This is a genomic window from Pseudomonas sp. Lz4W (assembly GCF_000346225.2).
Lineage (GTDB): Bacteria > Pseudomonadota > Gammaproteobacteria > Pseudomonadales > Pseudomonadaceae > Aquipseudomonas > Aquipseudomonas paraversuta.
On sequence record NZ_CP017432.1, the window covers coordinates 455,207 to 507,500 of the forward strand.

A 52,294-nucleotide genomic window follows, 5' to 3' on the forward strand; every position below is an offset into this window, starting at 1 on the left:
ATCCTGTCGAGCCCAGGTCTCGGCACTCGTCGCTAATGATGGTTTTGTCGGGGGTTTCTTCGCAGGCAGGGGGCAAGAGGTTGCAGTCATGGAGTGGTCTGCGGACGTGACATGCGCCTGGCAGGCGAAAGAACGGGGAGGGCAGGTTGCTATAAAGCAAAACCCCCGGCAGGGCCGGGGGTTTTGGTATCACTCGTCGAGGAAGGAGCGCAGATGCTCGCTTCTCGTCGGGTGGCGCAGCTTGCGCAACGCCTTGGCTTCGATCTGACGAATCCGTTCACGGGTAACGTCGAACTGCTTACCAACCTCCTCAAGGGTGTGGTCGGTATTCATGTCGATGCCGAAGCGCATGCGCAGTACTTTGGCTTCACGTGCGGTGAGGCCGGAGAGTACGTCGCGTGTCGCTTCTTTAAGGCTCTCAACGGTGGCTACATCGATTGGCGACTGCATGGTCGAGTCTTCGATGAAGTCGCCCAGATGGGAGTCTTCGTCATCACCGATCGGGGTTTCCATGGAGATCGGCTCTTTAGCGATCTTCAATACCTTGCGGATTTTATCCTCAGGCATTTCCATGCGTTCGCCCAGCTCTTCCGGGGTCGGTTCACGACCCATTTCCTGCAACATCTGGCGGGAAATGCGGTTGAGCTTGTTGATCGTCTCGATCATGTGCACCGGAATACGGATGGTGCGGGCCTGGTCGGCGATCGAGCGAGTGATCGCCTGACGGATCCACCAGGTGGCATAAGTCGAGAATTTGTAGCCGCGGCGGTATTCAAACTTGTCTACCGCTTTCATCAAGCCGATGTTGCCTTCCTGGATCAAGTCGAGGAACTGCAAGCCACGGTTGGTGTACTTCTTGGCGATGGAGATCACCAGACGCAAGTTGGCTTCAACCATCTCTTTCTTCGCGCGGCGGGCCTTGGCCTCACCGATCGACATGCGACGGTTGATGTCCTTGATCTCGGCAATCTTCAAGCCGGTTTCAGCTTCCAGTGCAGACAGCTTCTGCTGGCAACGGATGATGTCCGGTTGCAGGCGACCAATGGCTTCAGCGTATTTGCTTTTGCCTTTGGCCAGCGCGTCGCTCCAGCTTTCGTCGACTTCGTTACCCGGGAACAGGCGCAGGAAGTCGGTGCGCGGCATGCGTGCATCACGTACACACAGCTGCATGATGGCGCGCTCTTGCGCACGCAGACGCTCCAGGGCGCTACGAACACGCTCAACCAGGCCTTCGAATTGCTTCGGGACCAGTTTGATCGGCATGAACAGCTCGGCCAGTGCAACCAGCTCGGCAATTGCCTGCTTGCTGCCGCGACCGTGCTTTTTCAGTGCCTTGCGAGCGATTTCCATCTGATCGGAAACGGCGCCGAAACGCTGAGCCGCGATGATCGGGTCAGGGCCGCTTTCGACCTCTTCCTCTTCTTCGGTGGACTCTTCCTTTTCGTCCTCTTCGTCGTCACCTTCGGCTTTCACCTTTGGGTCGACAGGAGGCGGTACTTCGGCTGCGGGCGGCGCAATACCGTCGTCCGGGTCGATATAACCGCTCAGAACGTCGGACAGGCGGCCACCTTCGGTGGTGACGCGAGTGTACTCGGAGAGAATATGGTCAACCGTGCCAGGGAAGTGCGCAATTGCGCCCATCACTTCGCGGATGCCTTCTTCGATACGCTTGGCGATTTCGATTTCGCCTTCACGTGTCAGCAGTTCTACCGTGCCCATTTCACGCATATACATGCGTACAGGGTCGGTAGTACGACCAATGTCGGTCTCTACTGCCGCCAACGCGGCAGCTGCTTCTTCAGCAGCTGCTTCGTCGGTGTCAGCATCGGCCAACATAAGGGCGTCCGCATCCGGAGCACTCTCGTGTACGGGGATCCCCATGTCATTAATCATGCGGATGATGTCTTCCACTTGCTCCGGATCTGAAATATCTTCGGGCAGGTGGTCGTTGACCTCTGCGTAAGTCAGATACTTCTGCTCACGGCCGAGGGTGATCAACTCTTTGATACGAGACTGCTGTTGCGCTTTTCCGGACATAACACCCTATCCACTGAAGGTCTTGGCGGGCAAAAAACAAGCCGAGGATTATACCTTAGCTATGACCTCACGCGCCAGTTGAGGTCGGGTTTGATGCGGGATTATTGCGACTTAGAAGGTCGCGTAACTGATTTTTCTCCTCGGTACTGAGCTCGCCTTGACGTGCTTTTCGAAGAAGTTGCTCCAGATTTCGCTCGCGTTGGCGAGCTGACAGGCTAGTTATAGTGTCGAAAAACTGTTGTTCAAGGTTGTCGGCATCAATTAACCATTCCTTTTCAAGCAATCTTTGCAATAAACGACCCTGTTCAGTCCCGTGCCAACGGGATAACAACTGAATAGAGCTTAGCTTAGGATTTTTCTGTACGGCCTCGACCAGAGCGATCAGCAGTTGATTATTAGTCTGGTCTTCTGCGGCAAAGTGCCCGGCATCTTCAACTTTCGCAGCCAGTTGCGGGTGATGCAGCAGTGTGCGCAGGGCGGCCAGGGTTGGCGGCTCGACCGCTGCCGGGATGCGTGGCCCGCGGGGCTGGTCATTGTCGCCGCCGCGCTTGGATTTTTTGTCCCAGGGCTTGTTTTCCCACTTCTTGCCGCCAGCGCCAGGTTTTTTCGGCGCCCACTCCTGTTGGGGGAGGTAGGTGTCCGGTTGCTGGAAGTCGCTGTAGTCAGGCATGCCGTCGTAATCAATGCCCGGGTCATAAGCAGGTTGCGCCTGCGCCTTTGCGGGTGCGTTCTGCGCCAGCTGGCTGACGGTTTCACTGGTGAGGCCGGTTATCTCGCTCAGGCGTTGGCGCATCAGGGTCCGCAGGTTGGCCCCCGGGACTTTATCGATCAGCGGTGCTGCCAGGGTTGCCATGTGGGCCTTGCCTTCAAGCGAGCGCGGGTCGGACTCTTCTGTCAGTTGCTGGAAGAAATAATCGGCCAGCGGCTGTGCATGCTGGTTGATACGCGCCTTGAAGGCGTCAGTGCCTTCGGAACGCACCAGCGTGTCCGGATCTTCGCCTTCGGGCAGGAACAGGAAGCGCGCGCGACGGCCGTCCTGCAGGCAAGGCAGGGTCGCCTCCAGTGCGCGCCAGGCAGCGTTGCGGCCGGCCTGGTCACCGTCAAAGCAGAACAGGACGCTGGGCACCACGCGGAACAGGCGCTTCATGTGTTCTTCGCTGGTTGCCGTGCCGAGTGTGGCCACGGCATTGCGCAGGCCTTGCTGGGCGAGAGCGATAACATCCATGTAGCCTTCGACGACGATGATTTCGTCGAGGCTGCGGTTGAATTTGCGCGCTTCGAACAGCCCGTACAGTTCCTGGCCTTTATGGAAGACCGGGGTTTCGGGGGAGTTCAGGTATTTTGGTTTGTCGTCGCCCAGTACCCGGCCGCCGAAAGCAATGATGCGGCCGCGACTGTCGCGGATCGGAAACATGACTCGATCGCGAAAGCGGTCATAACGTTTGCCGGTTTCGGCATTTTCGACCAGCAGGCCGGCGTCGATCATGGCCTTTTGTTGCAGCGTGTCGCTGCTCAGGTGCTTGTACAGGTTGTCCCAGCCGGGCGGGGCGAAGCCCAGTCCGAAGTCGCGGGCTATTTCGCCGGTCAGGCCGCGTCCCTTCAGGTAGTCCACGGCCGCTTTGCGTGCCGGATGGCCTTTTAGGGCCTGGCGATAAAAGTCGGCTGCGGCTGTCAGAAGCGGGTAGAGCGGAGAGTCGGTGGGCTGTCTTGGCTTGTGTGGGCGGCCGCTTTCTTCCCGGGGGATTTCCATGCCCGCGGCTTTGGCCAGTTCCTCTACAGCCTGGGGGAAGTCCAGGTTGTCGTGGTCCATGATAAAGCCGAGGGCATTGCCTCCTGCGCCGCATCCGAAGCAGTAATAGAACTGTTTGTCGGGGCTGACGCTGAAGGATGGTGTTTTTTCTTTGTGGAAGGGGCAGCAGGCGGTGTAGTTCTTGCCGGCTTTCTTCATTTGCACGCGTGAGCTGACGACATCGACGATATCGGTACGGTTAAGAAGGTCGTCAATGAAGCTCTGGGGGATTAACCCGGCCATGGCGTTCTCGTCATCTCTGCGCAGAAATTAACCCGCATGAGGGCTTGGTCGTCGTACGTGCAGGCAAGTGTGCTGCCAGATCGCGGGACGTCTGCTCAATCATGTTGGGGGAGTGTATCTGTCGAAACGTCACTGATTTATTTTTAATCAGGGTAAATGGCTTCGATAGGTGTCGCGCTCTGAGTCCGGCATTGACCAATGGCTGGTCTCGGATAGCTCATAAGCAGGTACTGGAGAGGTACCTTGGGCTGATCGTCTTTGGGAAAATCAGAGGGGTGTGCTCGTCGGTAGCCTTGGAAGGCTCGTCAGTAAAGACGTGCACCGCTGGCTATTAGGCCAGGTCTGACGTGATGTAGCGTTTTGTCGCGGTCGCATCTGCGGCCTTGACAATAAAACATGTAACTAAAGCTGCAACTGCCTACGGCCCGGCTTTAGGCCGGGCTTGGCAGAAGCGTGCTTCGAACGTCTGTGTATTAGTACAGACGAACGGCGCGGCGCTGCTCGCGCTGAACTTTCTTCGCGTGACGCTTAACAGCAGCTGCTGCTTTACGCTTACGCTCAGAAGTCGGCTTCTCGTAAAATTCGCGGCTGCGAACTTCAGCCAGAACACCGGCTTTTTCGCAGGAGCGCTTGAAACGACGCAGAGCTACGTCGAAGGGTTCGTTCTCTTTTACTTTGACGGCTGGCATCCAGAGCTACCTTCATTCATTACCGGGGTCAACGTCTCAAGGCAAAATCGCGTTGGAAGACGTCGGTTTTTAAGGGTTGCGGATGTTAACCCCTCATCGCCCGGAATGCAAAGCCTCTGATCGAAAACCGCTGGCCGGGGGCGGGAGTGGCGACTATTATGCGCGCCTTCGAATTTAGCCTCTACAAGGCGTAAACCCATGCTAGTACTGGGATTAGAAACCTCCTGCGACGAGACCGGCGTCGCGCTTTACGACAGTGAACGCGGGCTTTTGGCCGACGCACTGTTCAGTCAGATCGACTTGCACCGCGCTTATGGCGGTGTGGTTCCGGAGCTGGCTTCAAGGGATCACGTCAAGCGCATGCTGCCCTTGATTCGTCAGGTGCTGGCTGAGGCTGGCTGTGTGCCTACAGAGATTGATGCGATCGCCTACACGGCAGGGCCTGGATTGGTCGGAGCCCTTCTGGTTGGGGCTTCATGTGCCCAGGCGCTGGCGTTTGCCTGGGGTATTCCGGCCTTGGGTGTGCACCACATGGAGGGCCATTTGTTGGCTCCAATGCTGGAAGAGCAGCCCCCGGAATTCCCGTTCGTCGCTTTGTTGGTGTCGGGCGGTCATACGCAGTTGGTGCGTGTGGATGGCATCGGCCAATACGAGTTGTTGGGCGAGACCCTGGACGACGCGGCCGGAGAAGCATTCGACAAGACGGCGAAGATGATGGGGCTCAACTACCCGGGCGGCCCTGAGATTGCGCGACTGGCCGCTCAGGGCGTTGCGGGGCGGTTTGTGTTCCCCAGGCCCATGACTGACCGTCCGGGGCTGCAATTCAGTTTCAGCGGCCTTAAAACCTTTGCCTTGAATACCTGGCAGCGCTGTGTGGCGGCTGGTGATGACACAGAGCAGACCCGTTGCGATATCTCTCTGGCGTTCCAGCAGGCGGTGGTCGAGACCTTGACCATCAAGTGCAAGCGGGCTTTGAAGCACGCAGGCATGAAGCGTCTGGTGATTGCGGGCGGGGTCAGTGCCAATAAGGCGCTGCGGGTTTCGCTCGAAAAAATGCTCGGCGAAATGAATGGCAATGTTTACTACGCCCGACCGGAGTTTTGTACGGACAACGGCGCAATGATTGCCTTTGCCGGCTGCCAGCGGTTGCAGGCCGGTCAGCATGAAAGCCTGGCGATCAGTGTGCAGGCGCGCTGGCCGATGGAGCAATTGAAGCCGCTGTGAGTGCGGGGCGTAAGGCATGAGTCGGTGTTGCGTGAGCGTATTTCATGCGCGCTATTCAGAAATGCCGTTCGCGCCCGGCCATCAGGTCGCGTAAATTGCTGCGGTGGCGCCATACAATCAGCGCCGTCAAGGCGCACATGGGCAGCAGGGCAGCAGGCTCTTGCCAGGCCAGCAATGGCAGGGTCAGAGGTGTGGCTATCAACGCTGCCAGTGAGCTGGTGCGGCTTAGCTGGAAGGTCAGTAGCCATGCGGCAACGGCCAGCAGGGCGGCAGGCGGGTAGAGTCCCACCAGCATGCCTGCGGCAGTGGCAACGCCTTTGCCGCCGCGAAAGCGGAAGTACAACGGGTACATGTGGCCGAAGACGGCGCAGATACCGATCCAGGCTTGTTGCTGGAGCGGGAGACCGAGCTGGTTGGCCAAAAGTACAGGCAGCAAGCCTTTACACAGGTCGCCGAGCAGAGTCAGGACGGCGAGCTTTTTGCCGGCAAGGCGCAACATATTGGTCGCGCCGGCATTGCCCGAGCCACTCATTCGCGGGTCGGGATTTCCCGTCAGGCGGCTGAGCAAAATGGCGAAGGACAGAGAGCCAAGCAGGTAGGCGAAAATCGCCAGTAACCAAAACATGCTAACTATTCCGGGCGAGGACGCCCTGATTCTAACGGCGCATTGCGCCCTTGTCGTGCTGCGGAGAAAAGTGCTTGGACAGAGTGTTTATCGAAGGCCTGGAAGTTGACACCGTGATCGGTGCTTATGACTGGGAGCGTGGCATCCGCCAGTGCTTGCGGCTTGACCTGAGTTTCGCGTGGGATAATCGCCCGGCTGCGGCCGGTGATGACCTGACGCTGGCCCTGGATTACGCGAGTGTTTCTTCGCGAATCCAGGCATTTGCCGAGGCAGCTCAGTTCCAGTTGGTGGAGACTTTTGCTGAGCGTCTGGCCGAAGTGCTGATGACTGAATTCAATATTCCGTGGTTGCATCTGAAGCTGACCAAGCCCGGCGCCGTTTCGGCGGCCACCGGTGTGGGCGTGGAGATTGAGCGCGGATGTCGCTAACTCAGGTTTTCCTCGGGCTGGGCAGTAATGTCGAGCGTGAAAAGCATTTGTGCGCCGGGCTTGACGCCCTTGCTGGATTTTTGCAGGACATGAGCTGTTCTGCAGTGTTTGAAAGTCAGCCGGTGGGCATCAGGAGCGGGCCTTTTTTCAACCTGGTGGTGTCGGCAAAAACTGACTTTCCGCTGGCTGAACTAAGTCGACGTTTGAAGTTGATCGAGGCGGATAACGGACGTTATGCCCAAGATCGCAAAGGTTTGCCTTTGGATATCGACGTGTTGTTTTACGGTGATCTGGAAGGCAACTTTGATGGCTTGATTTTGCCCCGTGCAGAGATTCTCAAAAATGCTTTTGTCTTGTGGCCCTTATCGTTGATAGCGCCAGACAAGGTGCATCCGGGCGTGGGCAAGACTCTGGCTCAGATGTGGGCAGAAGCACAGATCGATCAAGTTCTGGCGCCTGCAGCATTTGAATGGCGGGGGGAGCAGTTGACCCCGGCCGGGATGCTTTTGCCTTAGTAGTCGCTGGTGCAGGCTGCGATGGGTTGCCTGGCGACCCTGCTGTGAAGGTCCTTCGGCCCTTGGCGCAGCCTGCGCCATCGACTACAAGAGCGATGTCTCAGGCTTTTGCTGCTTCTTTGTAGGCTTGCAGCGCCTTTAGCCGTTCGTGCTTTAGCGCTTCCCCGAGTTCAGGGCCTTTGAAACCCTGCTCAAGTAAAGGCTGGACGGCCACGGCCTGGGCAGCCTTGGCAGCTCCGCGCAGGTAATCGGCCTGTGGATACGGGCGATTCTCCAGTCCCAGGCGCCCTTTGGCGTCCATCTCGCAGGCTACGATAAACTCCTCAAAACGCTGCGGTCGACGATATACGTCAAAGCGCTGCAGCAGTTCCAGTAGCGTTGATGCCTTGAGTTCCAGAGCGCGGTGGCCGTGGGTGTGATATTCGCCCACAAGGAGTGCCAGTTCCTGACAGTCGCGCGGCACTTTGTAGCGCTCGTTGACCGCTTTGATCAGGCGCAGCCCTTTGTGCTCGTGGGCAATGTGTCTTGGCCAGTCCTTTTCAGGTGTAAGCCCTTTGCCCAGATCATGCAGCAGGCAGGCCCAGCGCACGGTCAGTGGCTGATTGTGCAGGGCTGCCTGCTCAAGCACGCTCAAGGTGTGTACGCCGCTGTCGATCTCCGGGTGATGTGCAGCAGGCTGAGGTACACCAAACAGGGCATTGATCTCCGGTAGCAGCACTTCCAGAGCCTCGCAGCTGCGCAGTACTTCCAGGAATACCTGAGGCTGATCTTCCATCAGGGCCCGGGAGATTTCTTTCCAGCAACGCTCCGGGGTCAGTGCTTGCAGTTCGCCTGAGCGAGACAGTTGGCGCATCAGCTCCAGGGTCTCGGGTGCGATGCTGAAACCGAGTCCGGCATAGCGCGCGGCGAACCGGGCAACTCGCAATACCCGGAGGGGATCTTCGGCGAATGCGGGTGAAACATGGCGTAAAATCCGCGCCTCCAGATCGCGCTGACCATGGAAAGGGTCGGTCAAATTGCCTGAGTCGTCCTCAGCCATTGCGTTGATGGTCAGGTCGCGCCGGATCAGGTCTTGTTCAAGGGTAATGTCGGGGCTTGCATGAAAGATGAAGCCGCCATAGCCCTGGCCGCTTTTGCGCTCTGTGCGGGCCAGTGCGTATTCCTCCCCGGTTACAGGGTGAAGAAATACCGGAAAGTCCGAGCCCACGGGGCGAAACCCTTTGCTGAGCATTTGTTCGACTGTTGCGCCGACCACTACCCAATCGATATCAGTGACGGGCTTGCCCAGCAGGCGATCCCTTACGGCACCGCCAACTTTATAAATCTGCATAAAAAACCTCCGTTAGCACGACAGGATAACGCTTGCGCCGTGAGAACGGAGGTTCCCGTGTTACAGGTGAATGGCGCTCATATCCAAACGCCCGTAGTCAGAGTCTGAATGTTCTCCTTTTGGCGGGACATGGTGGACTTTCATGACCTGGTCGCCTTGAAGGGTTTCAAGATGAATATCGAACCCCCACAGGCGATGCAGGTGTTTGAGCACTTCGTCGGTGGAGTCGCCCAGGGGTTTGCGGTCATGTTGTTGGTGACGCAGGGTCAGCGAGCGATCGCCGCGGCGGTCGATGCTCCAGATTTGCACGTTGGGTTCACGATTGCCCAGGTTGTACTGAGCCGCCAGGGTTTCACGAATGGTGCGGTAGCCGTTCTCGTCATGAATGGCAGGTACTAGCAGGTCGTCCTTTTGATCATCGTCCATGATGCTGAACAGTTTCAGGTCGCGGATGACCTTGGGTGACAGGTATTGCAGGATGAAACTTTCGTCCTTGAAGCTGCTCATGGCGAATTTGATGCTCGATAGCCAGTCGCTGCCAGCCATGTCCGGGAACCAGTGGCGGTCCTCGTCAGTTGGATGTTCGCAAATGCGCCGGATGTCGCAATACATTGCAAAACCCAGTGCGTAGGGGTTGATCCCGCTGTAGTGAGGGCTGTCAAAGCCTGGCTGGAACACCACGCTGGTATGGGAGATGAGGAACTCCATCATAAAGCCCTCGGTAACCAGGCCTTCATCGTAGAGGTCGTTCATCAAGGTGTAGTGCCAGAACGTCGCCCAGCCCTCGTTCATTACCTGGGTTTGCCGTTGTGGGTAAAAGTACTGGGCAATCTTGCGCACGATGCGTACGACTTCACGCTGCCAGGGCTCGAGCAGGGGAGCGTGTTTTTCGATGAAGTACAGGATGTTTTCCTGGGGCTCGTCGGGGAATCGTGCGCTGTCCTTTTCGCTGAACTTGTCTGCACCTTTGGGAATGGTGCGCCACAGATCATTGATCTGTTTTTGCAGGTGCTCTTCACGGTCCTTCTGCCGCCGACGTTCTTCTTCGGCTGAAATCGGATAAGGCCGTTTGTAACGATCAACGCCGTAGTTCATCAGGGCGTGGCAGGAGTCGAGCAGGTCTTCAACGGCATCGATACCGTGGCGCTCTTCGCATTGCATGATGTACTGCTTGGCGAACACCAGATAGTCGATGATCGAACTGGCATCGGTCCAGGTGCGAAACAGGTAGTTACCCTTGAAGAAGCTGTTATGGCCATAGCAGGCATGGGCCACCACCAGGGCCTGCATGCAGATGGTGTTTTCTTCCATCAGATAGGCGATGCATGGATCTGAGTTGATCACGATCTCGTAGGCGAGTCCCATCTGGCCGCGGCTATAGGACTTTTCGGTGCTCAAGAAATGTTTGCCGTAGGACCAATGGTGGTAGCCCAGCGGCATGCCCACAGAGGCATAGGCATCCATCATTTGCTCGGCGGTAATCACCTCGATCTGGTTGGGGTAGGTATCCAGAGCATAGCGTTCGGCCAGGCGGCCGATTTCGCGGTCGTAAGCCTGGATCAGTTCAAAGGTCCACTCGGAGCCAGTGGAAATTGGATGGCGTTTATTCTCTTTGGCGGTCATGTCACTAACCTGCGCTGGAAGAGTTCACGGAAGACCGGATAGATGTCGCCGGCCGAGACCAGTTGCTGTTGGGCGAAGGTATCTGAATACGCTTCGCTGATACGTTCGTACTCGTACCAGAGGGCCTGATGTTCGCGCGGGGTTATTTCTACATAAGTGTAGTACTGCACGAACGGCATGATCTGATTGATCAGAATATCCCGGCAAATGGGTGAATCATCGTTCCAGTTATCGCCGTCTGAAGCCTGCGCTGCATAGATATTCCACTCATTTGTGGGATAGCGCTCAGCCATGATTTCCTGCATCAGTTTAAGTGCGCTGGAAACAATGGTGCCGCCGGTCTCCCTCGAATAGAAAAACTCCTCTTCATCAACCTCCCGTGCACTGGTGTGATGGCGAATAAACACTACGTCAATCTTGTCGTAGTTACGCTTCAGGAACAGGTACAGCAGGATGAAAAAACGCTTGGCGATGTCCTTGGTGGCTTGGGTCATGGAGCCGGAAACGTCCATCAGGCAGAACATGACGGCCTTCGAGCTGGGGTTGGGTTGCTTGACCAGCAAGTTGTACTTGAGGTCAAAGGTGTCGAGGAATGGCACGCGATGGATGCGTGCGCTGAGTTTCTCGATTTCAGCCTCTACTACCTTGATATCGCCGAAGTTGTCCGGTTCTTCGCGCTTCAGTCGTTCAAGTTCGGCTTTGGCTTCCTTGAGTTTTTTCCGGCTGCTGCCGGACAGGGCAATACGCCGTGCGTGAGCCGAGCGCAGGGTGCGAATGATGTTGATGCGCGACGGGTTGCCTTCGTTGCTGATGCCCGCACGCACTGTTTTAAAAGTGTCGGTCCCCGTTAGGTTGCGTTTGACCAGGTTGGGCAGTTCGAGGTCTTCGAACATGAACTCGAGGAATTCTTCCTGGGTGATTTGAAATACGAATTCATCCATGCCTTCGCCGGAGTTGCCTGCCTTGCCGGGGCCGCCACCACCTCCCGCGCCACCTTGTGGGCGTTGAATGTGTTCGCCGCTGGTGAACTCCTTGTTGCCAGGGTGCACCACCGTTTGCTTGCCACCGCGGCCGTGGTGAAGCACCGGCTCATCGATATCGCGGCCGGGAATGCTGATTTGTTCGCCATGTTCCATGTCGGTAATGGAGCGGCGGCCCACGGCCTCTTCTACGGCCTTCTTGATGTGGTCACGGTAACGTCGCAGGAAACGCTGGCGGTTCACCGTGCTCTTGTTCTTGCCATTGAGGCGTCGGTCGATCACATAGCTCATTAGGCCCTCCGGGCAGCTTCAGGTTGTGAGCTGCAAGCTGCAAGTCGAAGCGGTAGCGCGTGCTTCTTCTTGCAGCTTGAGGCTAGAGGCTTACAGCTGCCTCACTGCGACTTTCTGACCCGCAGGTACCACTCGGAGAGAAGCCGTACTTGTTTGTCGGTGTAGCCACGTTCGACCATTCGAGTAACGAAGTCGTTGTGCTTTTGTTGATCCTCTTTGCTTGCCTTGGCGTTGAAGCTGATAACCGGAAGCAGGTCCTCGGTGTTGGAGAACATTTTTTTCTCGATAACCACCCGCAGTTTTTCGTAGCTGAGCCAGGTCGGGTTTTTGCCGTTGTTGTTGGCGCGGGCCCGCAGTACGAAGTTGACGATTTCGTTGCGGAAATCTTTCGGGTTGCTGATGCCGGCCGGTTTTTCGATTTTCTCCAGCTCCTCGTTGAGGGCTACGCGATTGAGGATTTCTCCGGTCTCCGGATCGCGGTATTCCTGATCCTGAATCCAGAAGTCTGCGTAGAGCACATAGCGGTCGAAGATGTTTTGCCCGTATTCGCTGTAGGACTCCAGATAAGCGGTCTGGATTTCTTTGCCGATGAATTCAATGTAACGCGGTGCCAGGTACTCCTTGAGGAAGCGCAGATAACGCTCGCGGGTTTCCGCCTGGAACTGCTCTTGCTCGATCTGTTGCTCCAGGACATAGAGCAGGTGCACTGGGTTGGCTGCAATTTCGTGCGGGTCGAAGTTGAAGACCTTGGACAGGATCTTGAAGGCGAAACGGGTGGAAAGGCCATTCATGCCTTCATCGACGCCTGCGCTGTCGCGGTATTCCTGGATCGATTTGGCTTTCGGGTCGGTGTCTTTAAGATTTTCACCGTCGTAGACCCGCATTTTCGAGTAAATGTTCGAATTTTCCGGCTCTTTAAGGCGCGACAGAACCGTGAACTGGGCAAGCATTTTCAGGGTGTCGGGTGCGCAGTGGGCTTTGGCCAGCGAGCTGTTGAACAACAGTTTGTCGTAGATCTTCACCTCGTCACTGACGCGCAGGCAGTACGGAACCTTGACGATGTAGATCCGGTCGATAAACGCTTCGTTGTTCTTGTTGTTGCGGAAGGTGTGCCACTCTGACTCGTTGGAGTGGGCCAGCAGGATGCCGGTAAACGGGATAGCGCCCAGACCTTCGGTACTGTTGTAGTTGCCCTCTTGGGTTGCGGTCAGCAAGGGGTGCAGGACCTTGATCGGCGCCTTGAACATCTCCACGAATTCCATCAGGCCCTGGTTGGCCCGGCACAGTGCGCCCGAATAGCTATAGGCATCGGCGTCGTTCTGTGGGTACTCCTCGAGTTTGCGGATATCGACCTTGCCCACCAGTGCCGAAATGTCCTGGTTGTTCTCGTCTCCCGGCTCGGTTTTGGCCACGGCGATCTGATTGAGAATCGAAGGATAGAGCTTCACCACGCGGAACTGGCTGATGTCGCCACCAAATTCGGCCAGGCGCTTGGTTGCCCACGGCGACATGATGGTGCTCAGGTAGCGTTTCGGGATGCCGAAGTCTTCTTCGAGAATTGCGCCGTCTTCGGTGGCATTGAACAGCCCCAGTGGCGATTCAAAGACCGGCGAGCCCTTGATTGCATAAAAGGGGACTTTCTCGATCAGTTGCTTCAGTTTTTCTGCCAGCGATGATTTACCGCCGCCCACCGGGCCCAGCAGATAGAGAATTTGTTTTTTCTCTTCCAGGCCCTGCGCAGCGTGGCGGAAGTAGGAAACGATCTGGTCGATGCATTCTTCCATTCCGTGGAAGTCTTCAAAGGCCGGATAGCGGCGAATCACTTTGTTGGAGAAGATTCGCGACAGGCGAGAGTTGTTGGAGGTGTCCAGCAGTTCCGGTTCACCAATGGCCAGCAGCAGCCTTTCAGCGGCAGAGGCGTAAGCGCTTTTGTCTTGTTTGCACAGTTCAAGATATTCCTGAAGGGTCAGTTCTTCTTGGCGTGTGGATTCAAAGCGTTGTTGGAAGTGGCTAAAAATACTCATGACGTCACCTCGCTCGATACGTGGAGCCGGCGATAGATCGGTCAGTTCGAGTGCTGGCATGCAGCAGCATTTCAGCTGCTGTGTACCCCCCAGGACACCATCAAGGTGGTTAACTCCTTGAACTTACTACTGATAATCCATACGCCGGAGTACCGGCTCTCCCCAGATTCGGATGGCCTGATCTAAAGGATAGTTGGTAATCGGAGAGGTCAAGGCGCGATGCGAGATTTGTTACGTTCGACCGTTGGTCAGGCAGGGCGCCAGCCCGCGGATAACGGGGGCTGGCGCTGATAAAAAATTATTCTGCGGGGAGCTGGGAGGTTTCTTGCGGATAAGTCGCACGCCACAACTCGAAACCGCCATCAAGGCTGTACACCTCGCTAAAGCCCTGGCTCACCAGGTAAGCCGCAGCGCTCTGGCTGGAGTTGCCGTGATAGCAAGCAACGATCAGAGGGGCATCGAGATCGGCGTGGGTGATGAAATCGTGCAGCGAGTGGTTATCCAGATGTTTCGCACCGCTGATGTGGCTGGCAGCGAAAGCCTGCGGGTCGCGGACATCGACCACCACGGCGCCTTTTTCGCGCAAGGCCTGTGCTTGTTCGGGCGGGATACGTTTGAATTCGGTCATGGAGGATTCCTGTGGCCTGACTGCGGGCGCGGCTAGACGGCGCCCAAGGGTTGGGAAGGTTGGTCGGGGAGCGCGATGGTCGAGTGGGCTGCAAGGCCAAGGTCGTCGCAATCACAGCTGAGGCGCTGGCCAGAGTCGACGTTGAGCAGGGTCATGGCTCCTCCCCAGACACAGCCGGTGTCGAGGGCGAAAATCCCGGGCTCCTTGCAGTTGCCTTCAAGTGCCGCCCAATGACCAAAGATGATCTTCAGGTCCTGGGTCTTGCGTTCTTTATAGCTGAACCACGGGGCATAGCCGGGGGGAGCGCTGCCCACGCCTTCTTTGCTTTTGAGGTCGAGTTTCCCGTCGCGGGTACAAAAACGCATACGGGTGAAATAGTTGGTTATCACCCGCAGACGGGCGACACCGGTGAGGTCGTTGTCCCACTTGGCAGGTTCGTTGCCGTACATGCCATCCAGATAGGGGCCAAGCAGGTTGTCGTCACGCAAAGCGTGTTCGACTTCGCTGGCGCACTTCAGGGCCTTTTTCAGGCTCCATTGCGGCGGTATTCCTGCATGTACGAGGGCGACGTTGCGTTCGGCATCGTAATGCAGCAAAGGTTGCTGGCGCAGCCAGGACAGCAGTTCATCGCAATCGGGAGCTTGCAGAATTTCACGCAGCGTATCGCCTTTCTTCAGACGCTCGATATTGTGCGCTGCGGCCAGCAAGTGCAGGTCATGGTTGCCCAGTACGCACACCAGCGATTCGCGGATGCGGTATAGAAAGCGCAGCGTTTCCAGCGATTCGGGGCCACGGTTTACCAGGTCACCCACCAGCCACAGTTTGTCTTTGGCAGGATCGAAAGCTACGCGTTCCAGCAGGCATCTGAGTGGCTGCAGGCAGCCTTGCAGGTCGCCAACGGCGTACACCGGCATCAGTGCAGTGCCCCGGGCACGGCGAGGCGGAAAGGGGCAATGATGGCTTTGAACTCGTGACCATCTTCGGCATGCATCAGATAGCTGCCTTGCATGGTGCCGACTTTGGTGGTGATCACCGAGCCGCTGCTATAGACATGCTGCCCGTCCGGCTCGATCAATGGCTGCAGGCCGACGACGCCAGCGCCACGGACTTCTTCGACATGACCGTCGCCATCGGTGATCACCCAATGCCGGGACAACAGCTTCGCGGCTATCGATCCCTTGTTGTGCACCGTAATGGTGTAAGCAAAGGCGAAACGCTGAAGTTCAGGTTGGGATTGTTCTGGCAGGTAACGCGTGACGACGTTGACGTCGACCAGATAGCGGGGATCGGGCATGCGAGAGGCCTTACTTGAAAGCGTAGACACAGTTCGGGATAAAACTGATGCCTGAGTCTAGGCCAAGTAATGGTGACTAGGCCAGCCGGTTAAGGCGGGGCAGCTGCAGGAGTCGCCGGTTGACGCTCCTGCACAGGCCTGGCACTTGGCCCGGAGATGATCAGTCTTTTTCTGGGCTTGCCACAGCTTGTTCGCTGAGTACGTCGGCCAGGCGTACAAAGGCGGCGAGGTCGAGTTGCTCTGGACGCAAGCTGCCGTCAACACCAGCCGCTTCGATCTCGGCGTTGCTGAGCAAGGCCTTGAGGGTGTTGCGCAGGGTTTTGCGGCGCTGGTTGAAGGCTTCCCGAACCACGCGCTCAAGCAGGCGATGGTCTTTGGCCGGGTGTGGCAGCACTTCGTGTGGCACCAGGCGGACAATGGCCGAATCTACTTTAGGCGGCGGATTGAACGCGCCTGGACCTACGTTGAACAGGTGTTCCACGCGGCAGTGATACTGAACCATGATTGACAGACGGCCCCAATCGCCACCGCCCGGGCCGGCAGCCATGCGCTCAACCACTTCTTTTTGCAGCATGAAGTGCATGTCACGGATCAGGCCGGCGTTTTTCAGCAGGTGAAAAATCAGCGGGGTAGAGATGTTGTACGGCAGGTTGCCGACAACCCGCAGGGTGCGTGGTGCAGCGCCCAGGCTGTTGAAATCGAACTTCAGGGCATCGCCCTGGTGCAGGGTGAAGTTGCTCATGCCTGCGAATTGTTGCTTGAGGATCGGGATCAGGTCTTTGTCGAGCTCCACGACATCAAGCTGGCCGCCACTGTTAAGGATGCCTTTGGTCAGGGCGCCCTGTCCCGGACCGATTTCCAGCAAACGGTCAGTGGGCTTGGCGTTGATGGCGCGCAGGATACGGTCAATGACACCCGCATCGTGCAGGAAGTTCTGGCCAAAACGCTTACGCGCCTTGTGTTGGAATTGCTCGTTCATATACGGGTCTCGGACATCTGATAGGCGGTTTCCAGCGCGACTTGCAGGCTGCCGGTATCGATCTTGCCGCTGCCTGCCAGATCCAGGGCGGTGCCATGGTCGACAGAGGTGCGGATGATCGGCAAGCCCAGGGTGATGTTGACAGCGGCACCAAACCCTTTGTATTTCAGTACGGGCAGGCCTTGGTCGTGGTACATCGCCAGCACTGCATCGCAGTGCTCCAGATATTTGGGGGTAAACAGAGTGTCGGCGGGCAGCGGGCCATGCAAATCCATACCTTCGCTGCGCAGGCGCTCCAGAGTTGGTTCAATAATGTCGATTTCTTCATGGCCCAAATGGCCGCCTTCGCCGGCGTGGGGGTTGAGCCCACAAACCAGGATGCGGGGCCGGGCAATGCCGAATTTTTGTTGCAGGTCGGCGTGCAGAATGCGGGTAACCCGCATCAGTCGCTCAGGGGTGATTGCGTCGCTCACCTGGCGCAGGGGCAGGTGAGTGGTAACCAGGGCTACGCGCAGGCCGCGCGTGGCGAGCATCATCACAACCTGCCCGGTGTGGGTCAGGTCTGCGAGGAATTCAGTGTGACCGGAGAATGGAATCCCGGCCTCATTGATGATGCCCTTGTGTACAGGGGCGGTAATCATGCCCGCGAAGTGCCCGTCGACACAGCCCTGGGCAGCCCGGGTCAGGGTTTGCAGGACAAACCCGGCGTTGGCTTTGTCCAGCGTACCGGCAATTACCTTCGCTTTCAGCGGGGTATCCCACACATACAGGCTGCCTGCAGGGGCTGGCTGATCAGGCCAGTTGTCCGGGCTCACCGGCAGCAGGTTGACAGCCACGCCCAGTTGCACGGCCCGCTCAAGGAGCAGGTCGTGGCTGGTAATGGCAATCAGGGGGTGCGGCTGGCGTTGTGAAGCGAGTAGCAGGCACAGGTCTGGACCTATGCCTGCCGGCTCGCCGGGTGTCAGTGCAAAACGCTGTGTTTTCACTGCGCTGCCTGGTTTCCGCTCTCTTGCGAGGTGGCGCCAGGAAGTTTGATCTCTACATAGGCTTCGTCACGGATCTGACGCAACCAGGTTTGCAGCTCTTCGTCGTACTTGCGGTTACGCAGTGCGTTCATTGCTTGCTGTTCACGGGCCTGGGTGGTGCTGTCGGTGGCGCGGCGGCCAAGGACTTCCAGAACATGCCAGCCGTATTGAGTCTGGAACGGCTTGGACAATACGCCCTGGGGCGTGTCGGCCATGGCCTCACGGAACTCGGGTACCAGAGAGTCCGGATTGACCCAGTTCAGGTCGCCGCCGTTAAGGGCAGAACCCGGATCCTCGGAGTAAGTTTTGGCCAGGGTGGCAAAATCTTCGCCCGACGTGATGCGCTCGTAGATTTTGTTGATCAGTTCCTTGGTCTGCGCTTCGCTACGGATTTCGCTCGGCTTGATCAGGATGTGACGAACATGGACTTCGTCCACCACCACGGTTTCGCCGCCGCGTTTGCCGTTGAGCTTGAGGATGATAAAGCCGCCCGGTGTACGTACCGGAGGCGTCACTTCTCCTACTGGCATTTTGCTCAGCATGCTGTCGAACGGTGGTGGCAATTGAGCGGCTTTACGCCAGCCCATGTCGCCGCCTTCCAGTGCGGTATCGCTGCCGGAGCGGGCGATGGCCATTTGACCGAAGTCGGCGCCTTTCTTGAGCTGGTTGTAGATCTCTTCAGCCTGTTTGTAAGCCGTCTGGACTGCTTCCGAATTCGCGCTTTCCGGCGTTGGAATCAGAATATTGGCCAGATTGAATTCTTCGGACATTTGCATTGCGCCCATAGGCGATGCGAGGAAGTTCTTCACTTCCTGTTCTGTCACCTGAATGCGCTCGCCCACACGACGCTGGCGCACACGGCTGATGATCATCTCGCGACGAACCTGCTCGCGGGCATCTTCATAGGACAGGCCGTCGTGAGCCAGTGCCTGGCGGAACTGGTCAATGGTCATGTTATTGCGCTGGGCAATGGTGCCAATGGCCTGGTTCAGCTCTTCATCCGTGATCCGGATGCCTGAGCGTTCGCCGAGCTGCAGTTGCAGGTTTTCGACGATCAGACGCTCAAGTACTTGCTGATCCAGAACGCTGGCAGGCGGCACGCCCTGGCCACGCTTGGCAATGGTCTGCTGAACTTCGTGGACACGCTGGTCCAGCTGGCTCTGCATGATCACGTCGTTGTCGACGATGGCCACAACCCGGTCAAGGGGTTGTACTGCAGCGTGTACTGCAGTACCCAGAAACAACGCGCCCAGCACTAGCGGGCGCAGACACTCAGAAAGCTTGATCTTCACGTTCACGATAACCTTGGATGCCTTTGTCGAGGAAGCTCTCTACTTTGGTGCCGACTACGCCACCGAGACCTTTCAACACAACTTGGAGGAAGAGACCATGATCGCCCTTCTCGTTTTGAGGGGCTTCTTGGGTGTACTCGTCGTTGGATACCCAATAACGGCTGATCAGACGAAGCTTCCAGCAGCAGTTGTCGTATTCAAAGCCACCGAAGGCTTCCAGAGTACGGTTGCGGTTGTAGTCGTACTGCCAGCGGCTGATGGCGCTCCACTGCGGCACGATCGGCCAGATAACCGAGAAGTCGTGCTGCTGGATCTTGTAGTAATCCTTGATGTAACCGTTTTGCCCCGGGGTCAGGTAATCACCGCCCATTTGCCATTTGCCGGTGTACTGGTTGTAAATCACCTGGTCGTTGCGATAGCGATAGCCCAGGTTGACCACCTTGTTCGGGTTGTCTTCAGGCTGGTAGTGCATCATCGCGCTGCCGGAACGCGGGCTGCGGGTTTCCGGATCCCAGTTGTAGTCGGCAGTGGCGCGCCAGTCGCGGTTGAAGCGATAGGCGTATTCCAGAGCATAAGGCGAGACGCTGGAAGTTGAATCCTTGCGATCGTCGGCAATGCCCGGCAATTGAACCTTGCGATCCTGGAAATAATACGCCTGGCCGATGCTGACACGCTGGCGCTCAAAGCCGTTGTCTTCGATCCAGCGGCTGGTCAGACCCAGCGACAGCTTGTTCTCGTCGCCCACGCGGTCGGAACCGCTGAACCGGTTGTCACGCCACAGCGAGGAATAGCTGAAGGTGTTTTCGCTGGTGTCGAAAACAGGAATGTCTTCCTGATTGCGCTCAGGGACATACAGATAGAAAGCGCGCGGTTCCAGGGTCTGGCGGTAGTTGGTGCCGAACCAGTTGGTATTGCGGTCGAAATACAGGCCGCTATCGACGCTGGCAATAGGCACGCTACGGTTTTGCGAGCTCTTGTAGTCCTCACCGGCGAGCAAGGTACTTTTGCCCTGGCTATCCAGATCAAGATCGTACTGGGTGTACATGTACTTCAGGGTTGGAGTCACAAAGCCGTAGCTTGACGTCATCGGCAGGCTCATGCTCGGCGCCAGATTCAGACGTGTGCCGTTGGCTCGTGCCAGACCAACAATATTGTTGTCGAGTCGCGGGGCAGTAGTGCCGTCTTCGTTGGTGTAATTACCGTTTTCCAGACTGCGCTCAAACCGCACCAGTTCGGAGCCGTAGCTGAAGTTCACGCCGCCAGGGTGAAACGGCAGCGCACCGTCGAGGGTGAGTTGCGGCAACTTGTTGTAAGGCGTGACCTGGGTAACAGTGGCCAGTTGATAGGCCTGGGCATTCAACCGGGCGGTGTAGCTGTCGCCCCGATAGCTGACGGCAGCTTGCTGGTTCAGGTAGTCGCGGTTTTCGACGCCGATCTGATCAGTTTGCAGATCCTGGAAGTAATACGGATCGCTGATCTTGGTGTAGTCGACTTCTGTCAGTACCCGCGAATCCAGGCCACCCTTGTGCTGCCAGTTAAGCATGTAGCGCTTGTCGGAGTAGTCGGTTTGACCCTTGCGCTTGGTGTCGTCGTCGTTGAGGTAAGCGGCGCCGAACTGCCCTTCGCTGGACTCGGTCAGGTAGCGGAACTCGCCTTCCATCAACAGGCCGCGCTTGGTCATGTAGCGCGGGTACAACGTGGCATCGTAGTTCGGGGCCAGGTTGAAGTAGTACGGGGTCACGAGCGTAAAGCCGGTGTCGGTGCTGCTGCTGAAAGACGGCGGCAGGAAACCGGACTGGCGGCGATCGTCGATCGGGAAATAGATGTACGGGGTGTAGAAGATCGGGATGTCTTTAACCCGCAACGTCACGTTGGTCGCCGTACCGAAACCGGTGGCAGGGTTCAGCGTGATGTTGTTGCCCTTGAGCTGCCAGGCGTTGCTGCTCGGCTCGCACGTGGTGTAAGTACCATCCTTGAGACGGATGATGGCGTCTTCGGCGCGCTTGGCATACAGCGCGCTGCCGCGGATGCGCGACTTGTGCAAAACGTATTCGGCGTTGTCGACCTTGGCCGCACCAGTGTCCAGCTGCACATCGGCGTGGTCGCCAACGATCAGTGCACCGTTGTCCCGCAGACGGACATTGCCATTGAGTTCGCCACGGCTTTCAGCCTGATACAGGCTGGCCTCGTCGGCCTCGACCTGCATGCTGCCCTGACGCATGACGACATCGCCGGCCAGGGTCGCGACCTGTTCTTCCTGCTGATAGCGGGAAGCTTTAGCGCCAACAAAGGTCGGGGCATCGCTTTTACTGGTGGGGTCGTTCATGCCCGGACGGATGGGCTCGACGTACGAGCCGGAGCAATAAGGTCCGGTTTCGGCCAGTTGCGCCGGTGTCAGCTTCTCCCGGGGCACCCAGTCCAGGTGGCTGTAGTCGGCGCTGCGCGCGCTCAGCCCACGGCCCTTGGCTTCAGTAACCAGCGGGATGGGCGCGACTTGCTCGCTGGCCTCACCGCTGGCTTCCGCCAGGACACCCTGGTGCGCCGGACGCGGCGGCAATTGCGCGGCGTTGGTTTTTGGCGTGCAATCCCAGCCACCCGTAGCCGACACGGAACAGTCATACTGTTCCTCGGCAACAGCGAACGGCATGGCTAGAGGTTGCATGGCCAGCAAACTGCCGGTTACCAGCAACGGAAATTTTTTACGAAACGCGGGGGATTTCAATGCCATCTTATTAGTCCGGGCTTCCTGCGTGCCATCAGCCCGCGGTGGGGGACCGCAACGCCTATCGATGGTCTGGAAAAGATGCTGGATAATAAAGCATGACCCGCTTGACGGCTAGCACCGTCGGAGACCCTTGTAATGCCTGACCAAGATGTACGCCTGCAACACCTGAAAGTTTGGCTGGATGAGCAGTTGGTAACCTTGTATGAGGACCAGGGTTGGGGTGTCGTACCCCCGGCCACGTTGACTTCGGCCAGTAGCGACGCGAGCTTCAGACGCTATTTTCGCTGGGAGGGCGAGGGTCGGACTTTTGTCGTCATGGACGCGCCGCCCCCCCAGGAAAACTGTAAGCCATTCGTCGATATCGCTGATTTGCTGCGTATCAGCCAGATAAATGTGCCAAAAATTTATGCTCAGGACCTCGAGCGCGGTTTTCTTTTGCTCAACGACCTGGGCAATAAAACATTCCTCGACGTGATTAACAGCACCAATGCCGATGAGTTGTTCAAAGACGCCATTGAAGCCTTGCTGGCTTTTCAGCAACTGCCGATGAAAGCACCTTTGCCCAGCTATGACGTTGCTTTGCTGCGTCGCGAACTGGAGTTGTTTCCCGAGTGGTACGTGCGCCGTCATTTGGGTGTAGAGCTCGATGAGCAGCAACAGGCTGCCTGGCAGCGGGTCAGCGCGTTGTTGATCGACAGTGCGTTGCAGCAGCCCCAGGTACTGGTCCATCGCGACTTTATGCCGCGTAACCTGATGCTCAGTATCCCCAACCCCGGGGTTCTGGATTTCCAGGACGCGGTGTATGGCCCGGTCACTTACGACATTACCTGTCTGTTCAAGGACGCCTTTCTCAGTTGGCCGGAAGAGCGTGTGCGCGCCTGGCTGCGCGACTACTGGGAACTGGCCTTGCCACTGGGCATCCCGGTGGGGGCGGATTTCGAGGCGTTCCTGCGAGCCAGTGATCTGATGGGTGTGCAGCGACACCTGAAGGTGATCGGTATCTTTGCGCGCATCTGCCATCGTGATGGCAAACCACGCTATCTGGCTGACGTGCCGCGGTTCTTCTCTTATATAGAAGCGGTGCTGGCACGCCGTCCTGAACTGGCGGAACTGGGCGAGCTGTTCCACAGCCTGGGCCAGCGTGCCGGGGCGGACCTATGAAGGCCATGATTCTGGCAGCGGGCAAAGGTGAACGCCTGCGGCCGCTGACCTTGCATACTCCCAAGCCGTTGATACGGGCTGGCGGCGTGCCTTTGATCGAGTACCACCTGCGGGCGCTGGCGGCGGCGGGCTTTACCGAGATCGTAATCAACCACGCCTGGCTGGGTCAGCAAATAGAAGATCATCTGGGCGATGGTTCGCGTTTTGGCGTGAGTATCCAGTACTCCGCTGAAGGCGAACCGCTGGAGACCGGCGGCGGCATTTTTAAAGCATTGCCGTTACTGGGCGATCAGCCCTTTGCTGTGATCAATGGCGATATATGGACCGACTACGACTTTGCAGGCTTGCGTCAGCCGCTCACAGGCCTGGCGCATCTGGTTCTGGTCGATAACCCGGCACACCATCCGGGCGGTGACTTTTACCTGCAGGGCGCGCAAGTTCTCGATGCGCTGCCGGGTGTCGACGCCCTGACCTACAGTGGCATCGCAGTGCTTAGCCCCGGCTTATTCGCGGGGGCTACGCCTTGCGCATTCAAACTCGCCCCCTTGCTGCGCAAAGCCATGGCCGACGGACAGGTGACGGGCGAGCGTTTACAGGGGCATTGGGTCGATGTGGGGACCCATGAGCGTTTGGCCGAAGTTGAATCGTTGATCAAGGGCAAACACTAAAATGTTGTGGCCAGGGACTCTTGTCGGGGCCGGTGCCGGCTTTTTCATTGCCAGCATTCCGGGGGCCATGCTCGGTGCTTTACTGGGGCAGGCGCTGGACCGGCGTCTGCAGTTGCACAGCTGGGCGCAGTTGCGTGAACGCTTGGGCGGTCGCCCGGCGTTGCGCAACGATGAACTGTTGTTTGTGCTGCTTGGACGGCTGGCCAAAAGCGGCGGCAGGGTGGTGGACAAGCACATTGAGCAGGCGCGCCAGGAAATGCGTCAGCTCGACATGTCCGGCCCGGCGCAGCAGCGGGCCATTGCCGCGTTCAATCGTGGCAAATCGCAGAATGACTCCCTGCGCGGCTATCTACGACGCCTGAAAGCCCAGCCCCATGCAGCAGAAGGTGTGCTGCGCGCCGGGTGGAGGATGATTTTGGCTGACGGTCGTATCGATCCCCGGGAGCGCGAGTTGATCGTGTTGTGGGGGCACTGGCTGGGCTGGACGGCGCAACAGGTGCAGGCGCTGGGCCCAGACTATGAACCGCATAGAAAACCACTGGCCACCCGTGATGGCACCTACCAGCAATCGTTAGTCCTGCTGGGGGTAACGGCGAGTACGGAGCCGGATCAGATCAAACGCGCCTATCGGCGTTTGCTCAGTCGTCATCACCCGGACAAGGTTGCCGGCAGCGGCGCGAGTCCGGCTCAGGTGCGCGAGGCCACGGAAAAAACCCGCGAACTGCACCACGCCTACGCCATGATTCGCGAGCAGCGCGGGTTTCGTTAACGGCCTGGCGGCTACTTGTAGGCAGGCTGCGGGCTGAGCCAGCCGCGTACTCGGCGAAACAGCTGTTCCTGCTCGGCTTCCTTATTACCCGGGATTGCGTTCAGGGCAACTTGAGTGAAATTCGTACGGCTTACCCGTTGGCTGGCCTGTCGTCGTTGCAAGGCGGCCTTGCGGGCCAGCGGCTGGTCTTTGTAGAAGATATCCAATTGCGCCAGCGAGAGATTCGGCGTCAATTGGCTCAAATCAGGTTCAACTCCGGTCGGTGTCTGCGCGGCGATCAGGATCAGTCTGGGCAGCTGGGCTGGTTGCTTTTCGCTCACATAGCGCGCAGCCCAATAGGCGCCGGTACCGTGGCCAAGCAGCACCAGGCTGCGCATGTTTTGCTGTTGGGCGAAGGCAATGGCAGCGTCAATACGGGCGTAGATCCGCTCGGCATCCGCTTTGCTCATGGCCTCAAACGTCTCGGCCGGTGGCGCTTCAGTCGTGTTTTCGGTGCCGATACTGGCCGCCTGCTCGATGGGTTTGGCTGTGGTGCTGGCCTCTTTGCTGCTAGTGTTCGGCGCCGGGGGTGCGGGAGGTGCCTGTGGCTCGGCCTGGCGCGGCTGGCTGGCCTGGCTTTGCATGTCCGGCAAGCTCAGACTCAGGCTGGCCCAGTTGGCATCCGGCAGTTTGTTGCGCAGCGGGCCCACAGTCAGTGGCCAGTCTGCACTTTCGCCTGCTCCCGGTACGATAATCACCGCGCCACTGGGGTCGCTGCTATTGGCGGGCTTCCAGAGTGCGAGAAAACTGTCTTGCCCGGCCTGCAGTTGTTGTTGCTGGTTTTTCGGTAGCTGGCGCTCAAGAGCCGTTTCGTCTTCCATGCTGCGTTCGGGCAGCTGTGGGCGTATTTCCGGCTGAGCTTGTGCAGGCTCTGGCGCCGGCTCCGGATCAGCCGCCAGTACCGGCAAGGCGTGTGGCAGGAACAACCACAGGCACAGCGCTGCAAGTGCCGGGCGCAAAGAAGACATAGGTGATTCCAGGCCAGAAGTAATCCAGGCAGCCTAATGGGTTGATCAGCATTTGTCAGGGTATGAGTGTTCCGATGAAGCGTTTTTGCTATCTGTTAATGATCGGCTGGTTATCGTTGCCCTTGATGGTCAATGCCGCGTCCATGCCTGCGGCGCAGTTGAGCCCGGAGCAACAGCAATGGCTGGCGCAGCACGGGCAGCTGCGCGTCGGCCTGGTGTTACAGGCGCCCTATGCCAAATTTGATCAACGTTTGCAGCGATTGTCCGGGGCCAACGTCGAATTGATGAAATGGCTGGCACAGAGTCTGGGCATCGACCTGGTCTGGCATAACTATGCCGATCTGGCGCAACTGGAGCAGGCCGCCCGAGCCGGCGAGATCGACCTGGCGCCCGGGCTGACGCAGACCCCGGCGGGCTTGCGGCTGTGGCTTTTTTCTGACCCTTACATGCGGGTTCCGCATTTGTTGGTGGGCGAGCGCAACGCCGGCGGCTCTGTGGACCTGGAGCGGGTGGACAGCCAGGTCCGGGTCGCGGTGCGAATGCCCAGTTCTGCCGCCGATTATCTGCGTAGCAGCTATCCCGGTCTCAATCTGCAGGGCGTGCCCCTCGAACGCCAGGCCTTGCAGTTGTTGTTGAGCCAGCAAGCGACCTACGCGGTGGTTGATGAAGCGCAACTGACCCGGCTGTCGGCCGAGCCCGAGTTCGCCGGGCTGGCGGTGGTCGGTGACATTGGTTTGCCACAGTTGTTGCGGGTGGCCACCCGCCGCGACTGGCCGCAACTGGCCGGTATCGTGGAGCGCGGGCTGCATGCCATTCCTGCACGGGACATGGAGCAACTGCACAGCCACTGGCTGCAACCCAAGTACCCGAAGCTCGGCCCGTCTCCCGGCTTTTGGCAGAACCTGTGCTTGTTGATCGGTGTGCTATTGCTGGCCTGCATGGCAATCATGTTCTGGCAGCGTCGCCAGCAGACGGCCCTGGAGCGAGCACTGCTCCGTGCCCGTGAAGATATTGCCCTGGGCACCGCCAGTGCTGAAGCCTTGCGCTTGACTCAGTTTTCTATCGATCAAAGCCCGATGGGGATTTTGTGGGTTAACTGGGACAGTCATGTGCGCTATGCCAATCAGGCGGCAGAAGACATGCTCGGGTATCCGCCGGGGGCCGTGCTGGATCGCCCCCTGAGAGATTTTGAGCCGGGCCTGGACATGGACCGCTGGTTGACTTTATGGCGCCGCGCCCGTGCCAGCGAAGAAGCAGTGCAACGGATTGAAACCCATTGCATCCGCGCCGATGGCAGCGAGTTTCCGGCCGACGTGACCTTGAGTTTTCTGCGCTTCAAAGATGCCGAATACCTGGTGGTTTACCTGAATGACATCACCGAACGCCGCCGGGTACAGGCTGCCTTGCAGGAAAGTGATGCGCGTTTGCAGGGTATTGCCGCCAATGTCCCGGGACTGGTCTTTCGCCTGGAGCGTTCGTTGCTGACCGGCGAACTGGACTTCCCCTACATCAGCGAAGGCAGCGAGAGCCTGGCGGGGTATTCCCCGACTACCTTGCGTCAGCGTGAAGTGGGGCTGCGCAGCCTCGTGCATCCGGATGACCGGGCGGATTACCACCGGGTTCAGGACCTGGCGCTGGACAGCGACAGCGACTGGTCATGGCAGGGCCGCATCCTGACCCGTCAGGGCCAGCAACGCTGGGCCGAGATCAAGGCCATCACCCGCAGCCTGGAAGATGGCACTGTGGTCTGGGACGGCATCGTCTGGGACATCAGCGAGAGCAAACGCATTGAGCTTGAACTGGATAGTTCGCGCGGACAGCTGCGGGAGCTGTCGGCCCACCTTGAAAGTGTGCGCGAAGAGGAAAAGGCCCATATTGCCCGTGAGGTTCACGATGAGCTGGGGCAGATGCTGACGGTCCTCAAGCTGGAGACCTCAATGTGCGAGCTGGCCTATGCCGAGCTGGATCCGGGGCTGCGCGAGCGCCTCAACAGCATGAAAAAGCTGATTGCGCAGTTGTTCCAGCTGGTACGTGATGTGGCCACGGCCCTGCGTCCACCTATCCTGGATGCCGGCATCAGTTCAGCCATCGAATGGCAGGCCCGGCGTTTTGAAGCGCGCACGCAAATCCCTTGCCTGGTGCAGGTGCCGGAATATTTGCCGGCGCTGGGGGGGGCCAAGGAAGTCGGCCTGTTCAGAATCATGCAGGAGGCCCTGACCAACGTAATGCGCCACGCCCACGCCCAGACGGTAGAGTTGACCTTGAGCCTGGAGGGCAACGACTTGTGCCTGAGCATCAGCGATGATGGCCAGGGTTTTGTGCCCGCCACCGGCAAGCCGACTTCATTCGGCCTGGTCGGTATGCGCGAGCGCGTCCTGATGTTGGGCGGTACCCTGACTTTGCACAGTGTGCCGGGTGAGGGGACGCTGTTGAGTGTGCGGGTGCCGCTGCTCCCGGCGTCTTGAGTGACCTTTGAATAAGGAAATATCCGTGATTCGAGTACTGGTAGCTGAAGACCACACCATAGTGCGCGAGGGCATCAAACAGTTGATTGGCCTGGCCAAGGATCTGCTGGTGGTGGGCGAGGCGAGCAACGGCGAACAGTTGCTGGAAACCCTGCGCCATGTGCAGTGTGAGGTGGTGCTGCTGGATATATCCATGCCCGGGGTCAACGGCCTGGAAGCTATTCCGCGGATTCGCGCCCTGAACAACCCGCCGGCCATACTTGTGTTATCGATGCATGACGAAGCGCAAATGGCGGCCCGCGCCCTGAAGTTCGGTGCCGCCGGTTATGCCACCAAAGACAGTGATCCGGCGCTGTTGTTGATGGCGATTCGCAAGGTTGCGGCGGGCGGGCGCTATATCGATCCGGACCTGGCCGACCGCATGGTATTTGAGGTCGGATTGACAGATGAAAGGCCATTGCACGCATTGTTGTCCGAGCGTGAGTTTTCTGTTTTCGAGCGCCTGGCCCAGGGCGTGAATGTCAACGAAATCGCCCAGCAACTGGCCCTGAGCAGTAAAACCATCAGCACCCACAAAGCGCGCTTGATGCAAAAGCTGCATATCAACTCATTGGCGGAGCTGGTGAAATACGCCATGGAGCACAAGTTGCTCTGAATGTAACCTGGCCGGTCGCGGTACTGCCGATCGCAGCTTGCGGCCGCGACGGCATATCTCGCGCATACCTGATTACGACACTTTCATGAGGTGTCTTTGCCCAGCCACTGGGCCCGCCCCAATCAACCATCCAAATCGCGACAACCCTGTAGGGCTATCCCTACAAGAAGCCTTCCAGCCTCCTGATGTGAATCTCTCCTGCGCCCCGATTTCTGTGGGCTGGCGCCTTCTTTAGTCTTGGGCTACGGCAGTCCAAAACAAAAGGTGTGGCTATGAGTGAGGTCGGTGCAAGCGCTGGGGCGAGTGAGATACTGGTCAGCTTCCGTGGCGTGCAAAAAAGCTACGACGGCGAAAACCTGATCGTCAAGGATCTCAATCTGGATATTCGCAAAGGCGAATTTCTGACCTTGCTCGGGCCGTCCGGTTCGGGCAAAACCACCAGTCTGATGATGCTGGCCGGTTTCGAAACACCAACCGCCGGCGAGATTTTACTGGCCGGGCGCGCGATCAATCACGTGCCACCGCACAAGCGCGACATCGGCATGGTGTTCCAGAACTACGCACTGTTTCCCCATATGACCGTGGCGGAAAACCTTGGTTTTCCGCTGTCGGTGCGCGGCCTCAATCGAACCGATATCAGCGAACGGGTCAAGCGCGTGCTGAGCATGGTGCAGCTGGATGCCTTCGCCCAGCGTTACCCGGCCCAGTTGTCCGGTGGTCAGCAACAGCGGGTCGCGCTGGCGCGGGCGCTGGTGTTCGAACCGCAGCTGGTGCTGATGGATGAACCGCTGGGGGCTCTGGACAAACAACTGCGCGAGCACATGCAGATGGAGATCAAGCATCTGCATCAACGTCTGGGCGTGACGGTGGTCTATGTCACCCATGACCAGGGCGAAGCCTTGACCATGTCCGACCGGGTAGCGGTATTCCATCAGGGTGAAATCCAGCAGATTGCCCCGCCCCGTACCCTCTACGAAGAGCCGAAAAACACCTTTGTCGCCAACTTCATCGGCGAAAACAACCGCCTCAATGGCCGTCTGCACAGTCAGGACGGTGAGCGCTGCGTGGTCGAGCTGGGGCGCGGTGAGAAAGTCCAGGCACTGGCGGTAAACGTGGGGCGAACGGGTGATCCGGTGACCCTGTCGATACGGCCTGAGCGCATCTGTCTCAATGGTTCCAGCGAAGCCTGCGCCAACCGTTTCTCGGGCCGGGTCGAAGAGTTTATTTATCTGGGCGATCACGTCCGGGTGCGCATGGAAGTGTGCGGCAAGACCGATTTTTTTGTGAAACAGCCGATTGCTGAACTGGACCCCTCCCTGGCCGTCGGTGACGTCGTGCCGCTGGGCTGGCAGGTCGAACATGTACGTGCGCTGGACCCTCTCTTAGAGGCGAATTAATCGCCCCGGCTTCACCAACCCTGCACAGTGGAGAACAAAAAATGCATACATCCCTGAAGTTCACGGCCTTGAGTCTGGGTCTGATGTTCGCAGCCAATGCCCTGGCCGCAACCGATCTGACCGTGGTGTCGTTTGGCGGTGCGAACAAGGCGGCTCAGGTCAAAGCCTTTTATGCACCCTGGGAAGCCAAAGGCGAGGGCAAAATCATCGCCGGTGAATACAACGGCGAAATGGCCAAGATCAAGGCCATGGTCGACACCAAAAGCATTTCCTGGGACCTGGTAGAAGTCGAATCGCCGGAGCTGTCCCGCGGTTGCGATGAAGACATGTTCGAAGCGCTGGACCCGGCCCTGTTCGGTAATCCTGAGCAGTACGTCAAAGGGGCGATTCAGACCTGCGGTGCCGGCTTCTTCGTCTGGTCCACCGTGCTGGCCTACAACGCCGACAAGTTGAAAACTGCGCCCACCAGCTGGGCAGACTTCTGGGACACCAAAACCTTCCCCGGCAAACGCGGCCTGCGCAAGGGCGCCAAGTACACCCTGGAATTTGCCTTGATGGCCGACGGTGTAGCGCCCAAGGATGTGTACAAGGTGCTGGCGAGCAAGGAAGGGCAGAACCGCGCCTTCAAAAAGCTGGATGAACTCAAACCGAGCATCCAGTGGTGGGAAGCGGGCGCACAACCGCCGCAGTACCTGGCTTCCGGTGATGTGGTGATGAGTTCGGCATACAACGGCCGCATCGCAGCCGTGCAGAAAGAAAGCAATCTGAAGATTGTGTGGAACGGCGGGATTTATGACTTTGATGCATGGGCCATTCCCAAAGGCCTGAGCAAAGACAAGGCCGAAGTGGCGAAGAAGTTCATCGCTTTCACCCTGCAGCCGCAACAGCAGAGCCTGTACTCGCAAAACATCGCCTACGGCCCGGCCAACAAGGAGGCCATGCCACTGTTGCCTGAAGCCGTGCAGGCAGACATGCCGACCGCTGCACAAAACATCGCCAATCAGGTGCAGATCGACGTCACCTTCTGGGCTGACAACGGCGAGCAGCTGGAGCAGCGCTTCAACGCTTGGGCTGCCAAGTAAGCAGTGCTGACATGCGGCGCAGCTGATCAGGGCGCGCCGCCATCGTTTAAAGATTTTCGGAGTTCGCCATGGCCATCGCCGTTCCCCTGAACGAGGTCTCCAGCCCCACGTTGAAGAAGCGCCTGGCGCATGCCGAGCGGATTAACCGCTGGAAAGCGCAGGCGCTGATTGCACCGTTGGTTATTTTTTTGCTGCTGGTGTTCCTGGTACCAATCGCGGCCCTGCTCTACAAAAGTGTCGGCAACCCGGAAGTAGTTGGGGGATTGCCGCGCACGGTAGTGGCAGTGGCCAGTTGGGATGGCAAAGGCCTGCCCGCGGAACCGGTCTACCAGTCCCTTAGCGAAGACCTGGCCGAGGCCCGCAAGAATCAGGTTCTGGGCGACTTGTCCAAGCGCCTGAACATGGAGCTGGCCGGTTATCGCAGTTTGCTGATGAAAACCGCCAAGGCGCTGCCGTTCAAGGCGGTACCCGAGTCATATAAAGACGCGATGGAAGCCCTCGACGAGCGTTGGGGCGACCCGGCGTACTGGCAGGCGATCAAGCGCAACACTTCAAGCGTGACCCCGTTTTATCTGCTGGCGGCTGTCGATCATCGGATCGATGACCTGGGCGAAATTGCTCCCGCCACACCGGACCAATCGATCTATCTGGATATTTTCGCCCGTACCTTCTGGATGGGCCTGGTGATAACCTGTATCTGCCTGGTGCTGGCCTATCCGCTGGCGTATTTGCTGGCCAATCTTCCCGCTCGGCAAAGCAACCTGCTGATGATCCTGGTGCTGTTGCCATTCTGGACCTCGGTACTGGTGCGGGTCGCGGCCTGGATTGTGCTGCTGCAGTCAGGGGGGCTGATCAACAGTGCGCTGATGAGCCTGGGGGTGATCGATCAGCCGCTGGAGCTGGTGTTCAACCGTACCGGGGTGTACATCTCGATGGTGCACATTCTGCTGCCGTTCATGATCTTGCCGATTTACAGCGTGATGAAAGGTATTTCACCGACCTATATGCGGGCGGCGATCTCATTGGGCTGTCATCCATTTGCGAGCTTCTGGCGGGTGTATTTCCCGCAAACCTATGCCGGAGTCGGGGCGGGCTGCTTGCTGGTCTTCATCATCGCCATCGGTTACTACATCACCCCGGCGTTGCTCGGCAGCCCGAATGATCAAATGGTCAGCTACTTCGTGGCGTTCTACACCAACACCAGTATCAACTGGGGCATGGCGACGGCCCTGGGCGGTTTGTTGTTGCTGGCGACCGTGGTGCTGTATCTGATTTACAACTGGCTGGTGGGCGCTAGTCGCCTGCGTTTGAGTTAAGGAGACCGCCATGCTTAGCCCTTATATGTCACCTGTCGAGCGGGTCTGGTATTACAGTTTGCGCATTCTTTGCGGGCTGATTCTGTTGTTTCTGATCTTGCCGGTGCTGGTGATCATTCCGTTGTCGTTCAACTCGGGCAGCTTTCTGGTGTATCCGTTGCAGGGGTTCTCGCTGCACTGGTATCAGGACTTTTTCGCTTCGTCAGAATGGATGCGGGCCTTGCGCAACAGCATCATCGTGGCGCCGGCGGCCACGGTGCTGGCAATGGTCTTTGGCACGCTGGCGGCCATTGGCCTGACCCGCAGCGACTTCCCCGGCAAGGCGCTGGTCATGGCGCTGGTGATATCGCCCATGGTGGTGCCGGTGGTGATTATCGGTGTGGCCAGCTACCTGTTCTTTGCACCGCTGGGGTTTGGCAACAGCTTCCTGTCCCTGATCGTGGTGCATGCGGTGTTGGGAGTTCCATTCGTGATCATCACGGTCTCGGCCACTTTGCAGGGGTTCAATCAGAATCTGGTGCGCGCTGCAGCCAGTCTGGGGGCTTCGCCTCTGACCGCCTTTCGCCGGGTGACCCTGCCGCTGATTGCGCCGGGAGTCATTTCGGGCGCGCTGTTCGCTTTTGCAACCTCGTTCGATGAGGTAGTGGTCACCCTGTTCCTGGCGGGCCCGGAGCAGGCAACGTTGCCGCGGCAGATGTTCAGCGGCATCCGTGAAAACCTCAGTCCGACCATTGCTGCGGCAGCTACCTTGCTGATCGCGTTCTCGGTGGTGTTGCTGCTGACGCTCGAGTGGTTGCGCGGGCGCAGCGAGAAACTGCGCACGGCCCAGGCCTAGCCCTTAGATCCAGCAGGCATCCCACAGGGGGTAATCCCCGATCCGCGTGGCGAGACCTGCGCGGATCGGGTTTTTGACGATATGACGGGCGGCAGCCTTGAGATCTTCCTCCTGGCGCAATGCTCTGTCGTGATATCCCTTTTGCCATAGACGACCGCTGGATTGAGCGGCCTGATTGATTGCCACGCAACTGCGTGACTTGATCCGGCACATCAGTTCGCCCAGTGTTTTGCTGCGTAATTCGATTAACCAGTGACAATGATCTGGCATGACCACCCAGGCAATAGAGTTGACGATGCCTTCGTCGTGGGCGTCCCTGAGTTGATTGACCAGCAGGCGCCCTGACTGAAAGTTTTCGAATACCGGGCGCCGATTGTCGGTGACTGTTGTGAGCAGATAGATCCGGCCATGTTCTGAGTAGCGACCTTTCAATAGTTGATGACTGCTAAATGAGTGTGGCATTCCTTTGCCCTCATGATGGTGGGTGTTGTGTAACTTAAGACTGCAACACAACAGACGGCTGGTTCTTGGTTCACAAGATATTTCTGGAAGGTTCTTCGGCCCTTTTCACAGCAGGTTCATGATCGGTTACGGCTCTGTAGTTGCTGCCGAAGGCTGCGATCGGGTGCGAAGCGGCCGTATGAGATGCGTCGTCACGCAGTCAATCATCACCGCCCGGTGTTCGGGGCTCGGGTCGGCGGTATACAATGCGCGCCACCGTGTTTTGCTCACTAAAGGTGCGTTATGCAGCCCTTCGCTATTGCCCCATCGATTCTTTCCGCCGATTTCGCCCGTCTTGGCGAAGAGGTCGACAATGTGCTCGCCGCTGGCGCTGATATCGTGCACTTCGATGTCATGGACAATCATTACGTGCCCAACCTGACCATCGGCCCGATGGTTTGTGCTGCCTTGCGCAAGTACGGCATCACCGCTCCCATCGATGCTCATTTGATGGTCAGCCCGGTAGACCGGATCATCGGCGACTTTATTGAAGCCGGCGCGACTTACATCACGTTCCACCCGGAAGCCACGCAACACGTTGACCGTTCCCTGCAACTGATCCGTGAAGGCGGCTGCAAGGCGGGCCTGGTGTTTAACCCGGCAACGCCACTGGACGTGCTCAAGTACGTGATGGACAAGGTCGACATGGTCTTGCTGATGAGCGTCAACCCTGGCTTCGGGGGGCAGAAATTCATCCCCGGCACCCTCGACAAATTGCGCGAAGCCCGTGCCCTGATTGACGCCAGCGGACGTGACATCCGCCTGGAAATCGACGGCGGCGTCAACGTCGGCAACATCCGTGAGATCGCTGAGGCCGGTGCCGACACATTCGTCGCGGGTTCGGCGATTTTCAATACACCTGACTACAAAGAAGTCATTCAAAAAATGCGCGCCGAGCTTGCGTTGGCCCGTCCATGAGTGGCTTTGAGCAGCTGCTTCAGGGGCAGCTGCCAAAACTGGTGATGTTCGATCTGGACGGAACCCTGATCGATTCGGTGCCGGATCTGGCAGTCGCCGTGGAGACCATGCTGCTCAAGCTGGGTCGCCCGCCCGCAGGTATAGAGAACGTGCGGATGTGGATTGGCAACGGTGCGCCCATGCTGGTGCGCCGTGCTCTTGCCGGCAGCCTGGAGGCTTCGGGGGTCGATGATCCTGAAGCCGAACAGGCGCTGGAAATTTTCATGGACGCCTACGATGGTGGCCATGATCTGACCAGGGTTTACCCTGGTGTACGCGAAAGCCTCAAATGGCTGCAGAAGCAGGGCGTCGAAATGGCGTTGATCACTAACAAGCCCGAGCGCTTTGTGGCGCCGTTGCTGGATGAGTTGAAGCTGGGCCGGTTTTTCCGCTGGATCATTGGCGGAGACACCCTGCCACAAAAGAAACCTGATCCCGCCGCGCTGTTGTTTGTGATGAAAATGGCCGGTGTGGCACCTGAGCAGGCATTGTTTGTCGGTGATTCGCGCAATGACGTGCTGGCAGCCAAAGCCGCAGGCGTGAAGTGTGTAGCCCTGAGTTACGGTTACAATCACGGCCGGCCGATTGAAGAAGAGTCACCCGATATGGTGATCGGTAACCTTCATGAGCTTATAGCCGGTTGCTTAGATTCTGCGCCTGAGATAACGTTGGGCAATTCTGTTCACCCCTCTCGAAGAGATTCCATCGTGGTGGTCACTCGCAAACTCTGGATGAAAGTTATCAAGGCCCTGGCCCGTTGGCGTTGGCGCGCCTGACTTGAATCTGGCCGGAGATCCGGCACGTTTGCATACCTGACTGTTTGACCCTCAGACCACGAGGCACCTCATGATCCGCGAAGAATTCCTGCGTTTGGCCGCTGCCGGCTACAACCGTATCCCCCTTGCACGTGAAACCCTTGCTGACTTCGACACACCCTTGTCGATCTACCTGAAACTGGCTGACCAGCCCAACTCCTATTTGCTGGAGTCGGTGCAGGGCGGCGAGAAGTGGGGGCGTTATTCGATCATTGGCTTGCCATGTCGCACTGTACTTCGCGTGCATGAGCAGCAGATCCGGGTGACCCATGACGGCGTCGAAATCGAGTCCCTTGAAGCGGATGATCCACTGACCTTCGTTGAAGAGTTCAAGGCCCGCTACAACGTACCGACCATCGCCGGGCTGCCACGCTTCAACGGCGGGCTGGTGGGCTATTTCGGTTATGACTGCGTGCGCTACGTGGAGAAGCGTCTGGGCAAGTGCCCGAACCCGGACCCGCTGGGGGTGCCCGATATTTTGCTGATGGTGTCCGACGCGGTGGTGGTGTTCGACAACCTGGCCGGCAAGATGCACGCCATCGTACTGGTCGACCCTGCGCAGCCTGATGCCTACGATGCAGGCCAGGCCCGCCTTGAGGCGTTGCTTGAACAGTTGCGCCAGCCGATTACGCCGCGTCAAGGCCTGGATTTCACCAGGCAGCAAGCAGCCGATCCGGTGTTCCGTTCCAGCTTCACCCAGTCTGATTACGAAAAAGCCGTCGACACCATCAAGGACTACATCCTGGCGGGCGACTGCATGCAAGTAGTGCCGTCGCAGCGGATGTCCATCGACTTCAAGGCTGCGCCGATCGATCTGTACCGCGCGCTGCGTTGCTTCAACCCGACGCCTTACATGTACTTCTTCAACTTCGGCGACTTCCACGTGGTGGGCAGTTCGCCGGAAGTGCTGGTGCGGGTCGAAGACAACCTGATTACCGTGCGCCCGATTGCCGGTACCCGTCCCCGTGGCGCAACCGAAGAGGCTGACCTGGCGCTGGAGCAAGACCTGCTCAGCGACGACAAGGAAATCGCCGAGCACTTGATGCTGATCGACCTTGGGCGCAATGACACAGGGCGTGTTTCGGAAATCGGCTCGGTCAGGCTCACCGAGAAAATGGTGATCGAGCGTTACTCCAACGTGATGCACATTGTGTCCAACGTCACCGGCCAGCTCAAAAGCGGGCTGACGGCGATGGATGCGCTGCGGGCGATTCTGCCGGCGGGAACCTTGTCAGGTGCGCCGAAAATCCGCGCGATGGAAATCATCGACGAGCTGGAGCCGGTCAAGCGCGGTGTATATGGCGGCGCAGTCGGTTATTTCGCCTGGAACGGCAATATGGACACGGCCATCGCGATTCGTACTGCGGTGATCAAGAACGGTGAATTGCATGTGCAAGCCGGCGGCGGCATTGTCGCCGACTCGGTACCGGCCCTGGAGTGGGAAGAGACGCTGAACAAACGCCGCGCGATGTTTCGTGCCGTAGCGCTCGCTGAACAAACCCCCGCATCCGACGCCTGAGGAGCTTTGCCATGTTGCTGATGATCGATAATTACGACTCTTTTACCTACAACGTTGTGCAGTACCTCGGCGAGCTGAGTGCAGAGGTCAAGGTGGTGCGCAACGATGAGCTGAGCATTGCCCAGATCGAAGCGCTGAAACCTGAGCGCATTGTGGTCTCGCCCGGCCCGTGCACGCCGAACGAGGCGGGTATCTCGCTTGAAGCCATCAAGTATTTTGCCGGCAAGCTGCCGATTTTGGGGGTATGCCTGGGCCATCAGTCCATCGGGCAGGCCTTCGGTGGTGATGTGGTTCGCGCCCGGCAAGTGATGCACGGTAAAACCAGTCCGGTGTATCACCTGGATACCGGGGTGTTCCAGGGATTGAACAACCCGCTGACCGTGACCCGTTACCACTCGCTGGTGGTCAAGCGTGAAACCTTGCCTGAGTGCCTGGAGCTGACGGCCTGGACGCAACACGCCGATGGCTCGGTGGACGAGATCATGGGCTTGCGCCACAAAACGCTGAACATCGAAGGGGTGCAATTCCACCCCGAGTCGATCCTGACCGAACAGGGTCATGAACTGTTTGCCAACTTTCTTAAACAAACCGGCGGCACGCGCTAAGGACTTTATATGGATATCAAGACTGCCCTGAACCGTATCGTCGGTCATCTGGACCTGACCACCGAAGAAATGCGCGATGTGATGCGCGACATCATGACCGGTCAGTGCACCGAGGCGCAGATTGGCGCGTTCATGATGGGCATGCGCATGAAAAGCGAAAGCATCGACGAGATTGTCGGTGCTGTGACGGTGATGCGCGAGCTGGCGGACAAGGTTGAACTCAAGACCCTGGACGGTGTGGTCGACATTGTTGGCACCGGCGGCGATGGTGCGAATATTTTCAACGTGTCCACGGCTTCCGCTCTGGTTATTGCGGCCGCAGGCTGCACTGTAGCCAAGCACGGTAACCGCGCCGTGTCGGGTAAAAGCGGCAGCGCTGATTTGCTGGAGGCCGCCGGTGTGTACTTGAACCTGACGCCCGTGCAAGTCGCCCGTTGTATCGACAGCGTGGGCATCGGTTTCATGTTTGCCCAGTCCCACCACGGTGCCATGAAGCACGCGGCCATTCCGCGTCGCGATCTGGGCCTGCGGACTTTGTTCAATATGCTTGGCCCGCTTACGAATCCGGCCGGCGTAGTGCATCAGGTCGTAGGTGTATTCAATCAGGCGCTGTGCCGACCGCTGGCTGAAGTGCTGCAGCGTCTGGGTAGCAAGCATGTGCTGGTGGTGCATTCGCAAGATGGTCTGGACGAGTTCAGCCTGGCGGCCCCGACCTTTGTTGCGGAACTGAACAAAGGCGAGATTACTGAATATTGGGTGCAGCCTGAAGATTTGGGTATCAAGAGCCAGAGCCTGTTCGGTCTGGTGGTCGATAGTCCGGAACAATCGCTGGAGCTGATCCGCGATGCCCTGGGCCGACGCAAGACAGAAGCAGGCCAGAAGGCCGCCGAGATGATCGTGCTCAATGCCGGGGCCGCGTTGTATGCCGCTGATCTTGCCTACACTCTCAAAGAGGGTGTGGCTTTGGCTCACGATGCGCTGCATACAGGTCTGGCTCGGGAAAAACTCGAAGAGCTGGGTGCCTTTACCGCCATCTTCAAACAGGAGAACCAAGCATGAGTGTGCCTACCGTTCTGGAAAATATTCTGGCGCGTAAAGTTCAGGAAGTGGCCGAGCGCAGCGCTCGTGTGAGCCTGGCCGAACTTGAACGTATGGCAGCTCAGGCTGATCCGGTGCGCGGCTTCGCCAGGGCCATGCTGGCGCAGGCCAAGTTGAAACAGCCAGCGGTCATCGCCGAGATCAAAAAGGCTTCGCCAAGCAAGGGCGTAATTCGCGAGCACTTTGTGCCTGCCGAAATTGCCCAGAGTTATGAAAAAGGTGGCGCTACCTGTCTGTCGGTACTCACCGATATTGATTTTTTCCAGGGCGCCGATCTGTACCTGCAGCAGGCTCGCGCTGCCTGCAAGCTGCCAGTGATCCGCAAAGACTTCATGATCGATCCGTACCAGATCGTCGAAGCCCGGGCCTTGGGCGCAGACTGCGTGTTGTTGATCGTCTCTGCGCTGGATGACGTGAAAATGGCCGAGCTGGCTGCCGTTGCCAAAAGCGTTGGGCTGGATGTTCTGGTCGAAGTGCATGATGGCGATGAGCTTGAGCGTGCACTCAAGACCCTGGACACGCCATTGCTGGGGATCAATAACCGTAATCTGCACACTTTTGACGTCAGCCTGGAAACCACCCTGGATCTGTTGCCGCGTATCCCGCGGGATCGACTGGTGATTACCGAGAGCGGGATTCTCAACCGGGCAGACGTGGAGCTGATGGAAATCAGCGACGTGTATTCGTTCCTGGTGGGCGAAGCCTTTATGCGTGCAGAAAACCCGGGTAATGAACTGCAGCGTCTGTTCTTCCCGGAGCGGGTTGTGCAGGTAACGGGCTCTACCCTGGATTAACCGGCGCTCTGCAGGCATCGGTTGCCTGCATCGCAAGACGATTTGGTCGGTGCTGGACAAGGACACCTATGACACTCATCCAGCAACTCAGTGTAGAAGCCGGCCTCAAGGCCGAGCAGGATTTACTGGCTTCGGTATGCGCCGCAGAGCTGGAGGCGGGTGTCTTGTTCTGGCAACCCACGGACCGTGCGCTGGTGATGCCGCGGCGCTTGAGCCGGTTACCGGGTTTCGAGCAGGCCAGTGCAGAACTGGCGGCCAGCGGCTGGCCCATTCTGTTGCGCGAAACCGGTGGTGAGCCTGTCCCTCAGTCAGCAGCGACGATCAATATCGCTCTGGTCTACGCACCGGCGCGTACTGAAGGTGATCAGGGACGTATCGAAACGGCCTATCGACGGTTGTGTGAGCCGATCTGCGATTTACTGACAGAGCTGGGGGGCGTGGCGTCTTTGGGGGAAGTCGAAGGCGCGTTTTGCGATGGTCGCTTCAACGTCAACCTGAATGCGCGAAAGCTGGTGGGAACTGCGCAGCGTTGGCGGCAGAGCCAGGGCGGGCAGCGGCCTGTGGGCCTGGTTCACGGAGCATTACTGGTTGAAAACGAGCGCGACTCGATGGTGGCTGCAGTCAACCGCTTCAATCAGTTATGCGGGCTGGAGCAGCACTGCCGTGCCGAGAGTCATATCGCACTGCATGAAGTGTTTCCTGCGCCCGATTTCTTCGAGCGTTTGAGCACCAGTTACCAACAAATTCTGGTGCCCTTGCTGAAGCCTTAGCGTGTGCCGAACACCACCATGGTTTTCCCTTTGACGCTCACCAGGTTCTGTTCTTCAAGATCCTTGAGCACACGGCCGACCATCTCGCGGGAACAGCCGACAATTCTGCCGATCTCCTGACGGGTAATCTTGATTTGCATGCCGTCGGGGTGGGTCATTGCATCGGGTTGTTTGCACAGTTCCAGCAGGCAGCGGGCCACTCGCCCGGTCACGTCGAAAAATGCCAGGTCGCCGACTTTTCGTGTGGTATTGCGTAAGCGTTGTGCGATTTGGCCGCTGATCGCATAAAGAATTTCCGGTTCTTGCAGCGCATACTCTCTGAATTTCGTGTAACTAATTTCTGCAATCTCGCACTCAGTCTTGGCGCGAACCCATGCACTGCGAGCCTGCTCCTGTCCTGGCTGTTCAAACAGACCCAGTTCGCCAATGAAATCGCCGGGGTTGAGATAAGCAATGATCATTTCTCGACCATCATCGTCCTCGATCACAATCGTGACCGAGCCTCTGATTATAAAAAACAGTGTGTGTGAGTTTTCACCGGCGCAGATGATGTTGTTCTTGGTCTGATAGCGTCTGCGTTGGCACTGAGTCAAAAATTTGTCGAGATTTTTGATTTTTGGTATGGGAGTAAAAGCAACCATTGTTGTATCCCGAAGCATGCACAGTAAGGGTTGTGTCTATTTTTTATATCGCTCTGGCTGGTTGGCGCCAGTGATTTGGCGCCAGCTTAACAGACAGATTCTTAACGGTTGTCAGAATTTTCCTGATGCTCCATGTCGCAATGAATAAAGGCTTCGGTGTGGTGAGCGCTCGGTTTCGGGCGCTGTGCTAAGCTGGCGCCCCTTTTAAATCAGTGGAGTCTGGGCGATGAAGGCACGCATTCAATGGGCTGGCGAAGCCATGTTTCTGGGCGAATCGGGCAGCGGCCACGTCGTTGTGATGGACGGCCCACCCGAGAGCGGTGGTCGTAACCTGGGCGTTCGACCGATGGAAATGCTTCTGCTGGGGCTCGGTGGTTGCAGCAACTTCGATGTTGTAAGCATCCTCAAGAAGTCGCGTCAGGCAGTTGAGAGTTGCGAGGCATTCCTGGAAGCCGAGCGCGCCACTGAAGACCCTAAGGTGTTCACTAAAATTCACCTGCACTTTGTGGTGAAAGGTCGCGGCTTGAAAGAAGCTCAGGTCAAGCGTGCCATCGAACTGTCTGCCGAAAAGTATTGCTCCGCGTCGATCATGCTTGGCGCCGCCGGTGTAGCCATCAGCCATGATTATGAAATCATCGAGTTGGGCTGAGTCGCCATTGCATGCAAGCTGGCGCAGGTTTCGAACAATAAAAAAGGCGGCTACCGGTAGGTAGCCGCCTTTTTTATATGCCCATGAGCGAATCGCCAGCTCCTGGCGTATTCAAGTCGTGCCGGCAGTCAGATGCGGTAGGTGCTTTTGGTCATGACTTTGGCCATCAGGCTCATGCCGAACTTCACTGGAGCAGGAAAGCGGAACCCGCCGGCATTGAGTGCGGACTCTGCATGTTGCTCTTCATCGATGCGCATCTGTTCAAGGATCGCCCGTGATTTCTCATCTTGCGCGGGCAGTTGCTCAAGATGCTCGTTGAGATGTTTGCACACTTGATCTTCGGTAGCGGCAACAAACCCGAGGCTGACTTTGTCGCTGATTAATCCTGCCGCAGCCCCGATCCCGAAGGACATGCCGTAAAACAGCGGGTTCAACAGACTTGGATGGCTGCCCAGCTGGCGGATGCGCTGTTCGCACCAGGCCAGGTGGTCAATTTCCTCTTCTGCTGCCTGCTCCATGGCTTCGCGCACTTGGGGCAGTTTGGCGGTCAGGGCCTGGCCTTGATACAAGGCCTGGGCACAGACTTCACCGGTATGGTTGATGCGCATTAACCCGGCCACATGGCGACTTGCCTGTTCGTCCAGCGGGTTTTCAGGTTTGACGATGGCCGGCGACGGGCGATGGGGCTGGCCGCTGAACGGCAGCAAGGTACGCAGCGCTGTGTCGGCCTGTAACAGAAGACGGTCAATCGGCGAGTAGTGACGTTGGGTAGTCATGCTTACCTCCGGAAAAAATCACGGCGGTCAGTTTACCCCAATCGGGCGTACAGGGTTTGCGCTGGATCACCGCTGAACGTGGGAGCCGGGCAGCGCCCACGATGGTGTACGGTTTTGCAATCAGCCCGGCGGCCAGTTCATCTGGCGCTGACCCAGAACGTGCATATGAATGTGGTAGACCGTTTGGCCACCCTTTTCATTGCAGTTCATTACCACGCGGAAACCGTCTTCGCAGCCCAGCTCTTTGGCAAGGCGTTGTGCGGTAAACAGGATGTGCCCTGCCAGTAGTTTGTCTTCTTCCTGCAGGTCGTTGAGGGTGCGGATCGGTTTTTTGGGAATGACCAGAAAATGGATCGGCGCCTGTGGGGCGATATCGTGAAATGCCAGCACCTGATCATCTTCGTAGATGATCTTGGCGGGTATTTCACGGTTGATGATTTTGGTGAACAGAGTATCCAAAGCTGTGTCTCCGTGAGTGAAGTCCGGTCCGAGTGTACTCAGGGCAGCGGATTACGCCCAGTCCGGTTAACGCGGGCAATAGGATTTGTTGACCCGGGCGGCTATTTTTCTCGTCATCCAGCGCGAGAAGAAGCGTGGCATACGGGTTATCCAGCGATTGCGCCGGCCCGGAATTATGATCGCCTTGTTTTTCTCCAGCGCGCGTACGGTATAGAGCGCAACTTCTTCGGGAGTCATGGCGCCTTCGCTTTGCTTGACCTTGTCGGCGTTCATTCTGGCCGCGTCGAAGAAACGGGTTCGCGTGACACCGGGGCAAAGTACCGAGACCTTGATCCCGGTTTTCTTTACCTCTTCGCGCAAGCCTTCGGAAAAATGCAGCACATACGCTTTACTGGCGAAATAAGTGCTCAGCCAGGGCCCGGGCTGGAAGGCGGCAATCGAGGACACATTGAGGATTTGCCCGCCGCCCTGGACCGCCATCATGTTGCCGATGGCATGGCATAACCGCGTGAGAGCCAGCACGTTGAGCTCGATCAGATCTTGTTCGGCGCTCCAGTCATGCGCCAGGAAGGGGCCGCAAGTGCCAATACCCGCGCAATTGACCAGCAGGTCGATCTGCCGGTCGCCTTCTTCGAGCTCAAGTAAAAAACCGGAAAGACGCAATGGCTCGCCAAGATCACAGGCCCTGAACAGTACATCTACGCCGAAACGCTGGGTCAACTCCAGCGCAATGCTTTCTAGCGCGTCCCGCTGGCGGGCCACAAGAATCAGGCTGCGACCGCGGCGGGCGAGGGCTTCGGCCAGAGCCAGGCCAATGCCGCTGGAGGCGCCAGTGATTAAAGCGTAACGGGTCATGCTGTTCTCCATCGCAACGGTGCAGTCCGGTGACAATGATGTCCCTGGCGTTAACGCGTTCATTTAGACGCGCAGTCTACAGACTGTTGCTGTTGGCTGCGTTGATCAACGAGTCCTGCAGGCCAAGAGCCAGGCCGATGATCAGGATGAAAAGACCCAAAACCATCAACACAATGTTAATCCAGGCCAGGACTTTGACCGCCGTGCTGTTGGGTGGAGGTGGCAAACCGTACTTGTTGGGCCCCGGGGTGCCGGGCATCAACAGCAGCGCAAGGGTTAACACCAGATTGGCCACCGGTACCAGATGCAACAACAGCATCCATGCGGACCAGTTGAGGTCATGCAGGCGTTGCGCATTGATTCTGAGATTGACCACGACGAAGACGATCGTCAGGGTCGCGCCAAAGGTGATGGCCAGAGTGGGGGATACCTTGATCGCAAGCAGGACCAGTAGGGCGACAACGCTGGCGATGAGACCCAGAATCAGGCTCCAGGCCAGCAGGCGCATACGTCCGATCCGTCCGCTGAACCCCAGGGGATCTGGATACGCGTAGTGTTCCTCGGGCGTTTTTTCCAGGCTGAGTTCTGTCATGTCTGCTTCCTTGTCAGGCGGTCATTAGCAAAGAGCCCGCTGTAGTGGGCGGGCCGGGGGAGTATCAGTGATGGGGCCAGTGTCGGGCCAGTTCGCGGGTGAGGCTGTGGGCCTTGCGATATTCCTCTTCCAGACGTGCGATCAAGTGCTCAGTTGTCGGCAGATCGTTAATGCCTCCTGCCCCCTGGCCGGCGGACCATACCGTTTTCCAGGCCTTGGCTTCTTCAGTCAGGGGCTTGAGTTTGGTCTCGCCTTTGCCTTGAAGTGCGTCGAGGTCGAAGCCCGCGCTTTCGAGGCTTTTGCGCATGAAGTTGGCGGGCACACCCGAGACGGCCGGGGTGTGGATGATGTCGGCTGCCCGGGATGCCAGCAGCATGTCTTTGTACGCATCAGGCGCATGGCTTTCCCGGGTGCCGATAAAGCGGGTTCCGAGGTAGGCAAGGTCGGCACCGAGGATTTGCGCGGCGAGAATCTCATGGCCGTGGTTCATGCAGCCGGCGAGCAACACTGTTTTATCAAAGAACTGGCGAATTTCAGCCAGCAGCGCAAAAGGGCTCCAGGTTCCCGCATGGCCACCGGCACCTGCGGCGACTGCAATCAGGCCATCGACCCCGGCTTCTGCGGCTTTTTCTGCATGGCGTCGAGTGGTGACGTCATGGAACACCAGGCCGCCATAACTGTGGACGGCATCCACGACTTCCTTTGCCGCGCCCAGGCTGGTGATGATGATCGGGACTTTGTGCTCAATACAGATCGCCAGGTCAGCCTGTAGCCGTGGGTTGCTGTTATGCACGATCAGGTTCACGGCGTAGGGCGCGGGATTATCCAGTAAGGCCAGGCCCGCTTCTATTTCCTCAAGCCATGCTTTGAATCCATTGCTATCGCGTTGGTTGAGCGCAGGAAAACTGCCCACAACGCCATTGCGGCAGCAGGCCAGGACGAGTTGAGGGTTGGAGATCAGAAACATGGGGGCTGCCACCACCGGCAGGCGCAAGCATTTTTCGAGCAAAGCGGGCAGTGACATTGGATAACCTCGGTAAATGGCGGGGCGGGTTTAAAAGGGTTTGACCACTGCCAGAATGACGATGGCCAGCAAGAACACTACCGGTACTTCGTTGAACCAGCGGTAGAACACGTGAGAGCGCTTGTTTTCGCCGCGGGCGAAGCGTTTTACCTGGGCGCCACACATGTGGTGGTAGCCGATGAGCAGAATCACCAGTGTCAGCTTGACGTGCATCCAGCCCTGACTGAAGTAACCGCTCGGGTTAAGGCTGATCAGCCAGCCACCGAAAATCAGGGTGGCAATCATTGCCGGTCCCATGATGCCGCGATACAGCTTGCGCTCCATGAGGCTGAATCGCTCCTTGCTCACGGCGTCCTCGCTTTGTGCGTGGTAAACAAAGAGGCGGGGCAAGTAGAAGAGGCCTGCAAACCAGCAGACGATACTGATGATGTGGAAGGCTTTGAGCCATAGATAAAGCATTTTTAGTTATTCCCAGGTTCACGGTAGATCAAATAGTAGTAGTAGAGCGTCCGGGAGTCACCTTGACGGTTGTCGCAGGGGCGCGCTGTCCCTATTATCGTGGGCTTTCCAGTGGGTTCGTTGAGGGGCAGGTTATGGTCAAGGTCGGTATTGTCGGCGGCACGGGTTACACCGGGGTCGAATTGCTGCGATTGCTGGCACAGCATCCGCAGGCTGAAGTGGTTGTCATCACTTCTCGATCCGAGGCGGGCCTGCCTGTTGCCGATATGTATCCCAACCTGCGCGGTCATTACGACGGTCTGGCGTTCAGCGTGCCTGATACGCAAGCCCTGGCTGCGTGCGATGTGGTGTTTTTCGCCACACCCCACGGCGTAGCCCACGCCCTGGCCGGCGAGTTGCTGGAGGCGGGTACCAAGGTGATCGATCTGTCGGCAGATTTCCGCCTGCAGGACGCGGATGAGTGGGCCAAGTGGTACGGTCAGCCCCATGGCGCGCCGGCGTTGCTCGAAGAGGCGGTATACGGCCTGCCGGAAGTGAATCGCGAGCAAATCAAACAGGCGCGCCTGATCGCGGTGCCGGGTTGCTATCCGACTGCAACCCAATTGGGTTTCCTTCCATTGCTGGAAGCGGGGCTGGCGGATACTTCGAGGTTGATCGCCGATTGCAAGTCAGGCGTGAGCGGCGCCGGTCGCGGTGCGAGCGTAGGTTCGCTGTACGCTGAAACGTCCGAAAGCATGAAGGCATATGCCGTTAAAGGTCATCGCCATTTGCCCGAAATCCGTCAGGGTTTGCGTCGTGCTGCCGGCAAGGATGTCGGTCTGACCTTCGTACCGCATCTGACGCCGATGATTCGGGGTATTCACTCGACGCTGTATGCCACCGTGGTTGATCGTTCTGTGGACCTGCAGGCTTTGTTTGAACAGCGTTATGCCAACGAGCCTTTCGTTGATGTGATGCCAGCCGGCAGCCACCCGGAAACCCGCAGTGTGCGGGGTGCCAACGTGTGCCGTATTGCTGTGCATCGGCCACAGGATGGCGATCTGGTTGTCGTGCTGTCGGTGATCGACAATCTGGTCAAGGGGGCATCAGGCCAGGCGGTACAGAACATGAATATCATGTTCGGCCTGGATGAGCGCCTGGGCTTGTCCCACGCCGGAATGTTGCCCTGAAAACAGCTGCAAGCTTAAAGCTACAAGCTGTAAGTGAGGGCGCGGCATGCTTGCAGCTTGTAGCTGATCGCTTGCTGCTGCCCTCAAATAGTTGACCGCTTTTCTAGGAGAAGCGGATAATGCGCGTCATCACGCATTATGGCGGCACATCGCCGGGAGATAATCAGCATGAGCGTCGAATCCTTCACCCCCATGGCTTTGCAATTCACCGAAGGTGCTGCGCACAAGGTGAAGAGCCTGGTCGATGAAGAGGGTAATGATCGTTTGAAGTTGCGCGTTTTTGTTACGGGCGGCGGTTGTTCCGGTTTTCAGTATGGCTTTACCTTCGATGAAGAAGTGGCCGATGACGACACCATTGTTGAGCGCGAAGGCGTAAGCCTGGTGGTCGATCCGATGAGCTTCCAGTACCTGGCGGGTGCCGAGGTGGATTATCAGGAAGGTCTGGAAGGCTCGCGCTTTGTGATCAAGAACCCGAATGCCACCACAACATGTGGTTGCGGATCATCGTTCTCGATCTGATTGCGCAGTACAGGTTTCACACTCAACGCCGCGTAGTTTCGCGGCGTTTTGCTGTCTGGCGTTTGTGCGGGCAGGTCAGGCCGGGTAGATGCCGCCCAATACCCGCAGGCCGCGGGCCCCGGTGACACTGGGACGATTGGTGGGGATGTTTTCCAGGCAGCAGTGCGCCAGCCATGCAAAGGCCATGGCTTCGACCCAGTCAGGGTCTACCCCTTTGACCAGGGTGCTGTTGACCTTGGTTTGCGGGAGCAGTTGCGCAAGACGTGTCATCAAGGCCGCATTGTGGGCGCCGCCGCCGCACACCAGTAGTTCGTCGGTGTGGTGCTGAGCCAACTGCAGCGACTCTACGATGGTCAGTGCCGTGAGTTCGAGCAGTGTTGCTTGCACGTCTTCAGTGGGGAAGGTTGGCAGGGCGAAGAGGTGATGTTTCAACCAGTTAAGGTTGAACACTTCCCGGCCAGTGCTCTTCGGGCCCTTGGTCTGGAAGAACGGGTCGCTGAGCAAGGCGTTAAGCAGCACAGGTTCAACCTTGCCACTGGCGGCCCACTGGCCGTTGCGGTCGTACAGTTCGCCGCGCTGTTCTTGTATCCAGGCATCGAGCAGGACATTGCCTGGCCCACTGTCGAATCCAGCTACAGGGTTCGTTGGAGTTATCAGACTCAGGTTGCTGAATCCTCCTACGTTCAATACAGCTCGATGTTCATGCTCGCCCGTAAACAGGGCTTCATGGAAGGCCGGGACCAGCGGTGCTCCCTGGCCTCCAGCGGCAACATCACGGCGACGGAAGTCGCCGACTACGCAGATGTTGGTCAGCTCGGCCAATAGGGCCGGGTTGCCGATCTGTACGGTGAAGCCCTGGGCAGGTTCGTGGCGGATGGTCTGGCCATGGCTGCCGATTGCCCGGATGTCTTGCGGGGTTAGCTGCTGCTGGGCAAGGAGCGTGTTTACGCCTTGAGCGGCCAGTTCTACCCAGTGGTTTTCGGCAATGGCACAGCGTGCCACCTCGTCAGGTCCGCTGGCGCACAGGCCCAGCAATTCGCTGCGCAGGGCGGCGGGCATCGGGATGTAGTGGGTGGCGAGCAGGGTGATGCTCGCCCCCAGCTCGATAAGGGCGATGTCCATGCCATCGAGACTGGTGCCGGACATCACGCCTATATAGAGGGCCATCGCTTAGCGCTTGCTCGAGGCCAGGAGGGTGGCCTTTTCCTGGTTCATGCGGGCCATTAGTGGCTGGCTTTGCTGCAGGAAGCGCGTGCGCTCAGCTTTGGCAATCGGATCAGCCATTGGTAGCTTCTGGCCCAGGGGATCAACGTGCACACCGTTGACCTGGAACTCGTAATGCAGGTGAGGACCCGTGGAAAGGCCTGTTGTGCCGATAAACCCGATCACCTGCCCTTGCTTCACCGATCCGCCGGTTTTAATGCCTTTGGCGAAGCCCTGCATGTGCCCGTAAAGGGTGCGGTAGGTATTGCCGTGTTGAATGATTACGGTATTGCCGTAGCCGCCACGACGGCCAGCGAGCAGTACTTTGCCATCACCGGCTGCTTTAATCGGCGTACCGCGCGGCGCGGCATAATCTACGCCTTTGTGGGCGCGGATCTTGTTCAGGATCGGGTGTTTGCGGCCTGAGGAGAAGCGCGAGCTGATACGGGCGAAGTCCACCGGTGTGCGGATGAATGCCTTGCGCATGCTGCTGCCGTCAGCCGTGTAGTAATTGCTGACGCCTTGCTTGTTTGTATAGCGTACGGCGGTGTAGGTCTTGCCGCGGTTGGTAAAGCGCGCCGAGAGGATGTTGCCCGTACCCACCGTTTTACCGTTGGCCACTTTCTGCTCGTAGATCACTTCGAACTGGTCGCCCGGGCGAATGTCCTGTGCGAAGTCGATGTCGTAACCAAACACTTTGGCCATTTCCATGGTCATGCTGTGGGGCAGGCCGGCACGCTGGCCAGATGCTGACAGCGAGCTGGAGATAACACCGTGTACATAGGCCGAGCGCACTACCGGAAGGGTAGTAACACGCCGGAATGTATAGCCCTTGGCCGATTTGCTGAGGGTGATGGTCTCGAGGTCGCTAACCTGGCTGTGCAGGTTGTTCAGTTGGCCATCGGGGCCCATTTCAAATTCGAGCTTCTGCCCGTGTTTCAGCTGGCTGAATTGTTTGGCTTGCTTGTCGCTGGCCAGGATTTCATGCACTGAGGTGGCAGGAAGGCCTACTTTAGCCAACAGGGTCGAGAGTGTATCGCCCTTGGAAACCACTACTTCGCGGTGGCTGGGGGCTTTGTCTTCCTCAACTTTTGCTACAGGGTTGTCCTGTTGTTCAATTTGGGCAAAAGGCGATGGAGTCGCTTCATTTGTGGCCTGAGTGAGTTCTGCAGCGTCTTGATCTTGTGTCAGTTGTTCTGCAGGCGTTTCCAGTTCCAGATTTAGAGTCGTTCTTTTGGCTTCTACTTCGCTGGAGGGAAATACCAGCAGGGCCAGACTCAAGAGGGCGGCGATACCACTTGCTGCGAGCAGGTGGGTCTTCGGATAAAGCGGTGGCGCTTTAGGCGGTTGACTGGTCATAGATAATTTGACTTTGAATAAAGGATGAATTGGAAAAGATGACTGGCACGGTGAACATGAAATAACTGTATAAAATATAACCAAATCGCCCTTGAAGCAAGTCCGCGAGCTATTCGCGCGCGGATAGTTGCCGTATGCCGCCCGGAACTTGTAATTAGTCCCTGATCTTGTATGGTTGGTTCCCTTTGAATTTGAGCCTTACGGGTCTGATATGAAGTCGGTTGAAGAGCAGCTAGCGCTAATCAAGCGTGGTGCCGAAGAGGTACTGGTCGAGTCTGAACTGGTCGAGAAACTCAAGCGCGGTCAGCCGTTGCGGATTAAGGCCGGATTCGACCCCACGGCGCCTGATCTGCACTTGGGTCACACCGTACTTATTAATAAGCTGCGTCAGTTCCAGGAGCTGGGGCATCAGGTGATCTTCCTTATTGGTGATTTCACCGGGATGATTGGCGATCCGAGCGGCAAGAGTGCAACGCGTCCACCGTTGACCCGTGAGCAAGTGCTGGCCAATGCCGAAACCTACAAGACTCAGGTGTTCAAGATCCTTGATCCTGCAAAAACCGAGGTGGCATTCAACTCCACCTGGATGGATCAGATGGGGCCGGCCGATTTCATTCGCTTGACCTCTCAGTACACCGTGGCTCGCATGCTTGAGCGCGATGACTTCGATAAGCGCTACACCACGAATCAGCCGATTGCCATCCACGAGTTTCTTTATCCGCTGGTGCAGGGATATGACTCTGTTGCCTTGAAGGCAGACGTGGAGCTGGGTGGTACCGACCAGAAGTTCAACTTGTTGATGGGTCGTGAACTGCAGCGCGGCTACGGTCAGGAAGCCCAGTGCATTGTTACCATGCCGCTGCTTGAAGGGCTGGATGGCGTTAAGAAGATGTCCAAGTCTCTGGGCAACTATGTTGGCATCCAGGAAGCTCCGGGTGTGATGTACAGCAAGCTGGTGTCTATTCCGGATGCGCTGATGTGGCGTTACTTTGAGTTGCTGAGCTTTCGTTCGATGGACGAGATCGATGCATTCAGGGCTGAGGTTGAAGCTGGTGCAAACCCGCGCGATATCAAAATCAGGTTGGCGGAAGAGATTGTGGCCCGGTTCCATGGTGAAGAGGCTGCTGCAAATGCCCATCGCGGTGCGGGCAACCGCATGAAGGATGGCGAGTTGCCTGATGATCTGCCTGAGGTCGAGTTGACCGCTACTGAGGATATGCCGATCGCTGCAGTCCTTAATAAGGCCGGGCTGGTGAAGAACTCTGCGGTTGCGCGGGATTTGCTGGGTTCCGGTGGTGTACGTATAGATGGTGAGGTGGTTGACCGCACCTATATATATGCACTGGGCTCGACCCATGTTTGTCAGGCGGGGAAGAAGGCGTTTGCCCGTATTACCCTGAAAGCTGAATCAAACTGAAATAAGAGCTGGACGGCGCATTTTATTAACCTATAATGCGCCCACTTCCGGCGCAGTCGAAACGGAAAACTCCTTGAGTTTCAATGAGTTGGATGGTTCTTCGGCAGTGTCAGCTTCAAGTCATCGAAGCAGGAAATGAGGTGTTGACAGCAGCGTGTAACGCTGTAGAATTCGCCTCCCGCTAACGAGAGATCGAAAGCGCAAGTGGTTGATGTTACAAAGGAAACTTTGAAAGCATCTGAAAATAACCACTTGACAGCAACAGAGGCTGCTGTAGAATGCGCGCCTCGGTTGAGCGAAAGCTTAACCAACCGCTCTTTAACAACTGAATCAAGCAATTCGTGTGGGTGCTTGTGGAGTCAGACTGATAGTCAACAAGATTATCAGCATCACAAGTTACTCCGCGAGAAATCAAAGATGTAACAACCGATTGCTGAGCCAAGTTTAGGGTTTCTAAAAAACCCAAAGATGTTTGAACTGAAGAGTTTGATCATGGCTCAGATTGAACGCTGGCGGCAGGCCTAACACATGCAAGTCGAGCGGTAGAGAGGTGCTTGCACCTCTTGAGAGCGGCGGACGGGTGAGTAATACCTAGGAATCTGCCTGGTAGTGGGGGATAACGTTCGGAAACGGACGCTAATACCGCATACGTCCTACGGGAGAAAGCAGGGGACCTTCGGGCCTTGCGCTATCAGATGAGCCTAGGTCGGATTAGCTAGTTGGTGAGGTAATGGCTCACCAAGGCTACGATCCGTAACTGGTCTGAGAGGATGATCAGTCACACTGGAACTGAGACACGGTCCAGACTCCTACGGGAGGCAGCAGTGGGGAATATTGGACAATGGGCGAAAGCCTGATCCAGCCATGCCGCGTGTGTGAAGAAGGTCTTCGGATTGTAAAGCACTTTAAGTTGGGAGGAAGGGCATTAACCTAATACGTTAGTGCTTTGACGTTACCGACAGAATAAGCACCGGCTAACTCTGTGCCAGCAGCCGCGGTAATACAGAGGGTGCAAGC

The 52,294-nt window shown here is 57.7% G+C and carries 49 protein-coding genes and 1 rRNA gene (1 of these 50 only partly in view); 24 read left to right on the top strand and 26 right to left on the bottom strand.

What is annotated here, in order from left to right; genetic code table 11:
• Positions 1–189: 189 nt before the first annotated feature.
• The 3 genes from rpoD to rpsU all read right to left on the bottom strand — a co-directional run bounded on the left by rpoD (position 190) and on the right by rpsU (position 4,758).
• Positions 190–2,037, bottom strand: coding sequence for an RNA polymerase sigma factor RpoD (gene rpoD, locus B195_RS02140; RefSeq protein ID WP_003444517.1), 1,848 nt, complete (start codon positions 2,035–2,037; stop codon positions 190–192).
• Between the two features lie 67 nt (positions 2,038–2,104).
• Positions 2,105–4,069 carry a DNA primase gene (dnaG, locus tag B195_RS02145; protein WP_003444516.1) on the bottom strand — a complete coding sequence of 655 codons (1,965 nt, stop codon included), beginning with the start codon at positions 4,067–4,069 and terminating at the stop codon, positions 2,105–2,107.
• A 473-nt stretch (positions 4,070–4,542) separates the two neighbouring features.
• On the bottom strand, positions 4,543–4,758 hold the full coding sequence (gene rpsU / locus B195_RS02150) for a 30S ribosomal protein S21 (protein WP_002551877.1): 216 nt from the start codon (positions 4,756–4,758) through the stop codon (positions 4,543–4,545).
• Between the two features lie 198 nt (positions 4,759–4,956).
• On the opposite strand from rpsU, the gene tsaD reads away from it, so the two are divergent.
• A complete protein-coding gene (tsaD, locus tag B195_RS02155; RefSeq protein WP_003444515.1) occupies positions 4,957–5,982 on the top strand; it encodes a tRNA (adenosine(37)-N6)-threonylcarbamoyltransferase complex transferase subunit TsaD in 1,026 nt (341 codons plus the stop codon).
• Positions 5,983–6,037: 55 nt separating this feature from the next.
• Here the strand turns inward: tsaD and plsY are convergent, their stop codons facing one another.
• Positions 6,038–6,607, bottom strand: coding sequence for a glycerol-3-phosphate 1-O-acyltransferase PlsY (plsY, locus tag B195_RS02160; RefSeq protein ID WP_003444514.1), 570 nt, complete (start codon positions 6,605–6,607; stop codon positions 6,038–6,040).
• Positions 6,608–6,681: 74 nt separating this feature from the next.
• On the opposite strand from plsY, the gene folB reads away from it, so the two are divergent.
• Both folB and folK read left to right on the top strand, forming a co-directional pair.
• Positions 6,682–7,035 (top strand): dihydroneopterin aldolase, encoded by a 354-nt coding sequence (folB, locus tag B195_RS02165; RefSeq protein ID WP_003444513.1) that lies wholly within the window; start codon positions 6,682–6,684, stop codon positions 7,033–7,035.
• On the top strand, positions 7,026–7,550 hold the full coding sequence (gene folK, locus B195_RS02170) for a 2-amino-4-hydroxy-6-hydroxymethyldihydropteridine diphosphokinase (RefSeq protein WP_003444512.1): 525 nt from the start codon (positions 7,026–7,028) through the stop codon (positions 7,548–7,550). The genes folB and folK overlap by 10 nt, the downstream gene beginning before the upstream one ends.
• Before the next feature lie 100 nt (positions 7,551–7,650).
• Here the strand turns inward: folK and B195_RS02175 are convergent, their stop codons facing one another.
• From B195_RS02175 to B195_RS02225, 11 genes are all read right to left on the bottom strand, one after another.
• Positions 7,651–8,880 carry a multifunctional CCA addition/repair protein gene (locus B195_RS02175; RefSeq protein ID WP_003444511.1) on the bottom strand — a complete coding sequence of 410 codons (1,230 nt, stop codon included), beginning with the start codon at positions 8,878–8,880 and terminating at the stop codon, positions 7,651–7,653.
• A gap of 60 nt (positions 8,881–8,940) precedes the next feature.
• On the bottom strand, positions 8,941–10,503 hold the full coding sequence (locus B195_RS02180) for a SpoVR family protein (RefSeq protein WP_003444510.1): 1,563 nt from the start codon (positions 10,501–10,503) through the stop codon (positions 8,941–8,943).
• Positions 10,500–11,774, bottom strand: a complete 1,275-nt coding sequence (locus B195_RS02185; RefSeq protein WP_003444506.1) for a YeaH/YhbH family protein — start codon at positions 11,772–11,774, stop codon at positions 10,500–10,502. Before B195_RS02185 ends, B195_RS02180 begins: the two co-directional genes overlap by 4 nt.
• A 101-nt stretch (positions 11,775–11,875) precedes the next feature.
• Complete coding sequence (locus B195_RS02190; RefSeq protein ID WP_003444505.1) at positions 11,876–13,798, bottom strand: PrkA family serine protein kinase; 1,923 nt, start codon at positions 13,796–13,798, stop codon at positions 11,876–11,878.
• 298 nt (positions 13,799–14,096) lie between these two features.
• Positions 14,097–14,426, bottom strand: coding sequence for a thiosulfate sulfurtransferase GlpE (glpE, locus tag B195_RS02195; RefSeq protein WP_003444504.1), 330 nt, complete (start codon positions 14,424–14,426; stop codon positions 14,097–14,099).
• Positions 14,427–14,458: 32 nt separating this feature from the next.
• Positions 14,459–15,340 carry a symmetrical bis(5'-nucleosyl)-tetraphosphatase gene (locus B195_RS02200; protein ID WP_003444503.1) on the bottom strand — a complete coding sequence of 294 codons (882 nt, stop codon included), beginning with the start codon at positions 15,338–15,340 and terminating at the stop codon, positions 14,459–14,461.
• Positions 15,340–15,720: a Co2+/Mg2+ efflux protein ApaG gene (apaG, locus tag B195_RS02205; RefSeq protein WP_003444502.1), complete on the bottom strand. Its 381-nt coding sequence runs from the start codon at positions 15,718–15,720 to the stop codon at positions 15,340–15,342. Before apaG ends, B195_RS02200 begins: the two co-directional genes overlap by 1 nt.
• Before the next feature lie 160 nt (positions 15,721–15,880).
• Positions 15,881–16,699 (bottom strand): 16S rRNA (adenine(1518)-N(6)/adenine(1519)-N(6))-dimethyltransferase RsmA, encoded by an 819-nt coding sequence (gene rsmA, locus B195_RS02210; protein ID WP_003444501.1) that lies wholly within the window; start codon positions 16,697–16,699, stop codon positions 15,881–15,883.
• The gene (pdxA, locus tag B195_RS02215) at positions 16,696–17,685 is read right to left on the bottom strand and encodes a 4-hydroxythreonine-4-phosphate dehydrogenase PdxA (protein WP_003444500.1); all 990 of its coding nucleotides are present in this window, start codon (positions 17,683–17,685) and stop codon (positions 16,696–16,698) included. Before pdxA ends, rsmA begins: the two co-directional genes overlap by 4 nt.
• Positions 17,682–19,022: a peptidylprolyl isomerase SurA gene (surA, locus tag B195_RS02220; protein ID WP_177412985.1), complete on the bottom strand. Its 1,341-nt coding sequence runs from the start codon at positions 19,020–19,022 to the stop codon at positions 17,682–17,684. Before surA ends, pdxA begins: the two co-directional genes overlap by 4 nt.
• Entirely contained in the window at positions 18,997–21,744 is a 2,748-nt protein-coding gene (locus B195_RS02225; RefSeq protein WP_003444498.1) for an LPS-assembly protein LptD, read from the bottom strand. The genes surA and B195_RS02225 overlap by 26 nt, the downstream gene beginning before the upstream one ends.
• A gap of 132 nt (positions 21,745–21,876) precedes the next feature.
• On the opposite strand from B195_RS02225, the gene B195_RS02230 reads away from it, so the two are divergent.
• The 3 genes from B195_RS02230 to B195_RS02240 are packed head-to-tail and all read left to right on the top strand — an operon-like array spanning position 21,877 to position 24,339.
• Positions 21,877–22,902, top strand: a complete 1,026-nt coding sequence (locus tag B195_RS02230) for an aminoglycoside phosphotransferase family protein (protein WP_003444497.1) — start codon at positions 21,877–21,879, stop codon at positions 22,900–22,902.
• A complete protein-coding gene (gene murU / locus B195_RS02235) occupies positions 22,899–23,570 on the top strand; it encodes an N-acetylmuramate alpha-1-phosphate uridylyltransferase MurU (protein ID WP_003444496.1) in 672 nt (223 codons plus the stop codon). Before B195_RS02230 ends, murU begins: the two co-directional genes overlap by 4 nt.
• Position 23,571: 1 nt before the next feature.
• Positions 23,572–24,339: a TerB family tellurite resistance protein gene (locus tag B195_RS02240; protein ID WP_003444495.1), complete on the top strand. Its 768-nt coding sequence runs from the start codon at positions 23,572–23,574 to the stop codon at positions 24,337–24,339.
• Between the two features lie 11 nt (positions 24,340–24,350).
• Here the strand turns inward: B195_RS02240 and B195_RS02245 are convergent, their stop codons facing one another.
• Positions 24,351–25,346 (bottom strand): alpha/beta hydrolase family protein, encoded by a 996-nt coding sequence (locus B195_RS02245; RefSeq protein WP_003444494.1) that lies wholly within the window; start codon positions 25,344–25,346, stop codon positions 24,351–24,353.
• Positions 25,347–25,420: 74 nt separating this feature from the next.
• Here B195_RS02245 and B195_RS02250 point away from each other — a divergent pair, with 74 nt between their 5' ends.
• The 6 genes from B195_RS02250 to B195_RS02275 all read left to right on the top strand — a co-directional run bounded on the left by B195_RS02250 (position 25,421) and on the right by B195_RS02275 (position 33,096).
• Positions 25,421–27,811: a transporter substrate-binding domain-containing protein gene (locus B195_RS02250; RefSeq protein WP_003444493.1), complete on the top strand. Its 2,391-nt coding sequence runs from the start codon at positions 25,421–25,423 to the stop codon at positions 27,809–27,811.
• A 25-nt stretch (positions 27,812–27,836) separates the two neighbouring features.
• Entirely contained in the window at positions 27,837–28,466 is a 630-nt protein-coding gene (locus B195_RS02255; RefSeq protein ID WP_003444492.1) for a response regulator transcription factor, read from the top strand.
• A 272-nt stretch (positions 28,467–28,738) separates the two neighbouring features.
• The gene (locus B195_RS02260) at positions 28,739–29,863 is read left to right on the top strand and encodes an ABC transporter ATP-binding protein (RefSeq protein ID WP_003444491.1); all 1,125 of its coding nucleotides are present in this window, start codon (positions 28,739–28,741) and stop codon (positions 29,861–29,863) included.
• 41 nt (positions 29,864–29,904) lie between these two features.
• Positions 29,905–30,945 (top strand): ABC transporter substrate-binding protein, encoded by a 1,041-nt coding sequence (locus B195_RS02265; protein WP_003444490.1) that lies wholly within the window; start codon positions 29,905–29,907, stop codon positions 30,943–30,945.
• A 68-nt stretch (positions 30,946–31,013) separates the two neighbouring features.
• Positions 31,014–32,261 carry an ABC transporter permease gene (locus B195_RS02270; RefSeq protein WP_003444488.1) on the top strand — a complete coding sequence of 416 codons (1,248 nt, stop codon included), beginning with the start codon at positions 31,014–31,016 and terminating at the stop codon, positions 32,259–32,261.
• 10 nt (positions 32,262–32,271) lie between these two features.
• Positions 32,272–33,096 carry an ABC transporter permease gene (locus tag B195_RS02275; RefSeq protein ID WP_003444486.1) on the top strand — a complete coding sequence of 275 codons (825 nt, stop codon included), beginning with the start codon at positions 32,272–32,274 and terminating at the stop codon, positions 33,094–33,096.
• A gap of 3 nt (positions 33,097–33,099) precedes the next feature.
• On the opposite strand, the gene B195_RS02280 is transcribed toward B195_RS02275, so the two are convergent.
• On the bottom strand, positions 33,100–33,558 hold the full coding sequence (locus tag B195_RS02280) for a transposase (RefSeq protein ID WP_003444484.1): 459 nt from the start codon (positions 33,556–33,558) through the stop codon (positions 33,100–33,102).
• Positions 33,559–33,840: 282 nt separating this feature from the next.
• Between B195_RS02280 and rpe the strand changes: the two genes are divergently transcribed.
• From rpe to B195_RS02315, 7 genes are all read left to right on the top strand, one after another.
• A complete protein-coding gene (gene rpe / locus B195_RS02285) occupies positions 33,841–34,515 on the top strand; it encodes a ribulose-phosphate 3-epimerase (protein ID WP_003444482.1) in 675 nt (224 codons plus the stop codon).
• On the top strand, positions 34,512–35,330 hold the full coding sequence (locus B195_RS02290; RefSeq protein ID WP_003444480.1) for a phosphoglycolate phosphatase: 819 nt from the start codon (positions 34,512–34,514) through the stop codon (positions 35,328–35,330). Before rpe ends, B195_RS02290 begins: the two co-directional genes overlap by 4 nt.
• A 70-nt stretch (positions 35,331–35,400) precedes the next feature.
• The gene (trpE, locus tag B195_RS02295; protein WP_003444478.1) at positions 35,401–36,888 is read left to right on the top strand and encodes an anthranilate synthase component I; all 1,488 of its coding nucleotides are present in this window, start codon (positions 35,401–35,403) and stop codon (positions 36,886–36,888) included.
• Positions 36,889–36,899: 11 nt separating this feature from the next.
• Positions 36,900–37,493, top strand: a complete 594-nt coding sequence (locus B195_RS02300; protein ID WP_003444476.1) for an aminodeoxychorismate/anthranilate synthase component II — start codon at positions 36,900–36,902, stop codon at positions 37,491–37,493.
• Between the two features lie 9 nt (positions 37,494–37,502).
• Entirely contained in the window at positions 37,503–38,552 is a 1,050-nt protein-coding gene (gene trpD, locus B195_RS02305; protein ID WP_003444474.1) for an anthranilate phosphoribosyltransferase, read from the top strand.
• On the top strand, positions 38,549–39,385 hold the full coding sequence (gene trpC, locus B195_RS02310) for an indole-3-glycerol phosphate synthase TrpC (protein ID WP_003444473.1): 837 nt from the start codon (positions 38,549–38,551) through the stop codon (positions 39,383–39,385). The genes trpD and trpC overlap by 4 nt, the downstream gene beginning before the upstream one ends.
• Before the next feature lie 68 nt (positions 39,386–39,453).
• Entirely contained in the window at positions 39,454–40,155 is a 702-nt protein-coding gene (locus tag B195_RS02315) for a lipoate--protein ligase family protein (RefSeq protein WP_003444472.1), read from the top strand.
• Here the strand turns inward: B195_RS02315 and crp are convergent.
• A complete protein-coding gene (gene crp / locus B195_RS02320; RefSeq protein WP_003444471.1) occupies positions 40,152–40,796 on the bottom strand; it encodes a cAMP-activated global transcriptional regulator CRP in 645 nt (214 codons plus the stop codon). The genes B195_RS02315 and crp overlap by 4 nt on opposite strands.
• Before the next feature lie 226 nt (positions 40,797–41,022).
• Between crp and B195_RS02325 the strand changes: the two genes are divergently transcribed.
• A complete protein-coding gene (locus B195_RS02325; RefSeq protein WP_003444470.1) occupies positions 41,023–41,445 on the top strand; it encodes an OsmC family protein in 423 nt (140 codons plus the stop codon).
• Positions 41,446–41,573: 128 nt separating this feature from the next.
• Here the strand turns inward: B195_RS02325 and coq7 are convergent, their stop codons facing one another.
• The 6 genes from coq7 to hemJ form a co-directional block, all read right to left on the bottom strand.
• The gene (gene coq7, locus B195_RS02330) at positions 41,574–42,221 is read right to left on the bottom strand and encodes a 2-polyprenyl-3-methyl-6-methoxy-1,4-benzoquinone monooxygenase (RefSeq protein WP_003444469.1); all 648 of its coding nucleotides are present in this window, start codon (positions 42,219–42,221) and stop codon (positions 41,574–41,576) included.
• 120 nt (positions 42,222–42,341) lie between these two features.
• Positions 42,342–42,680 carry a histidine triad nucleotide-binding protein gene (locus tag B195_RS02335; RefSeq protein WP_003444467.1) on the bottom strand — a complete coding sequence of 113 codons (339 nt, stop codon included), beginning with the start codon at positions 42,678–42,680 and terminating at the stop codon, positions 42,342–42,344.
• A gap of 66 nt (positions 42,681–42,746) precedes the next feature.
• Positions 42,747–43,535 (bottom strand): SDR family oxidoreductase, encoded by a 789-nt coding sequence (locus B195_RS02340; protein ID WP_003444466.1) that lies wholly within the window; start codon positions 43,533–43,535, stop codon positions 42,747–42,749.
• A gap of 76 nt (positions 43,536–43,611) precedes the next feature.
• Positions 43,612–44,127: a DUF805 domain-containing protein gene (locus tag B195_RS02345; RefSeq protein ID WP_003444465.1), complete on the bottom strand. Its 516-nt coding sequence runs from the start codon at positions 44,125–44,127 to the stop codon at positions 43,612–43,614.
• A 64-nt stretch (positions 44,128–44,191) separates the two neighbouring features.
• Entirely contained in the window at positions 44,192–45,151 is a 960-nt protein-coding gene (locus tag B195_RS02350) for a nitronate monooxygenase family protein (RefSeq protein WP_003444464.1), read from the bottom strand.
• 30 nt (positions 45,152–45,181) lie between these two features.
• Positions 45,182–45,610: a protoporphyrinogen oxidase HemJ gene (gene hemJ, locus B195_RS02355; protein ID WP_003444463.1), complete on the bottom strand. Its 429-nt coding sequence runs from the start codon at positions 45,608–45,610 to the stop codon at positions 45,182–45,184.
• Positions 45,611–45,744: 134 nt separating this feature from the next.
• On the opposite strand from hemJ, the gene argC reads away from it, so the two are divergent.
• Both argC and erpA read left to right on the top strand, forming a co-directional pair.
• On the top strand, positions 45,745–46,779 hold the full coding sequence (argC, locus tag B195_RS02360; RefSeq protein ID WP_003444462.1) for an N-acetyl-gamma-glutamyl-phosphate reductase: 1,035 nt from the start codon (positions 45,745–45,747) through the stop codon (positions 46,777–46,779).
• A gap of 168 nt (positions 46,780–46,947) precedes the next feature.
• On the top strand, positions 46,948–47,298 hold the full coding sequence (erpA, locus tag B195_RS02365) for an iron-sulfur cluster insertion protein ErpA (RefSeq protein ID WP_003444456.1): 351 nt from the start codon (positions 46,948–46,950) through the stop codon (positions 47,296–47,298).
• A gap of 75 nt (positions 47,299–47,373) precedes the next feature.
• Here erpA and B195_RS02370 read toward each other — a convergent pair whose 3' ends face one another.
• Both B195_RS02370 and B195_RS02375 read right to left on the bottom strand, forming a co-directional pair.
• Positions 47,374–48,465 carry an anhydro-N-acetylmuramic acid kinase gene (locus tag B195_RS02370; RefSeq protein WP_003444453.1) on the bottom strand — a complete coding sequence of 364 codons (1,092 nt, stop codon included), beginning with the start codon at positions 48,463–48,465 and terminating at the stop codon, positions 47,374–47,376.
• A 3-nt stretch (positions 48,466–48,468) separates the two neighbouring features.
• Entirely contained in the window at positions 48,469–49,860 is a 1,392-nt protein-coding gene (locus B195_RS02375) for a peptidoglycan DD-metalloendopeptidase family protein (RefSeq protein ID WP_003444450.1), read from the bottom strand.
• A gap of 211 nt (positions 49,861–50,071) precedes the next feature.
• On the opposite strand from B195_RS02375, the gene tyrS reads away from it, so the two are divergent.
• Positions 50,072–51,277, top strand: coding sequence for a tyrosine--tRNA ligase (tyrS, locus tag B195_RS02380; RefSeq protein WP_003444446.1), 1,206 nt, complete (start codon positions 50,072–50,074; stop codon positions 51,275–51,277).
• A 474-nt stretch (positions 51,278–51,751) separates the two neighbouring features.
• A 16S ribosomal RNA gene (locus B195_RS02390) occupies positions 51,752–52,294 on the top strand; it runs 994 nt beyond the window's last position.

Excerpts from the sequence above, each read along its gene's own strand:
- rpoD (WP_003444517.1), bottom strand. The coding sequence starts at position 2,037 with ATGTCCGGAAAAGCGCAACAGCAGTCTCGTATCAAAGAGTTGATCACC.
- dnaG (WP_003444516.1), bottom strand. The coding sequence starts at position 4,069 with ATGGCCGGGTTAATCCCCCAGAGCTTCATTGACGACCTTCTTAACCGT.
- rpsU (WP_002551877.1), bottom strand. The coding sequence starts at position 4,758 with ATGCCAGCCGTCAAAGTAAAAGAGAACGAACCCTTCGACGTAGCTCTG.
- tsaD (WP_003444515.1), top strand. The coding sequence starts at position 4,957 with ATGCTAGTACTGGGATTAGAAACCTCCTGCGACGAGACCGGCGTCGCG.
- plsY (WP_003444514.1), bottom strand. The coding sequence starts at position 6,607 with ATGTTTTGGTTACTGGCGATTTTCGCCTACCTGCTTGGCTCTCTGTCC.
- folK (WP_003444512.1), top strand. The coding sequence starts at position 7,026 with ATGTCGCTAACTCAGGTTTTCCTCGGGCTGGGCAGTAATGTCGAGCGT.
- B195_RS02175 (WP_003444511.1), bottom strand. The coding sequence starts at position 8,880 with ATGCAGATTTATAAAGTTGGCGGTGCCGTAAGGGATCGCCTGCTGGGC.
- B195_RS02180 (WP_003444510.1), bottom strand. The coding sequence starts at position 10,503 with ATGACCGCCAAAGAGAATAAACGCCATCCAATTTCCACTGGCTCCGAG.
- B195_RS02185 (WP_003444506.1), bottom strand. The coding sequence starts at position 11,774 with ATGAGCTATGTGATCGACCGACGCCTCAATGGCAAGAACAAGAGCACG.
- B195_RS02190 (WP_003444505.1), bottom strand. The coding sequence starts at position 13,798 with ATGAGTATTTTTAGCCACTTCCAACAACGCTTTGAATCCACACGCCAA.
- glpE (WP_003444504.1), bottom strand. The coding sequence starts at position 14,426 with ATGACCGAATTCAAACGTATCCCGCCCGAACAAGCACAGGCCTTGCGC.
- B195_RS02200 (WP_003444503.1), bottom strand. The coding sequence starts at position 15,340 with ATGCCGGTGTACGCCGTTGGCGACCTGCAAGGCTGCCTGCAGCCACTC.
- apaG (WP_003444502.1), bottom strand. The coding sequence starts at position 15,720 with ATGCCCGATCCCCGCTATCTGGTCGACGTCAACGTCGTCACGCGTTAC.
- rsmA (WP_003444501.1), bottom strand. The coding sequence starts at position 16,699 with ATGAACGAGCAATTCCAACACAAGGCGCGTAAGCGTTTTGGCCAGAAC.
- B195_RS02225 (WP_003444498.1), bottom strand. The coding sequence starts at position 21,744 with ATGGCATTGAAATCCCCCGCGTTTCGTAAAAAATTTCCGTTGCTGGTA.
- B195_RS02230 (WP_003444497.1), top strand. The coding sequence starts at position 21,877 with ATGCCTGACCAAGATGTACGCCTGCAACACCTGAAAGTTTGGCTGGAT.
- murU (WP_003444496.1), top strand. The coding sequence starts at position 22,899 with ATGAAGGCCATGATTCTGGCAGCGGGCAAAGGTGAACGCCTGCGGCCG.
- B195_RS02240 (WP_003444495.1), top strand. The coding sequence starts at position 23,572 with ATGTTGTGGCCAGGGACTCTTGTCGGGGCCGGTGCCGGCTTTTTCATT.
- B195_RS02245 (WP_003444494.1), bottom strand. The coding sequence starts at position 25,346 with ATGTCTTCTTTGCGCCCGGCACTTGCAGCGCTGTGCCTGTGGTTGTTC.
- B195_RS02250 (WP_003444493.1), top strand. The coding sequence starts at position 25,421 with ATGAAGCGTTTTTGCTATCTGTTAATGATCGGCTGGTTATCGTTGCCC.
- B195_RS02260 (WP_003444491.1), top strand. The coding sequence starts at position 28,739 with ATGAGTGAGGTCGGTGCAAGCGCTGGGGCGAGTGAGATACTGGTCAGC.
- B195_RS02265 (WP_003444490.1), top strand. The coding sequence starts at position 29,905 with ATGCATACATCCCTGAAGTTCACGGCCTTGAGTCTGGGTCTGATGTTC.
- B195_RS02270 (WP_003444488.1), top strand. The coding sequence starts at position 31,014 with ATGGCCATCGCCGTTCCCCTGAACGAGGTCTCCAGCCCCACGTTGAAG.
- B195_RS02275 (WP_003444486.1), top strand. The coding sequence starts at position 32,272 with ATGCTTAGCCCTTATATGTCACCTGTCGAGCGGGTCTGGTATTACAGT.
- B195_RS02280 (WP_003444484.1), bottom strand. The coding sequence starts at position 33,558 with ATGCCACACTCATTTAGCAGTCATCAACTATTGAAAGGTCGCTACTCA.
- rpe (WP_003444482.1), top strand. The coding sequence starts at position 33,841 with ATGCAGCCCTTCGCTATTGCCCCATCGATTCTTTCCGCCGATTTCGCC.
- B195_RS02290 (WP_003444480.1), top strand. The coding sequence starts at position 34,512 with ATGAGTGGCTTTGAGCAGCTGCTTCAGGGGCAGCTGCCAAAACTGGTG.
- trpE (WP_003444478.1), top strand. The coding sequence starts at position 35,401 with ATGATCCGCGAAGAATTCCTGCGTTTGGCCGCTGCCGGCTACAACCGT.
- B195_RS02300 (WP_003444476.1), top strand. The coding sequence starts at position 36,900 with ATGTTGCTGATGATCGATAATTACGACTCTTTTACCTACAACGTTGTG.
- trpD (WP_003444474.1), top strand. The coding sequence starts at position 37,503 with ATGGATATCAAGACTGCCCTGAACCGTATCGTCGGTCATCTGGACCTG.
- trpC (WP_003444473.1), top strand. The coding sequence starts at position 38,549 with ATGAGTGTGCCTACCGTTCTGGAAAATATTCTGGCGCGTAAAGTTCAG.
- B195_RS02315 (WP_003444472.1), top strand. The coding sequence starts at position 39,454 with ATGACACTCATCCAGCAACTCAGTGTAGAAGCCGGCCTCAAGGCCGAG.
- crp (WP_003444471.1), bottom strand. The coding sequence starts at position 40,796 with ATGGTTGCTTTTACTCCCATACCAAAAATCAAAAATCTCGACAAATTT.
- B195_RS02325 (WP_003444470.1), top strand. The coding sequence starts at position 41,023 with ATGAAGGCACGCATTCAATGGGCTGGCGAAGCCATGTTTCTGGGCGAA.
- coq7 (WP_003444469.1), bottom strand. The coding sequence starts at position 42,221 with ATGACTACCCAACGTCACTACTCGCCGATTGACCGTCTTCTGTTACAG.
- B195_RS02340 (WP_003444466.1), bottom strand. The coding sequence starts at position 43,535 with ATGACCCGTTACGCTTTAATCACTGGCGCCTCCAGCGGCATTGGCCTG.
- B195_RS02345 (WP_003444465.1), bottom strand. The coding sequence starts at position 44,127 with ATGACAGAACTCAGCCTGGAAAAAACGCCCGAGGAACACTACGCGTAT.
- B195_RS02350 (WP_003444464.1), bottom strand. The coding sequence starts at position 45,151 with ATGTCACTGCCCGCTTTGCTCGAAAAATGCTTGCGCCTGCCGGTGGTG.
- hemJ (WP_003444463.1), bottom strand. The coding sequence starts at position 45,610 with ATGCTTTATCTATGGCTCAAAGCCTTCCACATCATCAGTATCGTCTGC.
- argC (WP_003444462.1), top strand. The coding sequence starts at position 45,745 with ATGGTCAAGGTCGGTATTGTCGGCGGCACGGGTTACACCGGGGTCGAA.
- erpA (WP_003444456.1), top strand. The coding sequence starts at position 46,948 with ATGAGCGTCGAATCCTTCACCCCCATGGCTTTGCAATTCACCGAAGGT.
- B195_RS02370 (WP_003444453.1), bottom strand. The coding sequence starts at position 48,465 with ATGGCCCTCTATATAGGCGTGATGTCCGGCACCAGTCTCGATGGCATG.
- B195_RS02375 (WP_003444450.1), bottom strand. The coding sequence starts at position 49,860 with ATGACCAGTCAACCGCCTAAAGCGCCACCGCTTTATCCGAAGACCCAC.
- tyrS (WP_003444446.1), top strand. The coding sequence starts at position 50,072 with ATGAAGTCGGTTGAAGAGCAGCTAGCGCTAATCAAGCGTGGTGCCGAA.